Consider the following 57,671-nt stretch of genomic DNA (forward strand, 5'->3'; position numbering starts at 1 on the left):
CCTTGCTAATTACCAGCCACTAGCCTTACTTGCTTGCACTAAAGCCCTTCTTGAACTCTTCGATCGCTGCTTTAAAGTCTGCATCTTCAGGAAGGTTTCCAGTTGTGCGAATGTGATCTAGAAGATCTTTTTTGTTGTGATCTAAGAACGTGAAGAACTCAGACTCAAAACGTTGTACATCTTCAACTGGGATATCATCCATGAAGCCTTTTGTAAGAGCATAGATGATTGCAACTTGCTTCTCAACTGGAAGCGGATTGTGAAGGTCTTGTTTAAGAACTTCAACTGTGCGCTGACCACGGTTAAGTTTCGCTTGAGTTGCTTTATCAAGATCAGATCCAAACTGAGCAAATGCTTCTAGCTCACGGTACGCTGCAAGGTCAAGACGCAATGTACCTGAAACTTTCTTCATCGCTTTAATCTGTGCAGAACCCCCTACACGTGATACCGATAAACCGGCGTTAACGGCAGGACGGATACCTGAGTAGAATAAGTCAGATTGAAGGAAGATTTGTCCGTCTGTGATTGAGATAACGTTTGTTGGGATATAAGCTGATACGTCACCTGCTTGTGTTTCGATGAAAGGCAATGCAGTGATTGAACCGCCGCCTTTAGCATCACTAAGCTTCGCTGCACGCTCAAGTAAACGAGAGTGTAGGTAGAATACATCCCCTGGGAATGCCTCACGACCTGGAGGACGACGTAGTAATAGTGAAAGCTCACGGTAAGCAGAAGCTTGTTTTGAAAGATCATCATAGATCACAAGAACGTGCTTGCCGTTATACATGAATTCTTCACCCATAGATACGCCTGCATATGGTGCTAAGAATAGCATTGGTGCCGGATCAGATGCACTTGCTGATACAACGATTGTGTAATCTAGCGCTCCACGTTGACGAAGTGTTTCAACAACACCTGCAACAGTAGAATCCTTTTGACCGATTGCTACGTAGATACAAATCATATCTTCGTCTTTTTGGTTTAAGATCGTATCGATAGCGATTGCCGTTTTACCTGTTTGACGGTCACCGATGATTAACTCACGTTGACCACGGCCGATTGGAATCATTGTATCGATTGATTTAATACCTGTTTGAAGCGGCTCATGTACAGATTTACGATCCATAACACCTGGTGCCGGACTTTCAATTGGACGAGATTTTGTCGTTGCGATTGGACCAAGACCATCAATTGGTTGTCCTAACGGGTTCACAACGCGACCTAATAATTCTTCTCCAACAGGAACTTCCATAATACGACCAGTACGTTTCACTTCGTCACCTTCACGAATGTCTGTGTATGGTCCTAGAATGATAATCCCGATGTTGTTCTCCTCAAGGTTCTGAGCCATCCCCATTACCCCGTTTGAGAATTCAAGAAGCTCACCAGCCATGACATTCTCAAGGCCATGTGCAAGCGCGATACCATCACCAACACGGATAACCGTACCTACATCTTGAACTTGAACATCAGACTGAAAGCTTTCAATCTGCTGCTTTATAAGAGAGCTAATTTCCTCTGGTTTGATGCTCATATCATTCACCCCTATCTTCTACTAACGTGTACCGGCAATCAGCTGACGCTCTAAGCGGTCTAGCTGTGATTTAACACTGCCGTCATAAATGCGGTCTCCGATACGAATCTTGAGTCCGCCAAGAAGGTCTTTATTCACTACATTGGTTACTAGAAGCTTCGCTTTGTTCACCTTTTTAGCAAAGATCACAGCGATTTGCGCTTGCTCTTCGCTAGTAAGCGGCTTAGCTGAATACACAACAGCCTCAGCCATATCTTGTGCCTCGTAAGACATTTCTTTAAACGAATCAATCATATCCACAAGACTTTCAATACGCTTGTTTTCTACTAATAGAAGCAGTGTATGAAGGCTTGTTTCACTTAGAGAATCTTTGAAGCTGTTTTCAATGAAAGCACGCTTCTTCTCTGCTGTTACTTTCGGGTGCGAAAGAAGCTGTAAAAATTCAGGCGTTGTATTCACAACTTCCTTTACAAGCTCCATCTCCTGCACAACTTGAGATAAAATGCTTTTTTCTTCAGCAAGCTGAAAAAGGGCATATGCATAACGATTGGCTACTGCTTGGTTGCTCATAGCTCCTCGCCTACCTCTTTAAGATACTCTTGTACAAGCTTCTCTTGTTCTGCTTCATTAAGTTCTTTTTCAATCACTTTAGTAGCAATAAGAACAGATAGACCCGCAACTTGCTCACGAAGGGCAGCTACTGCTTGTTCCTTCTCGCGTTGGATCTCAGCTACTGCTGATTCCTTAATACGCTCAGCATCGTCACGTGCTGCTTTTACAATATCTTGACCTTGCTGTTCACTAAGTTTTTTCGCATTTTGAATAATTCCATTAGCTTCAGTCCGCGCACGCTCTAGCTCTGCACGCTGCTCAGCGATAAACGCCTCAGCTTCTTTACGATTTTTCTCTGCAGAATCAATTTGATCATTGATGATCTGCTCACGCTTCTCCATAATCCCCATAAGAGGCTTAAGAGCAAACTTACTTACTAAGAATAAAAGCGTTGAGAATGCGATAAGTTGATAAAGGGCTGAGCCCCAGTTAATGCTATCGAAACCCACGTGGATTCACTCCTTTCTTGGACGTGAAAAATAAGTAACCTAACGTATTTCGGCACCCTTTTATCGGGTGGATAATTCTAATCGGTTAGTCGTACATAAGGAATGGCGCAGGTTCAAACAGAACACTGTCGCCATTTTTATGCACAATGAAAAGACTGTTCGTGCGTATCTTATTATGAGAATAGTAATAAGAAAGAGATAACGATTGCGATAATCGGAACCGCCTCAGCAAGAGGAACACCGATGAACATTAGAGTTTGAAGTGTACCGCGAAGTTCTGGTTGACGAGTTACACCTTCAAGAGTTGCTTTTACGATAATTGCTACTGCGATTGATCCACCAACCGCTGCTAAACCTGCTGCAATTGCAGCGCCTAATAATGACATGATAAATTTCCTCCCTATTGTATACTTAATAGTTTTTATTTAATTGCCTTGTCCAACCTATAAACCTAGCCTGACCAAAGCGTTGTTACTAAGATTAGTGACTTTCTACTTTGTGTGCCATGTAAACCATCGCTAGCATGGCAAAAATGTACGCTTGGATCGCACCGATAAACATACCAAATGCCTGCCATACAATAAGCGGCAAGAATGCTCCAAACATTCCAAGTAAACCTGATGTTCCTAAACCTACAAGTAAAATCATTAAGATTTCCTTTGCATATACGTTACCGAATAGACGCATTCCAAGTGTTAACGTGTTGGCAAATTCCTCAATAATTTTAAATGGAAGTAAAAATGGTACCGGACGAACATAATCTTTCAAATATTCGCCAAACCCGCGGATCTTAATCCCGTAATAGTGAGTCAGTACTACGACTAACACAGCCATTGTTAAGGTTAAGACTGGATCAGATGTTGGTGATTTCCACCAAACCTCGTGCGTGTTCGGGTTATAAAGCTCAAATGGCAACCCTAGCATGTTTGCTACAAACACATAGAATAGCAAGGTGAAGGCGAGTGCAATGAATTGTCCACCGACCTTCCAGTCCATGTTCGCTTTAACGATCCCACGGACGAAATCAATTGCCCACTCTAGGAAGTTCTGCATTCCAGAAGGACGCATGGCGAGACGTCTTGAGCCAATAAAGCAGATCAAGAACACAATCACACACGTCACAGTCGTCATAAGCACTGTGGACATGTTGAAGCTCAGCCCTAGAAACTCTCGTATAGGCGCTTCATGATCCATATTAAATTCACCTCTTTCTCACAAATTGAACTAGCATATCAAGGATAATAATGACATAGATCAGGGCAAGCCCTGCAATGACTGAGATAACATCTAACTTGTCCGGATAGATAAGGGCCAGATACACCGCAGCGATTGTCAGAATAATACGAATTCCGAAGCCAAACCCTGCAAGAATAAATGGAAGAAACGACTGTTTCCTTTTGCGGTCGGCAACCATTCCGACTACTTGAGTCTTGCGGTAGGTTGTCCAAAGATTAAGAAAACTAACGGAGAGGCCTAAAGCTAAGCCAAGGAATTGCGTTTGAAGTGGGGTGATGAGAAATAATACAAGAAACAACACTAGCAAAATACTAGTTGTAATTGTATGTTGTTTCATTTTTCCTTCTAGTGAAGTCATATTACTCATCGTCTCCTAAGAACGGTTCAATCGTCTTCATTACGCCATAAAAACCTACACCCAAACCAATGAGGATAGATACTATGAGGAACACCGGTTTAGCACCAAGTCGATTCCCAAGCCATAACCCGGTAAAAACACCTGCCACCACTCCCCCTACAACATAGGATGAGATGACTGAAACAAGCGCCATCGCGCGCCATGGGTTGCGTTTCCCGTTAGACATGAACACCGCTCCCCTCAAGCTTTTCCAGAGCTTTCGAACCTTTTCACTTTTCGTATGTAAACCTTATCATCATATCCTTTGTAATCGTACAATAGCGAAAACTTTGTGTCAATGTGTTTTCCGACTAAAAAAAAAGAGATTTGTCGATATCTTCCTTTGTTCACACTTCTGTCATATTCCACATTTTTATAGGGTTTTATACATGTTTGTGAGAAATTATTGTCAAGGATTTATGTCATGGGTATATATGGGTTGCGTGCGTTATATTGGAGTTTGTGTAGGAGTGTGTCGAAGGGTGGGTGTGTTAGTGTGGTTTGTCGAATGGAGCATCTAGGCCTCGTTCAGAGCAGACGGCTTAATAAGAGCAGACGGCCGGATTGCGTCTATCCCCCCTCTTATTGCGCTGGTTGCTCTCACAATCGCGTCGCTTCCACTTTCTTATGCCTCAGTCTCAGCCTTAATTGCGCCGATTCGACCTTATTGCGTCACTTTACACATGATATGCGCAGCTCTCAGGCATTATTCTATCTACTTTGACATTAATTGCGCCGGTTCACACGACGCACCACTCCCCTACTCCCAAACCCAACAAAAAAGAGCGCATCCACGCGCTCTTTTGCACTCCCCTACTCGAGTCCTTGACTCCTCGGAGGGAGTTCTTCTCCAATTGTAACCCATGCTTCAATTGTATCTTCCTGTCCGTCGTTCACAGCATAAATCAGCGCTTTATAGACGCCGTCTTCTAAGTCAACATCTGTTAACGTACCTTCTACCATCCCTCGGCCTATATCTTCTTTGCTGTCGAGGAAGGTGACAAATTCAAAGGTGTCTGGATCATATAAAACGATGCCAAACTCTTCCGCTCCACCAGGTAAGTACAATTCATATCGATACGTATCTGCCGTATCACCTTGTCCGAAGTTAAAGGCCATCAGCCTCGGGTAATTCGGCTCCTCAATAAAGAAAACATACGGTACCGTAATCGTCTCGCGTCCGCCTTCAATGAGGATGTCCCCATGATGGATGCCTTCAGCTAAAACAGAAGGCAGCATATCGAGCTGGAGTTTGACCTCGCGCTTCTCACCTGGTTTAAGCGTCGTGGCAAACGGCACATCCCACTGTAGTCCATCCGGCGCTTCAAATGGCGGCGTGATGTGATAAGTCCGCGGCAGATTATCATGATTCTCAATCGTAAAAGTTACTTCCCGCTTCTCACGCGGATCTTCTTTTGTCCATTTCCCAAAGGTGACAGCACCCGGATAGACGAGCGTCTTTAACTCTAATGCATCATCCACCTGCAGTCTGCCTGCCCCTTGTTCATGCGGGAGATACCTCTCCCCTTCTGGTGACGTCAGCTTTTTAGCCGAGTTCATCAATGCTGCTTTAATTTGCTCAGGCGACCAGTCAGGATGCGCCTGCTTCACGAGGGCTGCAGCTCCTGCCACATGCGGGGCTGACATACTTGTTCCGTTTAATGCTAAATACCCTCTTGGAACCGTGCTGTCGATCGAGACACCAGGAGCGACTAGATCCGGCTTCACTTCCCACGTTTGCGTCACCGGTCCCCGTGAGGAAAACGGGGCAATAAAATCTTCTTCTTCCCGGTAAATCGTGCGGATCGTCAGCTCTTTGTGTGCTTCCTCTAGTTTATCGAGCAAATATTCTCCGTCCTCTTTTGTGACACTGACAACAGGCAGCTTCACACCGCCTTCTACAACGCCGACAAATGCCCCCGGCAGATTGTTGTAAATAATCATTGCCTTAGCTCCAGCTTTTTTGGCATTATGAGCCTTTTCAGTAAACGGGATCAAGCCGCGTTTTACCAAAAGAACACTTCCTTCTACCTCAAGCTCATCTAAATCCTCTTCCGTGCCGAGGCCTCCGTCAACAAGCGGAAAATCTCGCTTTAACGCCCACGGCATTGTTCCACCCATCGGAAACAGGGTCAGTTCTGCATCATCACCGAATACAGTGGCGTAAGGTGTTTTTATCGGCGGGGCTGAAGCACCTACGGATATTGCTTTTGTCGAGGTGCCGGGAGAGCCGACCGTCCACATTTTAGGTCCGCTGTTTCCGTTCGAAGTGACAGCAACGACCCCCTCCTCTACTGCTTTATCAAGCGCAACACTTGTCGGCCAGTCGGGTCCATTCACTGTATTTCCAAGTGATAAATTAAGCACGTCTACTCCGTCAGCAACTGCTTTTTCAATTGCTTCAATCACTTGTTCTGTAGTCCCCTGTCCTCCTGGTCCGAGAGCACGATACGCATAAATATCTGCTTCAGGTGCCACTCCTTTTACTTGACCATTGGCCGCAATAATTCCCGCAACATGCGTTCCGTGCAAGGTCGGCACCCCTTGAGTGCTTTGTGTCTCCATCGGATCATGATCATAATCGACGACATCATAGCCGCCTTTATAATTCGCTTGGAGATCAGGATGTCTATAATCAATGCCCGTATCAATCACAGCCACTTTCACACCTTTACCGGTTAAACGCTCCCCGTCACGGCTGAACATTCCTCTGACATGGTCGCCACCGATAAAGGGTACACTGCCGTCGAGGTTTGCTTCATATTGTGCTATTTGATCAACACGTTCTACAGATTGAACATTTTTTAATACATCAAGATCTCCCTTTTCTAGCTCGAGGGAAAATCCATTATATAAACGATTAAACGTTTTTCTCACTTTACTTGAAGGCAGGACAGCCATCACTTCCGCTACTGCATCGTCTACCGTACCTTTTACAGTCACTATAACGACTGTTTTTTCATTCTCTTCAAGATTTCTTTCAGTAATTTGCGGTCGTTCCGGAAACACTGCATTTGTAGCATATGCCGGTGAAACCACTGATAGTAACAGCACACAGCAGCATAGCCAGACTATTTGACGCAAATCAATCTCCTCCCAACTTTTTTGCGTATATGTAGTATGGGTAATTAAGAAGAAATCATGTATGAAGCAGACAAAAAAGACCTAACTACAAGAGTAGTTAGGTCGATTGTACGAGATATTTAATTATTCGGCTGAAAGCGGCTTGAATGGCTCAGGACGCTCTTTTGTTTGTGTAAAATGATAAAGAAGGGCTTGAACGATGCGGGCAGATGCTTCTCCGTCCCCATAAGGGTTCGACGCTTTTGCCATGCGATCATATTCTTCTTTATTTCTAAGCAGTTCATCTGTAAGACGATATACATCATCTTCATCTGTTCCAGCTAACTTCAGTGTACCTGCCTCAATACCTTCAGGACGCTCTGTCGTATCACGCAGGACAAGAACCGGCGTTCCAAGCGACGGCGCTTCTTCCTGCACACCGCCAGAATCCGTTAAAATAATTTCAGCACGATTAGCAAAGTTATGGAAATCAAGCACACCAAGAGGTTCAATCAAGTGAATACGGTCATGATCACCTAAAATATCGCCAGCAATCTCGCGCACGGCTGGATTTAAATGCACAGGATAAACAACATGGGCATCCGGATGCTCATCTGCAATGCGACGGACTGCACGGAAAATATTTCGCATTGGATCGCCTAAATTTTCACGACGATGCGCCGTTAATAAGATTAGACGGCCATCACCAATTTTATCTAATACCTCATGCTGATAGCTGTCATTGACCGTAGTCTTTAGGGCATCGATGGCTGTATTTCCCGTAATAAAGATCGATTCATCTTTCTTATTTTCATCAATCAAATGTTTGTGCGCCTGCTCTGTCGGGGCGAAGTGCAGATCAGTTAATACGCCTGTCAGCATACGGTTCGCTTCTTCCGGAAACGGAGAGTACTTATTGAACGTTCGAAGACCTGCTTCAACATGACCAATAGCTACTTGATTGTAAAAAGCTGCAAGACTTGCTACAAACGTTGTTGTGGTATCACCATGCACAAGCACAATGTCAGGCTCAACTTCTTTAATGACTCCATCTAACCCTTGGAGCGCATTGGTTGTTACATCAGCAAGCGTTTGACGTTCTTTCATAATATTCAAGTCAAAATCCGGCTTCACATCAAATAACTGAAGCACTTGATCAAGCATTTCACGATGCTGGCCTGTTACAGCTACAAACGATTGAATAGTATCTTGATGCTTGTTCAGCTCAAGCACTAAAGGCGACATTTTAATCGCTTCAGGTCTTGTCCCAAACACCGTTAAGACTTTCAACTTTGAACTCATCGGCTTAGCCTCTTTTCTACGTTACTTATTTCATTCTTTACTTATTATCTATTTATTTCGTTCCAAATAAACGGTCACCCGCGTCACCTAAACCAGGGACGATGTAACCTTTTTCGTTTAACTTCTCATCAAGGGCTGCAAGATAAATATCTACATCAGGGTGCTCATCTTTCACCACTTCAACACCTTCTGGGGCAGCAACTAAACACATCAGCTTGATCGTTTTCGCACCGCGCTTTTTAAGGCTGTTGATTGCTTCTACTGCAGAACCGCCTGTCGCAAGCATTGGGTCAATAACGATGAATTCACGCTCGTTTACATCAGTTGGAAGCTTTACGTAGTATTCTACCGGCTTTAATGTTTCAGGATCACGGTATAAGCCGACATGCCCTACTTTTGCAGCTGGAATCATTTGAAGAATTCCATCAACCATTCCAAGACCTGCACGTAAAATAGGCACAAGACCTAACTTTTTCCCTGCGATTGTTTTTGAATTTGCTGGCCCAACCGGCGTTTCAATTTCCACATCTTTTAAAGGTAAGTCACGTGTAATTTCGAATGCCATAAGCGCTGCTACTTCATCTACAAGCTCACGGAATTCCTTCGTTCCTGTATTCTTGTCACGAATATACGTTAATTTGTGTTGAATTAATGGGTGATCAAATACAAACACCTTACTCATCAGCCTCGACTCCTTTTTTATGCGAACTAAAGGGAAATTAGCGCAGCTCCCTTATGTCGATTAATATCCTTTAATAGCTCCTTGAAAATTCTACCCAAAAAGTGAAGCGATCTCAACCCTGTACGATAGATTTCATTGATTTTGTACAATTTGTTTTTTAAAGTTCACTAAAATGTGCTGATATGAGAGGCTTTTATAAAATAAAAGCCCTCCCCGGCCGAGCCGGAAGAGGGTTGATGTTTGTTTATTACATTTTAAGCTCAGGGTACATAGGGAATTTAGCCGTAAGAGCTGCAACACGCTCACGAACTTCGTTAAGCTTGTCTTCGTTCTCGACATTTTTAAGTGTTAGTGCAATCAACGCACCAATTTCATCCATTGCCTCTAAGTCTAAACCGCGTGATGTTACAGCAGCTGTTCCGATACGGATACCGCTTGTTACAAACGGGCTTTCAGGGTCAAATGGAATGGTATTTTTATTCGTTGTAATCCCTACTTCATCTAGTGCTTTTTCTGCGACTTTTCCAGTTAGGTTTAATGAACGCAAGTCAAGAAGCAGCAAGTGATTATCTGTTCCGCCTGAAACAAGGTTCACGCCTTCTGAAACAAGCTTTTCACCTAGACGTTTCGCATTTGCAATAACTGCCTCGCCGTATTGTTTGAAATCTGGAGATAGTGCTTCGCCAAACGCTACTGCTTTTGCAGAAATAACGTGCATAAGCGGTCCGCCTTGAATTCCAGGGAAGATTGATTTATCAATCTTTTTACCGAATTCTTCTTTACAAAGGATCATTCCGCCGCGAGGTCCGCGTAATGTTTTATGTGTTGTTGTTGTTACAAAATGAGCGTGAGGAACTGGGTTTGGATGTAAGCCTGTTGCAACAAGACCTGCAATATGAGCCATATCCACCATTAGATAAGCGCCTACTTCATCAGCGATTTCACGGAATTTCTCAAAATCAAGCTCACGAGGGTATGCACTTGCACCCGCAACGATTAATTTCGGCTTATGTTCTTTAGCTAGTTCACGTACCACATCATAATCAACACGCTGAGTTTCCTCATCAACACCGTACTCAACAAAGTTGTATTGAACACCACTGAAGTTAACAGGGCTTCCGTGCGTTAAGTGACCGCCGTGTGAAAGGTTCATACCAAGAACTGTATCGCCTTGTTCTAAGATTGTGAAGTATACAGCCATGTTCGCTTGTGCACCTGAGTGAGGCTGCACGTTTACATATTCTGCACCAAAGATCTCTTTTGCACGATCTCGCGCGATATCTTCTACAATATCAACATACTCACAACCCCCATAATAGCGGCGGCCTGGGTAGCCTTCTGCATATTTGTTTGTTAGCACTGAACCTTGAGCTTCCATTACAGCTTCACTAACAAAATTCTCAGATGCAATTAATTCAATTTTGTCACGTTGACGACCTAATTCTAACTTAATCGCCTCATATACTTTTTCGTCTTGTTTCTTTAATGTCTCCATCCTTATTCCCCTTTCAGTTCCTACACATTCGGTTTTTAGGTATCAAACATTAGATTCAACTACATTCTAACATAAGAATTAACTAAAATCCGTACTATTTATCAAAAACAGGTCTGATTATTCATGTTCTTCGGTACGCGAATAATTTGCTCGGATTCCTCCGATCAGCTTCGGACGAGTTTTAGCGATTGTTACATGCGCATGACCGATTTCTTTAATTTGACTGCGAATCGGTACAGCTACTTCTTTTAAATGCATGCCAATAAACGTATCACCGATATCAATTCCAGCATCCGCTTTAATCGATTCAACAAGAACAGGATTATCCATTCGTGAAAAAGCATGCGTTGCCATCGCCCCGCCGGCCGCTCGAATCGGAATCGCCGAAACAGCATCATATCCGCGTTCACGTGCCGTTGATCCCTCAATGACTAATGCCCGGTTTAAGTGCTCGCAGCATTGAAAAGCAAGCTTCACTCCAGTCTCATCTTGAAAACGGCTGAGTGCATCATAAATCGCCGCAGCAATGTCCCGTGATCCGTTTGACCCAATATGTTCACCTGCCACTTCACTCGTGCTTGTCCCAATAACAAGAAGATGATCATGAGTAAGAGGCATCATTGCCTGTAAGTCATGTAATACTTGCGTAAGCTGAGCATTTATTTCTTCTTTTACAACCGCCATAACGGGGCCACTCCTTTTATGCTTCGTATTCAGTAATCTTACTTACACGGCGCTCGTGACGTCCACCTTCATACTCTGTTTCAAGCCAGATTTTCGCTATTTCCCGGGCAAGTCCAGCTCCAATAACGCGCTCACCCATTGCTAGGACGTTACTGTTATTATGTTCGCGAGTAGCTTTCGCACTGAATGTATCATGTACAAGGGCGCAGCGGATGCCTTTGACTTTATTAGCAGCAATCGACATACCGATACCTGTCCCACATACTAGAATGCCGCGGTCCACTTCGCCTTTTGCTACCTTCTCAGCAACAGGAATCGCATAATCAGGATAGTCGACAGATGTATCGCATTCGCATCCTACATCCTCAAACTCGATGCCCATTTCTTCCATCTGTTGCTTAATTTCTTCTTTAATATTTACTCCACCGTGATCTGAACCAATTGCTACTTTCATCTGTACAGCCTCCTAAATGGTTTTAAGAAAAGCTCAAGCACCCGCTCTTCTATGAGCAGGCACTGGAGCTTTCCGGTTTCTTCGTTATGACAATCTTATCTTCTAAATTGTAAACCTTTCGATCGTTGCTTTCAATTGGTTTGCGTGAGTTGATAAAATTTGCGCTGTTTTAGACATATCTTGTATCGTTTCAGCCTGTTGCTCTGCCATTGCTGTAACCTCAGTGGACCCAGCTGATGTTTCTTCTGCAATTGCCGCAACCTCTTGTGATTGCTGGGAGGTCTCTTGAATTGATTCCATTTGCTGCTTCGTCATTTTCGAAATATCTGTAATGACCGTTGCTACATCGTGAACGGACCTTTCCATTAAGGCGATCGTTTCGTTCGTTTGACTTCCTCGTTCTGCCTGATGAATCGCAGCATTTACCTGCTCATCAATTTGATAGACAACAGTCTGCACTTCTTCTTGCATTTTATGAATCAAGCTTGAGATCCCCTGAACAGCTTGTGCACTTTGGTCAGCAAGCTTTCTTACTTCATCGGCTACAACCGCAAATCCTCGGCCATGCTCCCCTGCACGCGCCGCTTCAATCGATGCATTGAGGGCAAGCAGATTTGTTTGAGCCGCAATATCACCGACTAGGCTGATAATTTCTCCTACCTCCCTTGCCTGATCTTCAAGGCGACCGACTGCTGCGCGTGATTCTTTATTATCAGTAGCGAGCTGATGAATCCCTTTAACAAGCTCATCAATGGCCGTCCGGCTCTCCGTTAAAGCTTGTACCATTTGCTTAGAGGAAGCCGTTGACTGCACCGCTCTTTCCTCTACATTTACCGCAAGTTTCGTCACTTCTTCCATCGCTTCTGCAGTGTGCTGCACTGCATACGCAGAGCTTTCCGCACCTTGAGCGATTTCATCCATCGTTTTACCGATATCAACTGCTTTTGTCGCCGCAAATTCAGATGAAGCATTCATTTCATTAACGACATCATTTGTTTTATGGAAGTTTTCATCAATGTCTCTTACCATTTGACGCAGACTGTCGAGCATTTCATTGTAAGCGAGTCCTAAGGCACGAAGTTCGTCATCTGATTTTGAAACAGCCACATCGTGCTTGATGTCACCTGCTGCAGCACGTCTTGCGGCCTCTTCTAGCTCATGCAAAGGCTTTGTAATAAGCGGCGCACAAACAAACCCTAACACCCCGCTCCAAAACACACCTTTAATCAGCGTAAAAATTATGACTGATTCCCGGTTTAATCCAAAGTAGCTTTCAAAGAAATCTCCTAAAATAAAAATAAAAATAGCACTGAATCCAAATGTAACAACCGCGAGTCCGCTAATCCCTATAACGAGCTTTTTACGAATGCTCGCCCGATATTTTTTCCGTTCCCCCACCGCAATGCGCCACCTCTCGTGTTAAATCGAACTGCTATAGATCAATGGTTACTTCAATTTTTTCTCTAATTCATCTAAGCACTCTTCAATATCATCGGCTGTTCGCACGTATTCTTCAATCGAACCACCGAATGGATCAGCAATATCGGCTGTAAGAGCATCAACCCCAACATATTCTTTTAAGGTATGTACCTTTTCTCTGTGTTCTGAAAATTGACTGCATACGAGCTGCTTATGACCGGCTGTCATTGTTAAAACGACATCTGCCCACTCAAGTAAGTCATTAGTCACAGGCTGGGATGTGTGATCATGATCAATCCCTTTATCAAGTAAAACTCTACTTGTACCCTCTGAAGCTTTGCTGCCAGGAAAAGCATGGACACCAGCAGATTTCACTTCAACTTTATCTCCCATTCGTTCTCTTAAAAGCGCTTCAGCAAGCGGGCTTCGGCATGTATTTCCTGTGCAGACAAATAAGATATGTTTCACTCCCATAATTCATCCTCCTCTCATGTATTGTCGTGTGGTTTCAGTTTTTATTATTTGTTATTGTCTCTATCTTCTTCCATCTTATCACAGCTTTTTTGAAAACTGTATCACTGTTCATGACGATTGAATGAATCGTTAGACCTAAGCATAAATATACACTCACCTACATCGGAATAATTAATTTAATGCCAAAACCTATTAATATACATCCGCCGATTAATTCACCGTACGAGCCAATATATTGTCCAAACTTCCTCCCCATTAAAAGGCCTGCCCATGAGAGCACCATACTCATTGCACCTATTACAGCCACAGTAAGCAGCGTTTTAGCACCAAGCATCCCGAGTCCGAGTCCCGCTGAGAAGCTGTCTAAGCTGACACTGACCGCAAATAAAAAGAGCCCCCAGCCCATTGGTTTGACAAGTGAATCATCATCCGACTTCAAAGCCGCAATCATCATTTGAATCCCGATAATAAGCAAAAGCGCCCCGCCAATATAGGTCGCGATCATTCCGAAATAATTAGACAACACCTTCCCTGTAACGATGCCCATCAGCGGCATGATGACATGAAACGCCCCAATCGTCACGCCAATTCTAAAAATCTGGCGAAGCCTAAGGCCAAGCATCCCCATTCCAAGCGCAACAGAAAAAGCATCCATCCCAAGCGCCCCCGCCATGATAATTAAAGTAACCACCTCATGCATACACTTCACTCCCCACACATGCTACTAAAATGTATGCAAGTCCAAAGGATAATAGGACAATAGAAAGGCGGAAGGGTTCGGTTAGGTATGAGTCGGGTGGAGCTTTGGCAATAAGAAGCGCTTTTTGCTTCGTTTGGCAAAGTGAAGCCGACGATTACCTGAACCCTGGAGCTAGACAGAGAAAGGCGGAGGCGACTGGTTTGCGTTCGATTTACCATTTAATGTATGCATTTGTTCGAAAAAAATGGGTTTTTGTTCGAATTACTTGATAGTTTATTCGAAATATCTATTAACTTGTTTAAATAATGATTATTTATGTTCATATTACACATGCTGCACTCTCAACAAGTGCTTATCGACACAAAAAATTCATCTTATTTCAAAGCAAAGAGCCTTCATCAGAGAAATCTCTCCTCATAAAGGCTCCATTAAGCTTCATTCCATCCATAATTCATTAAAATCCCATTTAAATCACTCTTCCACCTGCTGCTTTTTCGAGGCGGTTCATGATTGCTGCCCCTACTCCTTCATTTGGGAACGTTTCGGAATAGATGACATCGACGTTTTCCTGGTCAAATTGGCGTAGCGCTTCATACAGTTTTGCGGCAACGGTCGCTAAATCTTCTCGCGCACCGCACGCAATCACTGTGTCAGCCTTGTATTCAGCTGCGCGCTCTTCTGTAGTCAGTACGCCGACTTTCTTCCTTTGTCCACTTGCCTCATCCAACAGCGCCTGGATTCGGGAAGCATCATGAACTAATGTTAAGCTGCCTTTAGGTGCGTAGTGGGTATATTTCATTCCTGGAGAGCGGGGCGCATCTTCTGTATTTTTTAGTGATGGATCCACGGCCACTTCCCCGACAACTTCCTTCAGCTCCTCAATCGTTACGCCGCCGGGACGATAGAGCATCGGCGGGTCCACAGAGCAGTCAAGAACGGTTGATTCAAGTCCTACCCCTGTGCTTCCCCCGTCAACGACACCAGCAATTCTACCTTGTAAGTCATGATACACATGAGCTGCGGTCGTTGGGCTTGGTTTTCCAGAAAGATTCGCACTTGGTGCGGCAACTGGTACATTTGCGGCTTTAATTAATTTTAATGCGAGCGGGTGGCTCGGCATGCGGATTGCTACCGTCTCGAGACCTGCAGTTACATTAGGTGCGATTGGACCTTTCTTTTTATAGATAATGGTCAACGGTCCTGGCCAGAATGCTTCCATAAGTTTTTCAGCAGCAGGCGTAATTTCTGTAACAAGCTCACTCAGCTGGTCCCTGTTTGCAATGTGGACAATCAGTGGATTATCACTTGGCCGCCCTTTTGCTTCAAATATTTTAGCAATCGCTTTCTCATCGAGTGCGTTCGCTCCAAGTCCATACACAGTCTCTGTGGGGAACGCAACAACTTCTCCCTCACTTATCCACATCGCGGCATCGCTTATATATTCACGCTTTTTATCTTCATCATTTATTTTATCCACATTAAATATTTTTGTCTGTTTATAACTCATTGTACACCGCCCCTATCTCTTCTATTTTGCAAGGGTTGTCGTCTATTGTCAAACGAGGTGACAATAATCGACTATATCTCAGCTGCACCAAGGGTTTTCCATCATTTTCAGTTACCCCTTAGCCATGATTCGACAAATGTATTCATACAAATCAAAAAACAAGTTATCCACTGCTGTGGACAACTTGTGTATAAGTGTCTGTTTTTACCCTTTTTCCGCGCAGTTATTCACATGTTAATGCTTACATTTAATCATCCAATTCACATGCCCATACTCTCACCGATTCATCCACCGTCTGTTGATAATGCGTGGATTGTTTCACCGCTTTTGGAATTCGCTCTTTTTTGACCTCTTTAAAATCGAGTTGGTAAAAAAGAGGCGAAGAAGACTTTGCGCACATATAAACGGTTCTAATATCTTGATCTTTAGCATAGGCTAGGGCCACCTGTAAAAACTCCAAGGTGAGAACACCCGTCCAAATCGGTGAATCTAGCACAAGTGAACGCATTAGTGCATTGTGTTCGTACTGTTCAATCCCCACTGCCCCAATAATCTGCTCGTCCTCATTTTCTACAACAAGGAACTGAGCGACAGCATGTTCAATGCCTGCTGAACTTAATCCCGCTCTCGCCACTAATCTTTGGATCGGCAATATATCTTTTGTTGCAGCTCTTCTGACAACGATACTCATTCTATCCACTCCTCCGCCCGAATCAAGCTGCACGATGTTTGAGCTTGTCTCACCCGTGCACCTTCTTACTCGATATCTATGCGGAACGCGAGTAATTATGCCTGTTCCTTGCCAAAAAGACTTTCAACAATGTTTGAGAAGATTTCTACGACAAAGAATGTCACTTCAATTTCTTCCTCTGATTCAACTGCTGCGTTACCCTCAGCAGATGTTTCAACCGCTTCCCCGTTTGCCATATCTAAAAAGCATAATGGCGGGAATAATACGCACCACCAGTTTTCACCCATTCCCTCGCCTAATGTGATCAAAACCGCATCATAGATACCTGCTGGATAAACGAGATTGCCGTATAACTTAGTAGGAAATTGAACTTCATCAAATGCTACAGTGAATTCCTGGTTCATTCCTTGCTTTTCAAGCTCCCTGGCCACAATTGCTTCAATTTCAGGAAGATGATTGCGGATTTCAGTTTTAGCATCCTCAAGATCAATTAATCCCGTCACCCATTCAGTAATTGCTGCATTGACCTCATCTCTAATTTCACGCTTTAAAATCTGATCGCTCACCGCATCACTGTTTGCTAAAATGCGAAGACGGATCGCTTCATCCTGACTGACTGTTTCGTGATGAACAGCTACTGCTGCTGTTTGCTGAGATTCATAGCTTACTAGTAAAACGAATAAAGAGAATAATAGATAAATAATGACCTTATGATTCATATCTTTTGGATTCATTTGATTGCACCGCCCTTTCATCACTCAGTATGATCAGGGCAGTGCATTGTTAAACATGAAAGTGTTCGACAAAATGAGTCTAGTATTTTAGTACATCTTCCCATAGGCAAACACCATGCGGTCTTTCCCGTTTATATCTAATTTCACTTCGGTTTCGGCATTCGGGAACGCAGTCTCAAGCATCAATCGGACCGTCTCGCCTTGTCCTGCACCGACTTCAAAGGCGATGAGCCCTTTTTCTTTCATTACTTTTGGCAGCTCCGTCGTTAAACGGCGATACAGCTCATACCCGTCTTCCCCGCCAAATAAAGCAAGATGAGGCTCGTGTTCACGTACATGAACCGCTAATTCATCGTGCTCACCTAGTGGAATGTACGGTGGATTTGAGACAATGATGTCGAATCTTTTTTCCATTTGGATAGGAGTAGAAAGAAGGTCACTTTCAAAAAAGGACATTTTAGCATCCAACGTTTCGGCATTTAATCTCGCTATTTCTAATGCCTCTTTTGATATATCAACAGCTTCGACCTTCATCTCCGCGCACTCAAGCGCAAGCGTAACGCCGATTGCGCCGCTTCCTGCCCCTACATCGAGTACATCAACAGATGCATCTCCCCACAAGCTTTGTTTCAAATGAAGCACATGCTCGATCAGCTCTTCTGTTTCTGGGCGGGGAATTAACACATCTCCATTTACTTGAAAACGCCTGCCGTAAAATTCTTGATAGCCCATCAAATGCTGGACAGGAACCCCGTTTGAATGAGTGAGAACGTCTTTTTTAAACGCCTCCCACACGCCTGAATCAATCGGATCCTGAAACATCATAAACATCTTTGTCCGGTTGATATTCAGGTGATGCAATAAGAGCCACTCAGCAGCCGTTGCCTCACCGCCTGCCTCTTCTAAAAAAGAAGAAGCCCAACGGAGGGCTTCGTGTATGGTCTTAGGTGTTTGATTACTCTTCAGCATTTTGCATCGCTTCTGCTTGCTCTTCTACAATCAAGGCATCAATGACTTCATCAAGCTTACCTTGCAAGATCTGCTCAAGCTTTTGAATCGTTAAACCGATGCGGTGATCTGTTACACGACTTTGCGGGAAGTTGTACGTACGAATACGCTCAGAACGGTCACCAGTACCAACAGCCAGCTTACGGTTTTGATCGTACTCTGCCTGCACCTCGCGTTGAACTTTATCATAGACACGCGCACGAAGTACCTTCATCGCTTTTTCTTTGTTTTTAATTTGAGATTTTTCATCTTGACATGATACAACCGTACCTGTTGGCAAGTGAGTTAAACGAACGGCTGACATCGTTGTATTTACACTTTGTCCGCCTGGTCCGCTTGACGTAAATGTATCTACACGAATGTCTTTTTCGTGGATTTCTACTTCTACTTCTTCTGCTTCAGGAAGTACGGCAACAGTTGCTGTAGATGTATGGATACGGCCGCCAGACTCTGTTTGAGGAACACGCTGTACGCGGTGCGCTCCGTTTTCATACTTTAATTTAGAATAAGCTCCTGCCCCGTTCACACTGAAAATAATCTCTTTGTATCCACCAAGCTCTGTGGATGTGGCTTCAATCACTTCTGTCTTCCATCCTTGTGCTTCAGCGAATCTTGAATACATTTTATAAAGGTCGCCAGCAAATAACTGCGCCTCATCTCCGCCTGCAGCTCCGCGAATCTCTACGATAACGTTCTTGTCATCGTTAGGATCCTTTGGAAGAAGAAGAATTTTAAGGCGTGCCTCAAGCTCTTCTTGACGAGTTGAAAGCTCATCCATTTCTTCTTTTACCATGGCATACATTTCATCATCCAGCTTATCTTCAAGCATTGCTTTTGCATCTTTATATTGCGATACAACCTCTTTATACTCGCGGTATGCTTGAACTGTTTCTTCGATGTCTGATTGTTCTTTTGAAAACTCACGTAATTTCTTTGAGTCACTAATTATATCCGGGTCACTTAATAATTCATTTAACCGATTGTAACGGTCTTCTACTGATTGTAATCGATCTAACACGGCTTTCACCTCATTAATATTTCCAGTGCATAACATTCTAATTATAGTATATCGATACAAAAGGGTCAATCAACCCTAAAACAGTTTTATGCGAGCATCTTCTGGGAATATTACTAGTATGAGGTGATGACGATGAAATATGTAATTATCGGCGGAGATGCTGCCGGCATGAGTGCAGCAATGCAGATTGTGAGACGTAATAAGGATGCAGACGTTACAACACTCGAGATGGGTGAGTATTATTCCTACGCTCAGTGCGGCCTCCCATATGCCGTGGGGGGTTTAGTGAAAGGGGGACTTGATGATTTAGTGGCTCGTGATGTGGAAACGTTTCGCTCTAAATACGGGATCGACGCACGCGTTAATCATGAGGTAACCCATGTCGATACGGAAAAGAAGCTCGTTTCAGGCAAAGATTTCAGCGTTCCATATGAGAAATTATTAATCGCGACAGGAGCTAGCCCGATCGTTCCTGATTGGGACGGGGCTGACCTAGACGGTATTCATACGGTTAAAACGATTCCAGATACAGAAGCAGTCATAAAAGATATGCATAATGATACACATCATATTGCTGTCATTGGCGGCGGTTATATCGGCCTTGAAATGGCTGAAAACTTTGTTGAGCAAGGAAAGAAAGTAACGATGATTGAGCGCGGACCGCAGCTTGCTAAAATTTTTGATCAAGAGATGGCGAACTTAATCCATGAGGAAGCTGAAAAGCACGGCGTGAAGCTGCTGTTTAATGAGGAAGTGAAAGGATTTAAAGGAGACAGCCGCGTCGAAGAAATTGTAACTGATAAGCAATCGTTCAAGGTAGATATGGTCATTGTAGCAATCGGTGTGAAACCTAACACTCACTTTTTAGAGGACTGCGGCGTGCACTTGCATGCAAATGGCGCGATCCAAGTAAATGGCTATATGGAAACAAATATCCCGGATGTCTATGCCGCTGGCGACTGTGCCACTCAATACCACCGCATTAAAGAGCATGATGACTTTATCCCGCTTGGTACTCACGCAAATAAGCAAGGACGTATTGCCGGTTTGAATATGGCAGGAGCTTCAAGAACATTTAAAGGAATCGTCGGTACATCGATTATGAAATTCTTTTCGCTGACGCTTGGACGGACAGGCCTATCCCTGAGGGAAGCTGAAGAGCTTCGTATCCCAACCGAAATTGTGGATGCAGAGATACCACATCACGCTACATACTACCCCGGCTCAGAAATACTGACCATTCGTTTGATGTACCAGCGTCATACCGAGCAGCTGCTAGGCGCTCAAATTATCGGCAAAGAAGGTGTGGACAAACGGATTGATGTGCTTGCAACTGCCCTTTACCACAAAATGACGATGGAAGACCTCGAAAATCTTGACCTGGCTTATGCCCCTCCTTATAACGGTGTATGGGATCCCGTTCAGCAGGCATCGAGGCGCAGAGGGTAAGAGTCCTGAATAAGGGCTCTCTTTTTTTGCGTTTATCTGTTTAACTTTTCTGAAAATAGTGCCGATATACTATATAATTAGTCCTGTAAAGGTTTACATAAGGGGGGTTTTATTGTGGTTAAATGGGTTAGGGATATGAATATTCGGCAAAAGCTCGTCATCATTACCTTACTGCTGCTCCTAGTTCCAAGCTTAATAATCGGCCTCACTAGCTACTTCACTTCAAAAACCAGCTTAGATGAGGTCGGAGCAACTAAAATTCAAAACAGTGTCTACATGACTGCCGAGCTTATTCGTATGGTGCAAACCGAGGTTGAAAGCGGGGCTCTAACGTTAGAAGAAGCGCAGGATCGAGTAAAGACCGCGATTCTTGGCGAGAGACAAGCTGATGGTACAAGGCCTGTCAATCCGAATATTGACCTTGGCGAGAACGGCTATATTATCGTGTATGACGAAGCCGGAACATTGGTTGCTCACCCTAATATAGAAGGTGAAAATTTATATAATGTTCAGGATGTGGAAGGGCAGTATTTCGCTCAAGAGGCGATAGAAGTCGCTCAAGCCGGCGGAGGCTTTACTCGTTATCAATGGGCAATGCCTAACGACCTTAATACAGTCGCACCGAAAATTATGTACAACCTTTATGACCCGAACTGGGGCTGGGTGATTTCAGGCGGTTCATATATGAGTGACTTTAACGCAGAAGCTAATTCTATTTTACGTAATATTTTAATTGTACTAAGCGTCTCCTTGCTCATTGGAGGACTCATTATCTATCTTTTTTCAAAGCTATTCTCAGAACGGATTATCCGGGTGGATCAGCAGGTGCAGAAGTTAGCAGATGGCCACCTAGAAAGGTATGACCAAGATCAAGGGTATAAAGATGAAATAGGTTCTTTATCTAAAAATGTTCACGTGATGACGAACCGTTTCCGTGAGATGATCAGTCAAATTTCTGATGCTTCTACTCAAGTGGCAGCAACATCTGAACAATTAACAGCCAGCGCCGAAGAGACAAGCCGGGCTTCAGAACAAATTACCGATTCCATTCAGGAGGTAGCTTCTGCAGGAGACGAGCAAGCTGCAGCTGCGAAACAAGCTAGACATTCCACCGCAGCTATTTTAGATAATATGAATCATATCTCGAGCAGTGTACAAGCAGTAAACGAGTCCGCTGCTGTAACGAGGGCAAAGTCAGAATCAGGTGGACAGGTTATTTTGCAGACAATTAATCAAATGAAGGTCATTGATGATAAAACCGATGAGATCCAAGGAGTCGTACACAGGCTCGGAAGCAAATCAAATGAAATTGAGACGATCGTTTCAATGATTACAGCCGTGTCACAACAAACAAATCTGCTTGCTCTAAATGCAGCCATTGAAGCTGCTCGCGCAGGTGAGCACGGCAGGGGGTTTGCTGTTGTGGCTGATGAGGTCCGAAAGCTCGCCGAACAGTCAAGCCAGTCTGCGAGCCAAATTAACCACCTAATATCAGATATCCAAAAAGACATTTCCCAATCGGTCATTTCTATGGAGGCGGGCAAAGCTGCCGTAAAAGATGGGAATGCTCTTGTAGATCAAGCAGGCACAGAGTTTAGCGATATTACCGCATCCATTAATGAGGTAACATCCCAATTTACAGACGTTACAAATGCCATTGAAGACATTAAAACAGCGACCGAAGAAATGGCTCAGGCGATTGAAGCAGCTTCGCATATTGCAGCGAGTTCTTCTGATTACTCACAAAATGTAGCGGCCTCTGCCGAAGAACAAAATGCTACTATGCAAGAGATCAGTGCAGCTTCCAACGTGCTGTCAGATATGGCAGAATCACTACAGGAATCCATTAAACAATTCAGGCTTTAGAGAGAAAAACCGCCCAAAGCGCAAAAGGCCTTGGGCGGTTTCCATTAACTTTCGTTTATATGCACTTGATATCTAGGTACTTCAAGTAAAAACGTACGCTTTAATTTATCAAGCTCTGACTGTTTCTCACTGTCGTTCAATCCTTTAGGTACGTGAACCGTCACCCAGGCATGATGACCAGCGATCATAACAGATCCAGGATTAAACGGTGATTCGTTTGCTACAACACGGCGCATTAATGATTGGTGATCTCCCAAGTCTTCATGATAATTATGAGCGGATCGGTAGCTGCTACCTGTTGTATTTAACTCTCCCATTTGATCAAATGTTTGAGATCTTCGAATCGAACCATAGTTAATCGGACCAGGACCCAAGAGACCGTATGTTACTCGCTCCGCGCTCGGATGCTGATTGTTGCTTTGTGCTTGAACTTCTGGCTCTTCAGGGTTGTTGCACCCTGTTACCAAAAACATTCCGGCCAAAACTCCCGCTAACCATTTTCTCTTCATGATGAGCACCTCCTGCAGCGAATCGCTGCATTTATAGGTTGCCCACATATCTTAAGTTACTCGTTGTTAGATTTGACCATGTTTCACAGCAGGGTCAGGTATGCGTGAAGGCTTATTTGGCACTTCATGACATGTACGGCAGCGAGGCTCGTATGCTTCTGATGCCCCAACTAAGATAATTGGATCGGTGTAGGAAGCAGGATTGCCATCAATTAAACGCTGTGTTCTGCTTGCAGGCGTTCCGCAAACCGGGCAGACCGCTTGAAGCTTAGTAACTTCCTCTGCTAATGCCATCAGCGGCATAATCGGCCCAAACGGCTCTCCTCGAAAATCTTGATCAAGACCTGCGCAAATCACGCGGATACCGCGGTTTGCCAGCTCATCTGCCACTGCCACAATTCCTTCATCAAAAAACTGTACTTCATCTACTGCTACTACCTGTGTCTCCGGCAGTACATGCTCAAGAATATCAACGGACATGCGCACTGGCATCGCACACACCTTTGTTCCATTATGGGAAACCACTTCTTCCTCACTGTAGCGGTTATCAATCGCTGGTTTAAATACTTGTACTTTCAGCTTCCCAAAGCTCACTCTTCTTACCCGGCGAATAAGCTCTTCTGATTTTCCTGAGAACATACTTCCACAGATTACTTCTAAACGGCCTTCATGCCCCGTCACACGCATAGTTTTCCCCCACCTTACAACAAATAATCTTTAACCTGCTTGTCTAAAGATCAATTGATCCCTTGATCATAGCATCTCAATTTATTTAAACATTCATTTTGACATGTAATGGATTTTCAATTTCATTTTTAGATATGCCGATTGAACGGATTGCGCCGGTTCAGACGATAATTGGGTTGGTTGAAGCGCTGTATGCGCCATTTATACTCGCTTTTGCGTTAATTGACCAGCTAATTGCATCACTCTGTGCTGATTGCGCCGGTTCACGCTATTATTGCGTCGCTTCGCAATTGTTATGCGTCTATTCCGCTCATAATTACGCCCATTCAGTCCGCGCAAATCCCGCTTTAGCCGCACCAGGTGCAAAAAAAACAGGCAAGTGCAGTGCGCTTGCCTGTTCGCATATCCAGTTTACTTCATGTTGTATTTCTTCTTGAAACGATCAACACGTCCACCAACATCGTTAAGCTTCTGCTTACCAGTGTAGAATGGGTGCGAATCTGAACTGATCTCAACTTTTAGAAGCGGGTATGTGTTACCATCTTCCCACTCAATTGTTTCAGCAGAACCTTTAGTAGAACCGCTTAGAAACTTAAAACCAGTACTTGTATCCATGAAAACCACTTTTTGATATCCTGGGTGAATACCTTGTTTCATTGATTTCATCTCCTTCCGCCCTGAATCTCTTCGAAACAGAGTTATCTAATCACACATGACGAAATTATATCAAGCCAAGCCTTGTTTTGCAACTGTATTTTCGATGATTTTATACGTTGTTACGCACGATTCTTCATAAAACCGCATCATAGCAGTTTTCTGCATCATCCATTTACATTATTTTCTTCGGCTCGCACCTGACATATCTTTTTCCATTTCACTGAAAAAGTCAGCATTCGTCTTCGTATCTTTCACCCGCTTAATGAATTGATCGACAAAATCATGCGAATCATTCATTGTCTTACGGATCGCCCATAGCTTGTCTAACTGATCTTTTGGCATAAGAAGCTCTTCTTTTCTTGTACCCGAACGGCGGATATCGATTGATGGGAAGATACGGCGCTCAGCCAATTTACGATCAAGATGAAGCTCCATGTTCCCTGTTCCTTTAAACTCTTCATAAATGACATCATCCATGCGCGATCCTGTTTCTACAAGAGCTGTAGCAAGGATGGTTAAGCTTCCGCCTTCTTCAATATTACGCGCAGCACCGAAGAAACGTTTAGGACGATGGAACGCAGCCGGGTCAATACCACCGGATAACGTACGTCCGCTTGGCGGGATGACTAAGTTATAGGCACGTGCAAGACGAGTGATGCTATCCATTAAAATGACAACATCTTTACGATGCTCAACCAAGCGCATCGCGCGCTCAAGCACAAGCTCAGCAACTTTAATATGATTTTCCGGAACCTCATCAAATGTTGAACTGACGACTTCGCCTTTTACCGAACGCTCAATATCGGTTACTTCCTCAGGGCGTTCATCAATTAACAGTACGATCAATTCCACATCAGGGTGGTTCTCAGCAATACTGTTGGCTACTTCTTTCATAAGAGATGTTTTACCAGCTTTAGGAGGTGCAACAATCAATCCACGCTGCCCGAAACCTACAGGAGAAATCATATTAATGATACGAGAAGATACTCGGCCTGGAGCTGTCTCAAGTTCAATTTTTTGTTCAGGGTATAAAGGTGTTAAGGCAGGGAAATGAGGACGTTCCTTCGATGTTTCAGGTGCATCACCGTTTACTGCTTCTACATGCAGAAGTCCGTGGTAACGTTCGTTTTCCTTTGGAGGTCTTACTTTACCGGATACCTTGTCTCCGTTACGCAAGTCGAACCTGCGAATTTGAGAGGCTGAGATATAAATATCTTCAGAACTTGGCATGTAATTAATTGGTCTTAAAAATCCAAAGCCTTCAGATTGAATGATCTCAAGGACACCTTCCATAAACATCAAACCATCTTTTTCAGCTTGGCCTTTTAAAATCGCAAAAATAAGTTCACGTTTAGTAAGTTTACTATAATAAGAGACTTTGTATTGCTTAGCTAACTCATAAAGCTCTTTTAGCTTCATTTTTTCTAAATCTGCAATATTGACACTGCTCATTATTCCACCACACTCTAATCATAATAAAAAGTAAGATCCTTTTTAGTAGGTTGTAGTAGTATAAGTAAAAGATCCGTACTTTTTTTCGAACTAATAAAAATACTTTGTTCTATTACATTAATATAAATTACATCAATATAAATTACATCAATATAAATACTTGTATCATTGTACCCCATTAGATCAAATATATTCAAGGAACATTTTCCTAACAAATAGTCGGTAGGAAGCGTAGAGATAAAGAATGAAAGCTAGACATGCGTCTAGCTTTCGTCACTATGTTTATTTAATAACAAGGCCTGGCTTCTTCTTCATACTGTGTGTCCCATCGACAAAACGGACTGTTCCGGACTTTGCACGCATAACGAGTGATTGTGTTGTTGCACGGCTTCCCTTATAGTAAACGCCTTTTAATAACTCGCCATCAGTTACACCTGTTGCAGCAAAAATACAATCGTCCCCTTTAACGAGGTCATCCATCAAAAGGACTTTGTTAAAGTTTTCAATTCCCATCTTTCTGCAGCGTTCTTCTTCTGCTTCATTTTGCGGGAGAAGGCGGCCTTGCAATTCGCCTCCAAGGCATTTTAAGCCTACTGCAGCAAGAACTCCTTCAGGTGCTCCTCCTGAACCAATCAATAAGTCTACACCTGTATCATCAAAGGCTGTATTAACAGCAGCTGCAACATCACCATCCGGAAGCAGTTTAATACGGGCTCCTGCTTCGCGAATCTCATGAATGATTCTCGCGTGACGTTCACGGTTTAGAATCGTTACAACGAGATCCTCAATATCTTTATTTTTGGCACGAGCAACAGCCTTTAAGTTATCGATAATCGGAGCGTCGATATCAATTTGGCCGACAGATTCCGGTCCGACTGCAATTTTATCCATGTACATATCAGGTGCATGCAGAAGGTTGCCATGATCAGCAACCGCAAGAACAGCTAGTGCGTTCCATTGACCTGAAGCAACGATATTTGTACCTTCAAGCGGATCGACTGCTACATCCACACGCGGGCCATAGCCATTACCAAGCTTCTCCCCGATATAGAGCATAGGAGCCTCATCCATCTCTCCTTCCCCAATGACCACTGTTCCTTTCATTGGGATTGTATCAAATACATCTCGCATTGCTTCTGTTGCTGCACGATCCGCTTCTTCTTTATTGCCAAGACCCATCCAGCGGCCTGAAGCAAGAGCCGCGGCTTCTGTGACGCGGACCAGCTCCATTGATAAACTTCTCTCCATCTCTACCCTCTCCCTTATTGCATCTTCCGTCTAGCTTTTTACTTGATCCATCTCATCTTCTGTTAACTTTTCACGCCATAGCTTTGCTCCTAAGCCGAGCAGCTTTTTCTCGAGGTTTTCATAGCCGCGGTCTACATGTTCAAGACCTGAGAGCTCTGTTACACCTTCAGCTGTGAGGCCTGCTACAACAAGAGCAGCGCCTGCGCGAAGATCACTTGCCCGCACTTTTGCGCCTTGAAGCGGCGTTTTCCCATTAATAATGGCTGAGCGTCCTTCTACTTTTACATTAGCTCCCATTCTTCTTAACTCATCAATATGCTTAAAACGGGCATTATAAATAGTATCAGTTACAATACTTGTTCCGCTTGCTTGAGTTAAAAGAGTGGTGAATGGCTGCTGCAGGTCAGTCGGAAAACCTGGGTAAACAAGCGTTTTTATATCAACGCCTTTTTTCTCCCCTGTGTTATGGATCAAAACTTGATCATCATTCGTTTCAACCGAAACACCCATCTCGCGCAATTTTGCGATAAGAGAATCGACATGATAAGGAATAATGTTGTCAATGATCACCTTTTGTCCGATTGCTGCTGCGAGGATCATATACGTGCCTGCCTCAATTCGATCTGGAATAATCGAATGGCGGCATCCTTTTAGAGAATCGACTCCATCAATACGAATCACATTCGTTCCTGCACCTTTAATTTTAGCGCCCATGCTCGTAAGCAATGTCGCCACATCAATGATTTCAGGCTCTTTGGCAGCATTCTCAATGATCGTCTGTCCTTTTGCCCGTACGGCTGCCAGCATAATATTAATTGTTGCTCCGACACTGACAACATCTAAATATATCCGTGCACCGCGAAGCTCGTCAGCCCTCAGATAAATGGCTCCCTGCTCATTGGTTACACGTGCACCAAGTGCTTCAAACCCTTTAATATGCTGGTCAATCGGACGAGGCCCAAGGTTACATCCTCCAGGCAGGCCGATTACAGCTTTGTTAAATTTACCAAGCATAGCTCCCATTAAATAATAAGAGGCACGCAGCTTCTTCACTTTGCCGTTTGGAAGCGGCATGGCAATCATATTTGACGGATCAATTTTAATCTCTTGGTCCGCAAGCGAAAGCTCCACCTCTCCACCAATTTCACGCAGTAAATCCCCTAAAAGCTGGACATCTGAAATGCCAGGTAAATTATCAATGGTAACCGGCGTATCTGCTAAAATAGCCGCCGGGATTAACGCGACTGCACTGTTTTTTGCACCACTAATCTGTACGGTACCCTCAAGCGGATGACCGCCTTCAATCATAAGTTTTTCCATAACCGCATCCCTTCCAACCATACTCACGATTACTAGATAGACGTATAGTTACGTTTGTATCCATTATACCCAAAGATAGGAAAAAGTAACGAAGTGAGTTGTCACATTTTAACGATTTATACCGTTTGATGTCACGAAAATCAGGCCTGTTGTGAATTAGCGATTATTCCAATCTGCTAAAAACTTTTCAATTCCTTGATCTGTTAACGGATGCTTTGTCAGCTGCTTGATCACATTAAAGGGAATTGTTGCAATATGCGCACCGCGCGCTGCCGCTTCTGTTACATGGACCGGATGGCGTACAGATGCTGCAATAATTTCTGTAGGAATATTATGAACATCAAATATATCAGCAATTTGAGAAATTAAGTTTAATCCGTCGTGTCCGATATCATCAAGTCTTCCAAGGAAAGGAGATACATACGTCGCACCTGCTCTAGCAGCAAGCAATGCTTGAACAGCAGAGAAAACAAGTGTGACATTCGTTTTAATATTAAGCTCAGAGAAAGCATGAACAGCCTTCAGACCTTCTGTTGTCATTGGAACCTTCACTGTAATATTCGGTGCGATAGCAGCAAGTTCCTTCCCTTCTTTAATCATTCCTTCTGCATCTAGTGCAATCACTTCTGCACTTACTGAATCTGATACGATATCAGTAATTTCGCGAAGACGGTCGTGAAAGTCTACTCCTTCTTTAGCAACAAGTGACGGGTTTGTAGTCACACCTGCTAAAATACCAAGCTCTTTTGCTTCACGAATATCATCTATGTTTGCAGTATCAATAAAAAATTTCATGCTCATCACCTCAAGGAAAAAGTATATGCGCTCTATGTAAACGCTATTAGAATTACTTATCTGACTTGTAATCGCTTACTGATTATAGTAAAAAAATATCGAGTGATATATCGAGTAATACAACCGTTATTAGTTTAATAAAAATTTGACAGGTTTTGACGAAATTAGTCTTTAAAATGACGTTAAAAGCAGCTCAAGTGAACTGCTTTTAACGACTGAACCTATTTATTATGCTTTGTTTGAAGAACCAAACTCACGCATTTTGCCTTGAACTGTTTCTTTAATTGCTTCACGAGCTGGTCCTAAGAATTTACGTGGATCGTACTCGTTTGGCTTAGCAGCTAGTGTTTCACGAACCGCTTTAGCAGAAGCAATTTGGCTTTCTGTATTTACATTGATTTTAGCATGTCCAAATTCAATTGCTTTTTGAACATCTTTTGTTGGGATACCTGTTCCGCCGTGAAGTACAAGCGGAATACCAACTAAACCATCGATTTCTTTCATGTGATCGAAACCAAGGTTTGGCTCACCTTTATAAGGGCCGTGTACTGAACCTAGTGCTGGTGCAAAGCAGTCAACACCTGTTGCTTCAACTAGCTCTTTACACTCAGATGGAATCGCATATGCTGCTTCAGCATCATCAACGATTAGGTCATCTTCTTGTCCACCAATGCGGCCAAGCTCAGCTTCAACAGAAACTCCAAGAGCATGTGCAACATCAACTACACGCTTAGTAAGCGCGATGTTTTCTTCTAGTGGATAGTGAGAGCCATCAATCATTACAGATGTGAATCCTGCATGGATCGCCTCAACACATTTTTCAAAGCTTGAACCGTGATCTAAGTGAATCGCTACAGGAACTGTCACATTGTACTCTTCCATAAGTGATTCAACCATTTTCACAACAGTCTTGAAGCCGCCCATGTAACGTGCAGCACCTTCTGATACACCACAGATTACTGGAGAGTTCTCTTCTTGTGCAGCTTGCAGGATCGCTTGAGTGAACTCAAGGTTGTTTAAGTTAAATTGGCCAACAGCGTAGCCTTCCGCCTTTGCTTTATTAAGCATGTCTTTCATTGAAACTAAAGGCATCGTACATCCTCCTTTATGTGTGAGCATTCATAGATATCTGTGTCCGTCTAAGCGAGCATACTACACCATATCCATTATCAAGATTCCCGAATACAACAATTACTATCCAATTGAGCATGCACCCAATCGGGTATGTATATGAGATCTTGTTTTTTCCGCTCGTTTAGTTTGAACGTGTTCATTATAGCATACTCACCAGGAATTACACCCTTTTGCAAAGGAGAATCGACAAGTTTTTATAAGTAAACGCTTCCTTTTATATAGAACTCTTTTATGAGGTAACTAAGTGGTCTTTAATCACTTTTCTCACATCATCAATATCGAATGGTTTGGCAAAATGAGTAATCGCTCCAAGCTGCATCGCTTCATTAATTAAATTCAGCTCACCGTATGCTGTCATCATGATCACTTGTACTTCCTCATGCTTTTCTTTAATACGGCGAAGAATCTCAAGCCCGTCCATGCCAGGGATCTTCATATCAAGCAGCACTAGATCAGGTGACTCTTCTTCTACTACTTTTAGTGCTTGCACCCCATTTGCCGCTTGGTACAATTGGTACCCATCCTTTTGAAGGATCTCACTTAATAACACACGAATGCCATACTGATCATCTACAACTAATACTTTATGCATACCCTGCCTCCTTAATTGTTATGTCCTCACGTCCGGACCGCCACAATAAAAGGACTCATTCTACCCAAAATGAGTCTCTCGTTTCTCTTATCTTACAATAAGTTCGGCTGCCTGTGCCTTAATTCCTGCAAAAGAGCTAACATCTTACAAAATATTATCCGACAAGATCCTCGAACCATGTCGATTTAAGCGTTTTGATTCAAGCTTTTTTTCTCTTTCCTCATTGATTGGGGTACGCTATAATGCACGTAGACTTTAATGAGAAAAAGGAGTAACCAAGATGATCCCTATTTTCACTACTCAATTAATGGGCCGAGTTAAGGCGGTTCGTGAAAAAGAAGAAGAATTTGAAGATGCTGCCCGCCTTTTAGCGCAAGCTTTAGTTGGCGAAGGTACTATATATGTATACGGATGCCGTGAACTTCGCGGTGTTACAGCAGAAGCAGAGTACGGCACAGACCGTGATGAAAGGATTAAGCCGCTTACTCAAGATAACTTAAGCGAGCTTACACCGGCTGACCGCGTTTTACTTTTCGCCCCTTTTACAAATGACGGTGAAGCATGCCGAATGGCGACAAAGCTTCATATCCAGGGCGTTCCATTTGCCTCTGTCTCTAATTTTCATGACGAGCAAGACGCATCTTTCTCTCTAGCTGATCTTCATATTGATTTTGAAAGTGATATCGGCTTAGTCCCTGATGAAGAAGGTAACCGCAGCGGCTACCCTACTTCAATTATCGGACTTTACACGTACTTCTGTATCATGCTTACAGTTAAGGAGATTATGAGCGAGTATTAAAAAGGTTCGTGCCGTTAGTGGTGAGGTGCGAAGGTGCGATTGCGTCAGTTGAGGCGGTTATTGCGTCGGTTCTCGGTTCGATTGCGCCGGTTCGCTCTGGGTATGCGCCGCTTCCCGCTGTTATTGCGCGGGTTGACTATTAATGCATCACTCTGGCTCGTAATTGCGTCAATTCAATTATGAATTGCGTCGCTTCAGCCGATGATTGCGCCGGTTGCACAATGATGCATAACCCAAAAAAGCATAAGAAAAAGGTTTGCCCAATCAGCGGGCAAACCTTTTTTGTATTATTTCTTTAACGATGCACCAATGAAGTCGCGGAATAGCGGCTGTGGGCGTGTTGGGCGAGAGACGAATTCTGGGTGGAACTGTGATGCGATGAAGTACGGGTGATCTTCAAGCTCGACAATCTCCACTAAACGGCCGTCTGGGCTTGTCCCAGAGAACGTGAATCCTGCTTTCTCCATTTGCTCACGGTATTCGTTGTTGAACTCATAACGATGACGGTGACGCTCGTATACGACTTGCTCTCCGTATGCTGCTTGTGCAAGAGATCCATCCACAAGTTTACAAGGGTATAAACCAAGGCGAAGCGTTCCGCCCAGATCTTCTACATCCTTCTGCTCAGGAAGAAGATCGATAATTGGATATGGTGTTGCTGGGTTTAATTCTGCAGAGTTCGCATCTTCAAGTCCTAGAACGTGACGCGCAAATTCAACAGTTGCAAGCTGCATTCCAAGGCAGATACCTAAGAATGGAACATGGTTTTCACGAGCATATTTAATCGCAGAGATTTTCCCTTCAATTCCACGGTCACCAAAGCCACCAGGAACTAAAATTCCATCTGAATCTTTTAATAAGCTCTCCACATTTTCATCCGTTACTTTTTCAGCATCAACCCAGTCAATTTCAAGGTCAGCGTCATACGCATAGCCAGCATGACGAAGTGCTTCTGCTACTGAAAGATATGCATCCGGAAGAGCTACGTATTTACCAACCAGAGCAATTTTCACTTTGCTTGATAAATTTTGTACTTTTTCAACAAGAGATGTCCACTCTGTCATTTCAGCTTGTTTTGTATCAAGTTTCAGGTGATCGCATACAATTTGGTCAAAGTTTTGTGCTTGAAGCTCAAGCGGCACTTGATAAAGAGTTTCGGCATCGCGCGCTTCAATTACAGAATCCTTGTTAATGTCACAGAATAACGCAATTTTTTCTTTCATATCTTGTGGAACTGGCTTTTCTGTACGAACCACGATAACGTTTGGCTGAATACCTAGACTGCGGAGCTCTTTTACACTGTGCTGAGTCGGTTTAGACTTCATTTCTCCCGCTGCAGCAAGATATGGGATTAATGTACAGTGAACATACATTACATTATCCATACCGATGTCGCTTTTAATTTGGCGAATGGCTTCTAGGAAAGGCAAGCTCTCAATATCACCAACTGTTCCGCCGATCTCAGTGATCACGACATCAGCATTTGTTTCGCGTCCTGCACGGAAAACACGTTCTTTAATTTCATTTGTCACATGTGGAATAACTTGAACCGTACCGCCTAGATAATCCCCGCGACGCTCTTTTTTCAGAACAGTAGAGTAGATTTTACCAGTAGTTACGTTGCTGTTTTGGCTTAAATTAATATCAATAAAACGCTCATAGTGACCAAGATCAAGATCTGTTTCAGCGCCATCATCTGTGACGAAAACTTCCCCGTGCTGATAAGGACTCATTGTTCCTGGGTCAACGTTAATGTATGGGTCAAATTTTTGGATCGTCACCTTTAACCCGCGATTTTTTAATAAACGTCCTAATGAAGCGGCCGTAATTCCTTTACCAAGTGATGACACTACGCCACCTGTAACAAAAATATACTTTGTTGCCATGCGATCGACTCCTCTACTTTTCATCAAAATGTATTTTCCCCTAAAAAGGTCAATAAAATAAAAAAAAACAAAAGCGACAGCTCACCCTAAATAGGGGGCGCACTTTTGTTTTGGTTATAAAATATGCATTTGCTTTTAATAAAGCCCAAAAATGATTCTACCTAGTTCAGGGACAGAAGTCAAGCCTCTGTTAAAAAGACTGAAAATGCAATTAACGTTCTTCGTCCTCTTCTACCTCTTCATCATCATCAAAGTCCGTATCGAGATCTTCTTTGTCAGTGAAGTCAGCATCTTCTTCATCGTCATCATCTGCATCTTCTTCATTAGAAATCTCATCTAGCTCGTCCTCTAAGTCTTCAAACTCATCGTCAAAAACTTCCAGGTCATCATCTAAATCCTCATCGTCACTCTTTGCTTTTTTACGAGGATTAACTGGTGAAGTAATCTCTTCTTCTGATTGCTCATGAGGATACCAGCTTTTAAGGCCCCAGTTGTTATCACCAAGCGTTAAAAAGCGGCCATCGATGTTTAAATCCGTATACAAAAATGACATACGCTGATTTACTTCAGCTTTTTTCATTCCCTTAATTTCTGAAATCTCTTTAACTAAATCAATGAAATAATAAGGCTGGCGCTTTTCTTTCATTAAAGCATAAGCGACTTCAACCATTGACAGCTCTTGGATCTCTTCCTTTTCCATCTCGCGTAGGTTCAACGTAAGCACGTCCTTTCAGCATTTCTTGCATCTATTGCTTATTAAATATTGGCATAAAGTTCATACCTTTCATTATAAACACATTTCATATAAATATGCTAGATTGAAGACGAAAAAGTATGAGAGACATTTTAATAGAATGAAAATGAACAAAAAGACAGTCTGCTGACTGCCTTTTGGAGTGATTCGCCTTGTTGACTGAGCGCTTGCTATGAGGGCCGGCGCAAGGGCTGCTTGTTCAATTGCAGCGATTGAGAGTATATATGCGTCAGTGTCCGGCTGATGTGCGCCGAAGGTTTGAGTTATTGCTTCCGTTCAGAGCACAATTGCGCCCAATGAGGTTAATTGCGCCTGTATGTGGCGTAATTGCGTTCCTTCATATGCGGATTGCGTCTGTTCGATGCATAATTGCGCCGGTCAGCGGGTGCAGGGGCTGAACAAGCCCCTTCCGCTTTTCTTTGTGTCTAGCTTCGGCTCCTTGCCCTGCGGGAAAAAACGGTGCATCGATTGAAGTCAAAGAACGACTTCAAATCTCTCCCCCTTATTTTTCCGCATGCCAGAACAGTCGCCTCAGCTTTTCTTCCTACATATTCCTTCTATACTGTCCGCCTACTTGGTAGAGGGCGCCTGTGATTTGGCCTAGGCTGGCTACTTTGACGGTTTCGATTAGTTCTTCGAAGATGTTGCCGCCGGTGATCGCCGTTTCTTGCAGGCGTTTTAGAGCTTCAGGTGCTTTGTCTTGGTGCTTTTCTTGGAAGGCACGCAGGTTTGTGATTTGCTGCTCTTTTTCTTCTTTTGTTGCTCGTGCAAGCTCCATGTTGAACTCTTCTTCTGTGTTCTCGTTTGGATTCATGTACGTGTTTACACCGATAATCGGAAGCTCGCCTGTGTGCTTCTTCATTTCGTAGTGCATTGACTCTTCTTGAATTTTGCTTCGTTGATATTGTGTTTCCATCGCTCCAAGTACGCCGCCGCGATCATTAATACGCTCTAGCTCTTGCAGCACCGCTTCTTCTACTAGGTCTGTTAACTGCTCAATGATATATGAACCTTGTAGTGAGTTCTCATTTTTAGCTAGACCTAGCTCTTTTGTAATAATCATTTGAATCGCCATCGCACGGCGGACTGATTGCTCAGTCGGGGTTGTGATTGCCTCATCAAACGCATTTGTGTGAAGCGAGTTACAGTTATCATAGATCGCCATTAAAGCTTGAAGCGTTGTACGGATATCATTAAAGTCAATTTCTTGTGCGTGAAGTGAGCGTCCTGATGTTTGAACATGATACTTAAGCTTCTGGCTGCGCTCATTTGCTTCGTATTTATTCTTCATGACCGTTGACCAAATACGACGAGCTACTCGGCCGATTACCGTATATTCAGGGTCAAGACCGTTACTGAAGAAGAATGATAGATTTGGTGCAAATTTATTAATGTCCATGCCGCGGCTTAAGTAGTATTCTACATACGTGAACCCGTTTGCCAGCGTAAATGCCAGCTGACTGATTGGGTTTGCACCCGCTTCTGCGATATGGTAGCCAGAGATAGATACAGAATAGTAGTTACGAACTTCGTGATCAATGAAGTACTGCTGGATATCCCCCATCATACGAAGGGCGAATTCCGTTGAGAAGATGCACGTATTTTGACCTTGATCTTCTTTTAAAATATCGGCTTGAACCGTTCCACGAACCGTTTGAAGCGTACGAGCTTTAACCTCTGCATATTCTTCCGCATTAGGTTCACGGCCGTTTTCTTCTTTAAATTTCTCAAGCTGCTGCTCAATCGCTGTATTCATGAACATAGCTAAGATGATCGGTGCCGGTCCATTAATTGTCATCGATACAGATGTAGACGGTGCACATAGATCAAAGCCATCATAAAGCTTTCTCATATCCTCAAGCGTACAAATGCTTACACCGCTCTCCCCGACTTTTCCGTAAATATCAGGGCGGTAATCAGGGTCTTCTCCGTAAAGAGTTACCGAGTCAAAAGCCGTACTTAAACGCTTCGCCTCGTCATCTTTTGATAAGTAGTGGAAGCGGCGGTTTGTACGCTCAGGCGTTCCTTCGCCGGCAAATTGACGCTTAGGATCTTCACCTTTACGTTTGAATGGGAATACTCCTGCCGTATAAGGGAAGGCACCTGGTACGTTCTCTTCCATTGACCAGCGCAGAATTTCGCCCCAGTCTTCAAACTTCGGAAGAGCTACTTTAGGAATTTTCAGACCTGATAAGCTTTCCGTCGTAAGCTCTGTCACGATTTCTTTATCACGGATTTTTGTTACGAATGTGTCTCCGCTGTAAGATTCTTTTAGTGAATCCCAGTTATCAAGAATCGATTTACATGCTGGGTGAAGCTTCTGTTCGTATGCTTCTTTCGTTTTCATTAATTGAGCAAGAACGTCTTCACTAGCCTCACCATGTTTCTCAAGCGCTTCAATTGTTCCAGTCACCTGATAGATTTTGCGGGCAATGTCCACTTGCTCATCAGTCAGCTTTTTATATTGTCTTACGGATAGAACAATATCGCGTAGGTATTGCGTTTGCTCTGGCGGGATGATGACATTTTGCTTGATGACATCTTTACTCGTTTCAATATTTGTTTGGAAGTCTGTACCGCACTTCTCATTTAACGTATCCATTAATGCTTTGAATAACGTGTTTGTGCCAATGTCATTAAACTGACTAGCAATCGTACCGAAAACAGGCATCGCATCAAGTGCCTCTTCAAAGCGAGTACGGCTGCGCTGGTACTGCTTACGTACATGACGAAGAGCATCTTCTGAACCTTTACGGTCAAATTTATTAATCGCAATCACATCAGCAAAGTCAATCATATCAATTTTCTCAAGCTGTGACGGGGCCCCGTACTCACTTGTCATGACATATAAAGATACATCTGATACTTCCGTGATCTCAGCATCCCCTTGCCCGATTCCGCTCGTTTCAACAATAACAAGATCGTAGCCGGCTGCTTTTGCGACATCAATTGCATCACGAATGCTGTCAGAAATCTCTTTTCTAGAGTTACGTGTAGCTAAACTGCGCATAAATACACGTGAATTATGAATTGAGTTCATACGGATACGGTCACCTAAGAGCGCACCGCCTGTTTTTTGTTTCGTTGGGTCAACAGATAGAATCGCTACGGTTTTGTCGGAAAATTCGTTCAAAAAGCGGCGTACAAGTTCATCTGTTAACGAGCTTTTCCCAGCTCCACCTGTTCCTGTGATTCCTAAAACCGGTACGTTGTTTGTCATTTGCTTTAATTGATCAAGCGTTTCCTCAAGCGTTGCTGCCACTTCTTTTTTCGCTTCAGCATGCAATTCAGCATAAGAAATACATCGAGCAACGGCACGTGCGTTTTTCTCTTTTAAAGAAGTTAGCTCCTCTGACACTTGTTCTACTGTAGGGAAGTCACACTCTTTGAGCATTTGATCAATCATTCCTTGAAGGCCATGCTCACGGCCGTCATCTGGTGAGAAAATGCGGGCAATACCGTACTCATGCAGCTCACGGATCTCAGGAGGTGTAATAACCCCGCCGCCGCCTCCGTAAATACGGATATGGCCGGCACCTTTTTCATTTAAAAGATCATAGCAATATTTGAAGAACTCAACATGTCCGCCTTGATAAGACGAAATCGCAATTCCTTGGACATCCTCTTGAATGGCAGCGTTTACAATCTCTTCAACAGAGCGGTTATGCCCAAGATGGATAACCTCAGCTCCGCTTGCCTGTAAAATTCGACGCATAATATTAATTGAAGCATCGTGGCCGTCAAATAAACTTGAAGCCGTTACGAAACGCACATGATTCGTTGGTTTATATGATTGAGTTGTTGACATCAAACTTCCTCCTTTTAATTAGAGACGGTTGTAAGCGGGGAAAGTAATTGCTCACTTTGAAGCTTTGTGTATTCTTCTAAGGTGTAGAGTCTGCGGATGGCCCAGCGTCTGAACGTCCACATATGTCCTTGCACTAAAATATTGTGGCTCATCAGCTTGATCTCTTCTTCACTAAGATCAATACGATATTCAGCCACATAATCACGAATAATGTCTTCAAACATTTTCGTCATTTCTACTTCTTTTTGAAGAACGTACATTAATGCTTCTTTAGGAAGAGATTTTGCCTCTTGATACATGACAAGCACTTCATCTTGCAGGTGATCAATTACACGGAAGTAAGCGGCAATTGCCTTTTTCACACGGTCAATACCGACAGCTTCGGTATCTAGCTGTGAAACAAGCTGATCACGAACTTCTTCATAGATCGCATCACATACAAGGTAGAGGACATCCTCCTTTGAACCAATGTACTCATAAAGCGTTCCAATGCTGAATCCAGATTCTTTAGCAATTTCTCTTGTTGTTGTGCGGTGGAACCCTTTTTCAATGAAGAGGCGTACGGCGCCCTTCACCATCTGCTCGCGGCGTTTTTTTACTAACTGTTGATCTTTTACCATGGATGGCACTGCTTTTTTCTTCAAACTATTCAACCTACTTCCTTTTAATCGTATTTCCGTCTCTAGATGCCAACGTGCCTCACTAGCAGCAAGCCATCATCACTCGCTGCTTATGAGACTCCTTTTTCGTACTTATTAGCATACTAGAAATTGAAGCTACGATCTATCATTTATGTTGATTAGTCTGCTAACAACATTTTAGAAATTACAAGTCGTTGAATTTCATTTGTTCCTTCATAGATCTGTGTAATCTTCGCATCACGCATATAACGCTCTACTGGATAATCTTTTGTATAGCCGTAACCGCCGAATACTTGAACCGCTTCAACCGTTACATCCATTGCTGTATCCCCAGCGAATAATTTAGACATCGCAGATTCCTTGCCGTAGGAAACGCCTTCGCTTTCTCTCCATGCTGCTTGATACGTTAATAGTCGACTAGCCTCAATTTTTGTTGCCATATCAGCGAGCTTGAAGCCGATTCCTTGCTGTGCGCCGATCGGCTTGCCGAATTGCTTACGCTCTTTTGCATAGCCTACTGCAGCATCAAGGGCACCTTGTGCAATTCCTACTGCTTGAGCAGCAATTCCGTTACGGCCGCCATCAAGCGTCATCATCGCTACTTTAAATCCTTCGCCTTCTTTGCCAAGCATATTTTCTTTCGGTACACGGCAGTCTTCAAAAATAATTTCCGTTGTAGGAGATGAGCGGATTCCTAGCTTCTTTTCTTTCTTACCTACAGAGAATCCTGGAGTATCTGCTTCAACGATGAATGCCGTCGTCCCTTTATGACGCGCTTCTGGGTCAGTCACTGCAAATACGATATAAATGTCTGCAATTCCGCCGTTTGTAATGAAGATTTTAGAGCCGTTTATCACATAGTGGTCGCCATCTTGAATAGCTGTTGTTTTCATTCTTGCAGCATCAGATCCTGAACCTGGCTCTGTTAAGCCGTAAGCACCAATTTTTGTTCCTTCTGCCATTGGACGAAGGAATTTTTGCTTTTGCTCTTCTGTACCGAATTTATAAACAGGCCAGCCAGCAAGTGAAGTATGCGCGGATAATGTTACTCCTGTTGAAGCACAGACACGTGATAATTCTTCAACAGCAATACAATAGCTCACATAGTCAGCACCAATTCCGCCGTACTCTTCAGGCCACGGAATCCCCGTTAGTCCAAGCTCAGCCATCTTATCAAAGATTTCACGGTCAAAGCGTTCTTCTTCATCACGCTCTTCTGCTGTCGGTTCTACTTCATTTTTTGCAAAGTCGCGTACCATTTTACGGATCATTTCTTGCTCTTCAGTTAATAGAAAGTTCATGTTTGTTTCTCCCCTTTAATCTGCTAGTAAATGCTTGCCAATGACGATACGTTGAATTTCACTTGTTCCTTCGTAAATCTCACAAATCTTTGCATCACGGAAGTAACGCTCTACTGGGTAATCCTTTGTATATCCATAGCCGCCGTACACTTGAACTGCTTCAATTGACACTTCTACTGCCGTACGTGAAGCAAACAGCTTCGCCATCGAAGCTTCCATGCCGCTCTTTTTACCAAGCTCACGAAGCTTGGCTGCACGGTACACTAATAGTTTTGAGCCCTCTACCTTTGTCGCCATATCAGCTAGCTTAAAGCCGAGTCCTTGCTGATGCCCGATCGGCTTACCGAACTGCTTACGCTCTTTTGCATAACCTACCGCTGCATCAAGCGCTGCTTCAGCAATTCCTAGAGACTGAGCTGCGATACCGATTCGCCCTGCATCAAGGTTAGACATCGCAATCTTAAAGCCCTCCCCTTCTTGGCCCAGAAGGTTTTCTTCCGGTACACGAGCATCTTCAAATGTAAGTTCTGTTGTGTTTGAGCCGTGAAGACCCATTTTCTTTTCCTTTTTTCCAACAGAAAATCCCGGTGTGTCTTTATCTACGATGAATGCAGAGATGCCTTTTGTTCCAAGCTGTGAATCTGTTGATGCGAACACGATATACACATCCGCTTCCCCGCCATTTGTGATGAACACTTTTGAGCCGTTTAAAATGTACTCATTGCCGACTCTTTTCGCTGTCGTTTTCAAACTGCCGGCATCAGATCCTGCACCAGGCTCCGTTAAGCCGAATGCCCCTAAATACTCGCCGCTTGCAAGCTTTGGAACATATTTTTGCTTCTGCTCTTCTGTTCCGAAATAGAGGATCGGATTCGTTCCGACAGAAGTGTGCACCGATAAAATAACCCCGACAGTGGCACTCACTTTAGATAATTCATTGATCGCAATAATATAAGAGGTAAAATCCATACCAGCCCCGCCGTACTCTTCAGGAATCGGGATCCCCATTAAACCAAGCTCGCCCATTTTATTGACGATCTCACGCGGGAAGGTTTCGTTTTCTTCCATTTCTTCTATAAAAGGCGTAATCTGCTCTTGGGCAAAGTCACGCACCATTTTGCGCATCATTTCTTGTTCTTCGGTAAATCGTAAATCCATTTCTGCACCTCCGTAATCTGTTTGTCTTTTTATATAGCGGCTGCTTCGCTTTTGTATGACTTACTCGTAAACGTAAAATCCTCTGCCCGTCTTCTTCCCTAACCAGCCTGCTTTTACATACTTTCTAAGCAGCGGGCATGGGCGGTACTTATCATCGCCGAATCCTTCATGAAGGGTTTCCATAATGTAGAGGCATGTATCAAGTCCGATAAAGTCAGCAAGCGTAAGAGGTCCCATTGGGTGGTTCATACCGAGCTTCATTACTTCATCAACTGCCTCAGGTGTCGCTACCCCTTCATATACCGTATAGATCGCTTCATTGATCATCGGCATCAAAATACGGTTTGAAACGAATCCTGGGAAGTCGTTTACTTCAACAGGTGTTTTCGAAAGAGTACGAGATAGGTCTTCAATTGCTTGATACACCTCATCTGTTGTTGCTAGACCGCGGATGATTTCAACAAGCTTCATTACCGGTACTGGATTCATAAAATGCATGCCGATTACTTTTTCCGGACGATTCGTTGCTGCTGCAATTTCTGTAATCGGAAGTGATGATGTATTCGTTGCAAGAATCGCATGTTCTGGCGCAATCTTATCGAGGTCAGCAAAAAGCTTAGATTTGATCTCCATGTTTTCAATCGCTGCTTCAATCACAAGATCCACATCCTGAGCATTTTGCAAGTCAGTTGAAGGTGTCAAGCGTCCTAAGATCGCATCGCGTTCTCCTTCTTCTAAGCGGCCTTTTTCAACTTGGCGATTTAAATTCTTTTGAATAGTTGCCATCCCGCGCTCAACAAACTCTTGTTTTAAGTCGTGTAAAATGACGTCAATTCCAGCCATTGCATGTACTTGAGCAATTCCTGATCCCATTTGTCCTGCTCCGATTACCATTACTTTTTTCATACTCATTCATTCTCCACTCCTCTATTAAACGTTAAAGTTAGACTGTATTTATTTCACTTCGAATTATTTCACTTCAATTAGAATCGCGTCACCTTGACCGCCGCCGCTGCAAATCGCCGCTACACCAAGGCCTCCGCCGCGACGCTTCAGTTCATGTGCCAGTGTTAAGATAATACGCGCTCCACTTGCTCCGATTGGATGTCCAAGTGCCACTGCCCCGCCGTTTACGTTTACTCTTTCAGGGTCAAGATCTGCAATTTGGTTACTTGCAAGGGCCACTGCGGCAAAGGCCTCGTTAATTTCAAATAAATCTATCTCACTTGCTGATTTACCAGCTTTCTTTAATAGCTCATTAATGACAAGACCTGGTGTTTTCGGGAAATTTTCAGGCTCAATGGCAAGAGCATGATGTGCCACAATAGTTGCAAGCGGCTCAATGCCTTCTGCTTCAGCCTTCGCTTCAGACATAAGAAGCATGGCAGCTGCTCCGTCGTTCACACCTGGTGCATTTCCTGCTGTAATCGTGCCGTCTTTTCCAAATGCAGGCTTAAGCTTAGCCAGCCCTTCAGATGTTGTGCCAGGACGAGGTGCTTCATCTCGCTCAACTATTACAGGCTCGCCTTTACGCTGCGGTACCGGTACAGCCACAATTTCTGTGTCAAATGTTCCTGCTTCGATTGCACTTAGTGCTTTTTCATGACTTCGTGCAGCCCACTCGTCCTGAACCTCGCGTGACAGCGCTAACTCCTGTGCTACACCATTTCCGTATGAGCCCATATGTACGGAACGGAAAGAACAAGTAAGTCCATCAAATACCATCCCGTCAATCATTTCTGCATTACCCATACGTGCACCCCATCTAGCTTTAGGGACATAATATGGAGCATTGCTCATCGACTCCATCCCGCCGGCTAAAATAACTTCCCCGTCACCAGAACGGATAATTTGATCAGCCATTGTTACACTTCGCATGCCTGATGCACATACTTTATTAATCGTTTCCGTTTTAACACTCCACGGAATTTCAGCATAGTTGGATGCTTGACGAGATGGGATTTGACCCTGTCCTGCTTGCAGAACATTTCCTAAAATGACTTCATCAACATTCTCGCCTTTCCACTTAGCACGAGCTAATGTTTCTTTTAAAACAAGTCCTCCTAATTCCGCTGCTTTGAGGCTGCTTAAGGCGCCTCCAAATTTCCCAAAAGGTGTACGAGCTCCACTCACAATTACTGTTTTCATTGGTAATCCCCTTTCAGATCATAGACATTTATTGACCGAACGCTCGCTCGGTAGGAGTTCTGATAAAAAGCGCAACAAGTGATTGCGCTTTCAATTAAAGCTAAAAACATAAGTTGTGACCCGTGGAAACCACGAGTCGACAACTCTCCCAATAATTCACCACTATTACTTCTACTGAACTAACTCAGTTTCCTTCTTAATTAGTGATTTTTCTAAAATTTCTACAATATCTAACGTTTGAACGTCTTCTTCGACTTCTTTCGCCTTTGTTCCATCACTTAGCATCGTTAAGCAGTAAGGACAGCCGCTTCCGATCATCGATGGTTGTACTTCAAGCGCTTGCTCTGTACGAGCGACATTGACACGCTGGCCAGCATCTTCTTCCATCCACATCATACCGCCGCCGGCTCCACAACACATACCATTTTGACGATTACGCTCCATCTCTACAAGCTTCACACCAGGGATCGCTTCAAGGATCTCACGCGGCGGCTCATATACTTCGTTGTAACGGCCAAGGTAACAAGAGTCATGATACACAACCGTTTCATTGACTTCATGTGTTGGCTTAATGCGGCCTTCTTTGATTAAGTCAGCTAGAACTTCTGTATGATGGTAAACTTCCACACCTTCTAAGCCGAAGTCAGGATACTCATTTTTAAATGTGTTATAAGCATGAGGATCGATTGTGACAATCTTTTTCACGTTATGCTTATTAAACAGCTCGATATTAGCTGTTGCCAGCTCTTGGAATAAGAATTCATTTCCTAAACGACGCGGAGTATCTCCTGAGTTCTTTTCTTTGTTACCAATGATTGCAAATGTTACGCCAGCCTCATTCATCACTTTCGCAAATGATTGAGCAATCTTTTGGCTTCGTTTATCATATGAGCCCATTGATCCTGCAAAGAATAGGTATTCGAACTCTTCGCCTTTTTTCTCCATCTCTTTGACTGTCGGCACATGAATATCATCACGGCCATCACGCCAGTTTTCACGCTCTTTACGGCTGATGCCCCAAGGGTTTCCTTGACGCTCGATATTTGTCATCGCACGCTGTGCATCTGCATCCATTTTTCCTTCTGTTAAGACAAGGTAACGTCGCATATCAATGATTTTATCAACATGCTCGTTCATTACCGGACATTGATCTTCACAGTTACGACAAGTCGTACAAGCCCAGATTTCTTCTTCAGTAATAACGTCACCAATCAAGCTGACATCATATCCTGCAGCAGCTTCAGCACCGCCAGCACCTTGCATTGCTAATTGATTTGCTTTTGTATTAGAAAAAGCAAATTCCGGGAGCCACGCCGACTTCGAGGTAACCGCAGCACCTTTTTCCGTTAAGTGATCACGCATTTTAACGATCAAATCCATTGGAGAAAGCATTTTTCCTGTGCCTGTTGCCGGACACATATTCGTACATCGTCCACATTCTACACAGGCATATAAATCAAGCAATTGCTTGTGGTTAAAGTCTTCGATCTTGTTGTTACCAAACTGCTCTTGCGACTCATCTTCAAAATTAATAGAAGAAAGGCGGCCAACTTTATGCGTGCGTCCCATGAATACGTTTGCAGGACCAGCAATAAGGTGAGCGTGTTTTGATTGAGGTACATACACTAAGAATGTTAATAAGAACAATAAGTGCATCCACCAGAAAACAAAGAATAGTCCACCTGCAACGGCTGGCGATAACCAGCTGAATGCACCAGCAATTCCTGAGGCAATCGGTTCAAATCCACTCATTGATTTTTCTAGCCAGATAATCTCCATTCCTTTAGCGATCAGCTTTGAGGTCATCAGTCCACCGATAAAAATAAGGACAAGACCTGATTTCCAGCCACGCTTCAGGCGTACAAGCTTTTCAACATAACGGCGATAGAACGCCCATACAACGGCAATTAAGATCATAACTACGACAATTTCTTGGAAGAAAGTGAAGTAAGGATAAAGCGGCCCAAGCGGCAGATGCGATCCTACAGCAAGCCCTTTCCAAATCAGATCAATCGCTCCTAGCTGTACAAGCAAGAACCCGTAGAAGAACATTAAGTGAATAATTCCGCTCTTCTTATCTTTCATTAACTTCTTTTGTCCGAATACGTTTACCCAAACGGATTCGAGCCTCTCTTTCATCGAGTGATCAAATTCTGCTTTTTTACCAAGCTTGATATACTCGACACGTGTCATAACAAGAGTAGCGAATAAGTAGACTGCATATCCTGTTACGAGTAGAAAGGCGGCAAGATTAACCCATGTTAACGCTTCCATCACAAACGTCCCCCTTTTCGACCTAGCTAGTATGTGAGAGTTCTTCTTAAGCTGCTACGTCAAATTTGAATGTTTTGAAAATAATAAATTATTACGGTCATTATAGCATAAATTTCAATGAATGAGCATTCAGTCGACGAAAAAGATGAAAAATTTTTTTCAATTGATTGGAAACGCTTGTTTTATCTAGGTTTTTGCTCGTATTTGAATACAACACTCTCATCATATTACGCTTAATGAATGGGTATGCTACAAAAGAATGTCACCTGAAGGGAGGTCATCAGATGAACTGGTTATGGATTGCACTGTTAATTTTTATTGTACTCTTTACATGGCTGCGCCTCGATTTTGTAGCGGGACAGAAAAAACAGCGTCGTGAAGCGACTAGGCATGATCAAATCACTCGTCATAGTGATGTAAGCTTTTTAGGCAACGGAGATGAATTTTTTGAAGCTCTTTTTGCCGATCTCAATCAAGCCGAACATCATATCCACCTTTTGTTCTATATCTTTAAAGAAGATCACATCGGACAAAAAGCATTGAAAATTTTAGAGGATAAAGCCAAAGAAGGTGTAACCGTTCGTCTCCTTGTGGATCGTTTCGGGTGTAAGCTCTCACGAAAAACTATAAAACAACTTAAAAAAATTGGTGTTAGATTTGCTTTTTCTCACCCTGTCAGCTTCCCCTTTATTTTCTTTACCTTAAATAGAAGAAACCATCGTAAGCTCGTTATTGTTGATGGACGTGTCGGCTATATTGGCGGTTTTAATGTAGGTGATGAATATTTAGGACGCGACCCTAAGTTTGGTCCCTGGCGTGATTTTCATCTTCGCTTAGTCGGAGACGGCGTACAGGATTTACAAGAGCAGTTTTTAGAGGACTGGCAGACAGCAAAGCAAAAGTTCGTGAAAGAAGAGGAGCTTTATCCATATCTGCGCAAGGGACCGCACCCGCTGAGAATATTACCGACAGACGGAAGTTATTTAGAACAAACGTTTATTTCATTAATTGGCCAGGCAAAAGAATCAATCACGATCGGAACACCATACTATATCCCAGGACAGCCCCTGCAGCAAGCTTTAATAGAAGCGGCTAAAAGAGGTGTGGATGTCCGGTTGATCCTTCCGAAAAAAGGTGACCATCCTTTTGTGAAAGAGGCCGCTTTTCCTTACTTTAAGGATCTGCTCGAAGCTGGTATTCACGTTTATCAATATTACCGAGGCTTCTTTCATGCAAAAGCGATTGTGATTGATACACAAATGGCTGATGTCGGCACAGCGAATTTTGATAAGCGCAGTTTTCATATTAACCATGAAATTAACTGCCTCTTATACGATGAAGACATGGTGCGTGTCGTTTTGGATGAACTTGAACATGATATTTATATTGCGCAAAGAATGACGATAGAGAGCTGGAAATCTCGTCCGCTTATTCAGCGTGGAAAAGAAAAATTTGCAACGCTGATCTCAGGGCTGCTTTGACGAGGTGGATATATAAGACTCAACCTTGAAGCAATTTCAGGGGATGATCTTTTAAAAAGATGGAGAGATATCTCCATACAGTGGTTGCTGCGGGAGACCTACCAGCTACACTGAAAAGTCCTACCTGCCACAGTGGTTGATCTCCGCTGCAGGTACTCGCTATCCGCGGGCGGTCCGGAAGCCTCCTCGTCGCTCGCGCTCCTGCGGGGTCTTCCTGGTCACGCAGATCCCGCTGGAGTCTCGCATACCTTCCGCTCCAATCAACGGTTCGAGAATGGAGTTTAGTCGCTCCATCATTGAAAGTGGCTGTTCTGAAACCTGATCAAATGAGGCGGTGGATAACAGCAATGATATATTGAAATGAAATGAACTGAACTGAACTGAAATGAACTGAACTGAAATGAACAACACCTATCTCATTCCACTAGATACCTCAACTAAGCAATAACCTAGCGGATGAAAAATGCGTTGACTCCTAGAGCAGGACTGAGATCCCAAAGGGCTAAAGCCCGAGGAAGCTCACTAGCCACCGAAAGCGAAGTATATTTTAGGAGCGCCGCAAACACTATGTTCAAATTAATTTCATTCATTTGTAACCTTTTATCTAGCTCTCTTTTAACCTTAGAGTCCCTCATCTTCAAAGCGGTTGATATCTAATTTATGCCCCATGACAACAAGCATATCCCCTTTATGAATTAAATCGTCAGGCATCGGAGAAATATTCATATCCTCTCCCCGTTTCATGGCAAGGATCGTTACCCCGTATTTGGCACGAACGTTTAAGTCTACAAGCGTTTTTTGATCAACCTTCCCTGTCGCTCGAAGTTCGACAATACTGTACTCATCAGATAAATCAATGAAATCAATAACTTTTTCTGACGCTAAATTATGAGCAATCCGGCGGCCCATATCTGACTCTGGATGAACAACAAGGTCGGCACCGATTTTCTCCAATACTTTATGATGATAAACATTTTGTGCCTTTACCCACACGGTAGGGACGTTCATTTCTTTAAGCACTAATGTCGTTAGGATACTTGCTTGAATATTATCTCCAATAGCGACAACAACATTTTCAAAATTTCCGATACCAATTTGCTTCATCGCATTTTCATCAGTCGTATCTACCTGCATTGCATGGGTAGAAAACGCAACATATTCGCTCACCTTGTCCTCATCTTTATCAATGGCAAGTACTTCATGGCCCATTTCGTAAAGCTCCTTACAGACACTCCCGCCAAACCGGCCTAAACCAATTACAGCAAATTGTTTTTTTGATTTTGCCATCTATAACACTCCTTATAAAATAGAAAAAACCATCACTAAGAAATGGCCTGTTTTCTTAGAGTAAATTTACTCCTGTTACATCCCATTGTCAACCACTCTCTTTAGCAGAAAATGTAAATCGCCTCTTATACGTTTTAAGTGTTTTGGAAAACTTTTAGAAGAAGTAAAAGGAGGTAGTACTTGTGGCTGAACACCTAGAAATTATTATCCGAACATTAATCGCATTTACATCCTTATTCCTTGGAGCCAAATTACTCGGAAAGCAGACCATTTCACAAATGACGACCTTTGATTTTATTGCAACTATTACTCTCGGGTCCATTACTGCTAACCTTGCTTTTAATATCAGTATACCGATGCACAGCGTATGGATTTCTTTTGTGATGTTTGTGTTGATTATTTATATTGTAGAGTATACAGCCATGAAGAACCGAAAAGCGCGTAAGTTTTTTGCAGGTGACCCTACTGTGATTATTGAAAATGGGAAGCTGCTTGAGGGGAATATGAGAAAGATGCATTATACATTAGATTATATGAATCCACACCTGCGTGAAATTAATATTTTCGATGTAGGTGAAGTGCTTGTTGCTATGGTCGAGCCAAATGGTACATTAACTGCTCTAAAAAAACAGGAGTTTCGTGAGGTGACAAAAGGAGACTTGAATTTGATTAGTCAGCCTGAAAAGCATATCGTACCAATCGAATTAATGATGGACGGAGTGGTCATTACTCACAATCTCCAAGAAAATAACATTGAAGAACAGTGGCTTATGGACCAGCTAGAGAAACGAGGAGTGTTAAAAAAGGACGTTATGTATGCTGTTTTAGCACCAAATGGAAAGCTCTATATTGATACGTATCATGACTTTATCCCGCAACCGATCGATAAAGAATGAGCGAAGGCATCTTATAAGATCTGCCTCCGCAACATCCACTCTCGTATTGCTTGATTGCATTCATCCTGACGCTTAGTTGGTACTTGGTGAGCAACACCTGTCACATAAACCACTTCCACGTCATGAGCTCTTTTCACAAAATCGTACATATAGTTATGCATGATGAGATCACGGCTTCCATATAGCAAAAGCAGCGGCATCTTTAATTGATTAAGACGTCCAATCGACTGGTATTCATAGCCGAGCCTGTACGTTTCTGATAGAAGATCTGGATTCACTTCCTTAATCACAGTCTGCATTTCTTTGGCATGCTCTTTATTCTTAAAGTGCGCATGCGGCAAAACATAGCTGATCACATTCATCCATTTCTTTTTGGCAGCCCACATCCCAAGCTTAAACTCCTTGTCTAAAAAAAAGCTTGTTACTTCCGGAAATCCTCCAATCAAAGCAACTCCCGCTGTAATGTCTGGATACTTCAAGGCAAACTCTTGAGCAATGGACCCGCCGTTTGAATAACCAATGATAATGGCTTTTTTTGCACGCATTTTTTTCAATACCGCTCTGATGCATTCGGCTGACTCTTCAATTGAAAAAGCTTTAGCAGCTCCTTTTGTGCTATGGCCATTTCCAGGAAGATCGACCACAACGACTTTCCCTACATCAGATAAAGCATATTGATATCGAAAAGTAAGGTGTGACATGGCAGGAGGATGAATAAACACTATAGGAGTGCCGCCTCCACGCACTTCATAAAAGATCTTGATGCCTTGATACGATACGAACGCCATGCCATCCCTACCTCCTACTTCATAATCATCGGCCAAACTGCTTCATATAACTTATACCCCAAATATATACCGACAATCCCCATAATTCCCGGTAATGCTGGCGGTGCTGGAATTGGCAGTTTAACAAGTGCAAAAACGAACCCTACGATAAGTCCTGCTAAAATAGCGAGTAAAATTTCCTGCATGATGTCATCCTTCTTTCTGAGATGTCTCTCTTACTTTGTGTGTTTACGACTAGATTATGCCTTTAAATAAAGACTTCAATAAAAAACCAAATAATTAATACAGCTTGAACGAGTGCTTTGGCTACAGTTCCGCTTAGAAAAGCAAATAAAGAGGCTATTGCCACAAGTACAGCTTGTCTTGCATCCTTTGTTGCGATGAACTCAGCAATGAAGACTAGAGCAAAAGGTACGAGAATAATACCGAATGGCGGCATGATAAAAGAGCCGACAATCACCCCTACAGCAGCCATCCGCTCACTCCATTTTGACCCTCCGTATTTCTTCACAAAAAACTGACTGGCAATTAGGTCAGCAGCAAACAGTAACACAGTCAAAACGCCAGCCCCAATCCAAAACCAAACCGAAAGAGCCGCACCATCGATGAAGAAAATATAAAGGATAAACCCTGCCCATAAGACGAGGACAGAAGGAACGATCGGAAATAATAATCCAACAAAGCTTAAGATAAATAGAGCTACTATCAATATCCATATAACAGCTTCCATGATATTCTCCCTTCTTCGGACATGAAAAGAAGCCTGATTTAAGGCTTCCTGTTCACTTTCTATTCTAAAATTGTGTTAAGCTCCGATAAAATGTGTTGTCGATCTGATTCTTTTTCAATAGCAGCTGCTAGCTTGTGAGCTTGAGCAAGATGTGCTTTTGCATATTCCGTCTCGCCGAGTAACTGATAGGCACGAGCAAGTGCTTCTGCTACCAAGGCTGCATCATAGCCGCTTAGCATATACTTTTCGGCGATACGTTTATTTGCCTCAGCGTGTCTAAGAGCCTCTTCACCCGAGCCAAGGGTAGCGTATACACGTGAGGTCAGCCACTCTCCACGTGACCAATTGATGTAATTTCCTGTAAGCCGCCAGTGGTAACTCGAAGCCTGCGCAGAATGAATCATCTCAAGATCCTCATCTTCTGTACGGTGTTGCTTATTAATGAGCTTCCGCGTTTGGTTCAACAAGTTAACGGCTAGTTCCCTATGCTGTTCTTTTGTAATATTCATACTTATCCCTCCAACCATCTTTTTAGCTTCATTCATGTGTTTGATGTGCTGGATACAAATGCCCCGTATTCATACTTTATTTATTAAAAAGCTCCCTTTCAAGGGAAAAGGGAGCTCTCAGGTATTACATCTTTTCTGGTGCTGACACGCCTACAAGTGATAGAGCGTTTTGAATCGTAATTTGTGTTGCTTTCATTAAAGCAAGACGTGCCTTACTCTTATCTTGATCTTCTGCATCAATTACACGCTCTGCATTGTAGAAGCTGTGAAGTGCAGATGCTAAGTCATGTGCATAATTTGTGATACGGTGCGGCATTTTCTTTTCTGCAGCTTCTGCAACAACTGCCGGGAAATCACCGATTGCTTTTAGAAGATCGTATTCTTTTTCAGTCGATACTGCTGAAAGGTCCGTATTCTCATCATACGCCAGGCCAAGCTCTTCGCCTTGACGAAGCATGCTGCATACACGAGCGTGAGCATATTGCACATAGAATACTGGGTTCTCATTTGATTTAGATACAGCAAGGTCCATATCAAAATCAAGCTGAGAATCTGCACTACGCATTGCAAAGAAGTAACGAACCGCATCAATGCCTACTTCCTCCATTAGATCACGAAGGGTTACAGCCTTACCTGTACGCTTACTCATCTTCACTTTCTCTCCGCCTTGATACAAGCTCACCATTTGAATGATCTGCACTTCAAACTGCTCAGGAGAATATCCAAGCGCTTGGATTGCCGCTCTCATACGAGGGATGTAGCCGTGATGGTCCGCGCCCCAAATGTTAATCAGCTTATCAAAGCCGCGCTGCATTTTATCCTGGTGATACGCAATATCAGGAGTTAAATATGTGTATGTGCCGTCATTTTTGATTAATACACGATCTTTATCATCGCCGTATGTTGTTGTACGGAACCAAGTTGCCCCGTCCTGCTCATAGGTCTCCCCTTTTTCATCAAGCGTTTCAAGTACTTCAATGACTTTATTTGACTCATAAAGACTTGTTTCAGAGAACCAGTGATCAAATTCAACACGGAACTCTCTTAAATCTGATTTGATTTTATCAAGCTCTTTTTGCAAGCCGTATTGACGGAAAAATTCACGACGCTCAGATTCTGAGACGTTTACATATTTGTCGCCATGCTCTTCAGCAAGTGCTTTACCGAACTCGACAATATCTTGCCCGCGGTACCCTTCCTCAGGCATCTCTTTATCTTGACCTAAAGCTTGGAAATAGCGAGCTTCCAGTGACAGCGCAAGGTTATTAATTTGATTTCCAGCATCATTAATATAGTATTCACGCTCTACATCATAGCCAGCTTTGCTTAACACGTTACACAACGCATCACCAACTGCCGCACCGCGCGCATGGCCTAAGTGCAGGCTTCCTGTTGGATTTGCTGAAACGAACTCGACCTGGATCTTCTCACCATTGCCAACATTCGTTTCACCGTATGCTTCTTTTGCAGATAAAACAGCTGGAACAATCTCACGAAGGTAGCTTTTGTTCATGAAAAAGTTAATGAACCCTGGTCCTGCAATATCTATTTTTTCAATTGATGCTTTTTCTTTATCAAGCTGAGACGTGAGCTCTTCTGCAATTTGACGCGGCGCTTTCTTTGCCACACGCGCTAGCTGCATCGCCATATTTGTTGCATAATCTCCGTGCGCTTTATCTTTTGGAGCTTCAAGAACTACTTCAGGAAGCACATCTTCTGTTGCAAGCCCTGCTGAAATCACGGCTGCTTTTATTTCTTCTTTTAACTTTTGCTTCATTTGTTCAACACTGTTCATCTTTTAATGATCCTCCTCTAATGTCAATCGTACTTCATGCTGCCCTGCATCTTGTCCCTGTAATAAAAATCGGTACTTGATGTGGATCTTACCGCGCTGTTTCCGCGTCGGCCATGTCACTAGTACTTTATCTGTCACTGCCTTCGTTTCCCACGACGCATCTGGTGTTACATACCGGCCAAGTGATTCCTCGCCTGATATAAACGCTTGACGCATCAGCACAGTCCCTTGCCTGATCAGCATCAGCTCACGTCCATCCCATTTCATCGTCGTCTGAACAGATTCTGTTTCTGTTAATGCCTCTTCAAAACGCAGATAATCTTGATTCCCTTTATGATACAGCTCACCTCGTGTGGTGAACTCATAGGAATCAGTATGATCATCATGCTGAATTTTATTGTGGAAGATCATCTTTACCGTTCTCTTCGTTGGTTTATTCATTCAGTCGCACACCTTTCTACAAGTGCGGGGTTTAGACAAGTCTAAACAACCATTCTTCTATTGTTCAAGTTTAGCGATTTTAAGGCTTCGTTGCAAGGCTCTGTTCTGTGTCGATTTTTGCTGGCGATTGTATTCGTCTTAATATCATGAAAAACACATATGTAAGAAGTGATCCAAGCACAAACCCCACAAGAACATCAGCAGGATAATGATGACCGACAAAAACACGAGATAGTAGAACAACTCCCCCAAATGCTAATGCAGCATAGCGCCAAGCCTTCACTGTGATAAGCCAAATAGCCGCAACAAAAATCCCTGCAATTAATGCTTGATTGCTAGGAAACGATGGTGATGCGCCTCTTTCAATCAAAAGATGTACATCACTACTTGCTATAAATGGGCGAGGCCGATCAATTATTATCTTAAGCACTCGATTCATTCCTAGACCAGCTAAAACGGCGATCGTAAATAATAAGGCATACCTTCGTGTTTTCTTCTTTAACCAAAACGACAATATAATCCCTATCATTAGATAGATACCATATGATGAGATAAACATCATGACAGCATCTGCTATAGACGACTTTTTCGCCAGCCCATTTACTGCTTCAAACCATACTACATCCATTTTCCCACCTCTATCCTTTGTCATGAACTACCTATGCAAAGAAACGAAAAAGATGAGCGGCCATCTTAGTCGCTCATCTTGATGTGTATTATTAAATACGTAAATCTTGCCAGAACACTCGCTTACGCTTTTCTATCTATCTGCCCAGCCTAGGATGATCTCTCTGATCATTTTGCTTGCTGTGATTTGTGTTTGTTCGGTTGGGTCATACGCCGGAGCTACTTCTACCAGGTCAGCACCGATAATGTTGATGTTTGATTCGGCAATCGCCATAATCGCATCGAGCAGCTCTTTTGATGTGATACCGCCAGCTTCTGCTGTTCCTGTTCCTGGTGCGCATGACGGGTCAAGAACATCGATATCGATCGTTACATATACATTGCGACCGGCAAGGGTTGGGAGAACTTTCTTTATCGGCTCTGCTACTTCGAATTTAGACATATGCATGCCTGATTCTTTCGCAAACTGGAACTCCTCACGCATCCCTGAACGAATTCCAAATGAATAGACGTTCTCTGGGCCAATCAACCCGCATGCTTTACGGATTGGCGTCGAGTGTGAAAGCACCTCGCCTTCATACTCTTCACGCAAGTCAGCATGAGCATCAATATGGATGATCGCCATGTTGTCGTATTTCTTGTTCATTGACTTGAAAATCGGCCAAGATAAAAGATGCTCTCCACCAAGCCCGATTGGAAACTTACCATCAGCTAACAGCTTATCGACATACTCTTCTACCATATCTAGGCTGCGTGCGGCATTACCGAATGGAAGAGGGATGTCTCCCGCATCAAAGTAGTTTACTTCTTCTAAATGCTTGTCCATATACGGGCTGTACTCTTCAAGGCCAAGAGATGCTTCGCGGATACGGTTTGGACCAAAACGAGAACCCGGACGAAATGATACTGTCCAGTCCATCGGCATACCGTAAATTACCGCTTTTGCATCCTCATAGCTCGGGTTGCTCATTATAAATACTTTGCCTGAATAAGCTTCATCAAATCGCATCGAAATTCCTCCTTATTTCACAAGATCGCTAACAAATTTCGGAAGTGCAAAAGAAGCTTTGTGAAGGTCTTTTGTGTAGTACTTTGTTTCGATCTCATGGAAACGCTCGTCCGCTACTTCTAGAGGATCGTGCTTTTTAGAACCGATTGTGAATGTCCAAAGGCCGCTTGGGTATGTTGGAATATTCGCAGTGTATAGACGCGTGATCGGGAAGATCTCACGCACGTCACGCTGCACTTGAGTAATAAGGTCTTTATGGAACCAAGGGTTATCTGTCTGTGCAACGAAAATACCGTCTTCTTTCAGCGCACGAGAAATTCCTTCGTAGAATCCTTTTTCAAATAATTTTACAGCTGGTCCTACAGGCTCTGTTGAGTCAACCATAATGACATCATACTCATTTTCAGCTTTAGCAATATGCATGAAGCCGTCGTCTACTTGAACATCCACGCGTGCATCATCAAGAGCACCTGCAATAGATGGTAAATATTTTTTTGAGTACTCGATTACTTTTCCGTCGATTTCGACAAGTGTCGCACGCTCTACAGATGGGTGCTTTAATACTTCACGGATTACCCCGCCGTCTCCTCCGCCTACAACAAGAACATGCTTAGGATCAGGGTGTGTGAATAATGGCACGTGAGCAACCATTTCGTGGTAAACGAATTCATCTTTCTCTGTTGTCATAACCATGCCGTCAAGAACAAGCATGTTGCCGAACTCTTCTGTTTCAACAACGTCTAATTGTTGAAAATCTGTCTTTTCGCTATGTAGCGTACGTTTAATTTTTGCTGTAATACCAAAACGCTCTGTTTGTTTTTCTGTGAACCATAATTCCATTTCGCTTCACCTCATCTAATATATTTTACATCGTTTATATGACTGACATCTGTATCTATTTCACTCGTACCTTGTTTTAGATACACACAAACATGGAAGGCAGTAAATATCCTTCCACATGTTCCTTATTTTCATCATAACAGATGAAATTATATAGGAAACAATCAAAAAAGCAAGCAAAATTTCCCCCCCTCCTAACGCCTCATGTTTAAAACGATTTAAAAGAGCCGAAGATGGTAAAAAACGCACATTTGCGCGCTATTTTAAATCTGGATTTTAATGAGGTGACCGAGATGGAAGTCATCATGAATAGAAGAAATAAAAGACGAAGAAGCCTGCTGCGTCTCTTTTTCAGACTCTTCCTTTTAGGGCTCGTACTGGCACTTGGCGGAGCAGTGGCGTTAATGTCTTATGCAAAAATGCAAGGGCCGCCTCCGCTAAGTGTAGCTCAAACAACAGAATATCTAGCTGTTGACGACCGTACAATTGGTGAAAGCCACCGAGGACAGAACCGTTACTTTGTTCCGTTTAACGAGATCTCACCGTATGTCGTTGATGCGACATTAGCGATTGAAGACCGGAAGTTTTACGACCACCTTGGATTTGACCCGACAAGAATCGGCGGGGCGATTGTCGCAAATCTTCGTTCAGGCTCGCGCTCACAAGGAGCAAGTACGATTACTCAGCAGTACGCACGTAATTTATATTTATCTCATGATAAAACATGGGTTAGAAAATGGAATGAACTGATTTACTCCCTTCGCCTTGAGATGAACTATGAAAAAGAACAAATTTTAGAAGGCTATCTTAATACGATTTATTACGGACACGGAGCGTACGGGATTGAAGCCGCTTCTCACTATTTTTTTTATAAAGATTCAAAAGATCTTACTTTAGCTGAAGCAAGTATGCTTGCAGGGATTCCAAAAGGACCAAGCTATTATTCGCCAAACTTTGATGAACCCCGCGCTAAGGCAAGGCAGGAACTTATTTTAGATGCGATGGTTGAAGTCGGCAGCGTGAGCCGTGCAGAAGCAGAAGAAGCAAAGGCTGAAGTACTTGATTACAAAAATAAAGAATTGGTAAGCGGGCTGCAGATCGGACCGTACTTCCAGGATATCGTTGAAGCACAGTTAATAGAAGAAGCTGGGATTGAACCTGCTAGAATTGAGGCTGGAGGATTAAAAGTGTATACGACACTTGATGCCGACATGCAGGAAAAAGCGGAGAAATGGGTTGCACGTGAGATGCCGCCCGTTCCTGCCGCTGCCCAAAACAAGGCTCTGACTGATGCTGAGAGGGCAACAATGATCTTGCAAACCTCTCTTGTG

General features: G+C 43.3%; 55 protein-coding genes (1 of these 55 cut by a window edge). 6 read left to right on the forward strand and 49 right to left on the reverse strand.

The genetic code is table 11. The features are described from left to right. Positions 1 to 25: 25 nt before the first annotated feature. The 21 genes from atpA to prfA all read right to left on the reverse strand — a co-directional run bounded on the left by atpA (position 26) and on the right by prfA (position 19,459). Positions 26 to 1,534 (reverse strand): F0F1 ATP synthase subunit alpha, encoded by a 1,509-nt coding sequence (atpA, locus tag PQ478_RS20085; protein ID WP_012960703.1) that lies wholly within the window; start codon positions 1,532 to 1,534, stop codon positions 26 to 28. A gap of 21 nt (positions 1,535 to 1,555) precedes the next feature. Further along, on the reverse strand, positions 1,556 to 2,104 hold the full coding sequence (locus PQ478_RS20090; protein WP_289235370.1) for a F0F1 ATP synthase subunit delta: 549 nt from the start codon (positions 2,102 to 2,104) through the stop codon (positions 1,556 to 1,558). Beyond that, on the reverse strand, positions 2,101 to 2,595 hold the full coding sequence (gene atpF / locus PQ478_RS20095) for a F0F1 ATP synthase subunit B (RefSeq protein ID WP_022629365.1): 495 nt from the start codon (positions 2,593 to 2,595) through the stop codon (positions 2,101 to 2,103). The genes PQ478_RS20090 and atpF overlap by 4 nt, the downstream gene beginning before the upstream one ends. A 173-nt stretch (positions 2,596 to 2,768) precedes the next feature. Beyond that, entirely contained in the window at positions 2,769 to 2,981 is a 213-nt protein-coding gene (atpE, locus tag PQ478_RS20100) for a F0F1 ATP synthase subunit C (RefSeq protein ID WP_022629366.1), read from the reverse strand. Between the two features lie 94 nt (positions 2,982 to 3,075). Then, positions 3,076 to 3,789 (reverse strand): F0F1 ATP synthase subunit A, encoded by a 714-nt coding sequence (atpB, locus tag PQ478_RS20105; protein WP_022629367.1) that lies wholly within the window; start codon positions 3,787 to 3,789, stop codon positions 3,076 to 3,078. A 7-nt stretch (positions 3,790 to 3,796) separates the two neighbouring features. Further along, positions 3,797 to 4,198: an ATP synthase subunit I gene (locus tag PQ478_RS20110; protein WP_289235371.1), complete on the reverse strand. Its 402-nt coding sequence runs from the start codon at positions 4,196 to 4,198 to the stop codon at positions 3,797 to 3,799. Next, positions 4,191 to 4,415 (reverse strand): AtpZ/AtpI family protein, encoded by a 225-nt coding sequence (locus PQ478_RS20115; RefSeq protein ID WP_022629369.1) that lies wholly within the window; start codon positions 4,413 to 4,415, stop codon positions 4,191 to 4,193. Before PQ478_RS20115 ends, PQ478_RS20110 begins: the two co-directional genes overlap by 8 nt. Positions 4,416 to 5,041: 626 nt before the next feature. Further along, positions 5,042 to 7,312 carry a S8 family serine peptidase gene (locus PQ478_RS20120; protein ID WP_289235372.1) on the reverse strand — a complete coding sequence of 757 codons (2,271 nt, stop codon included), beginning with the start codon at positions 7,310 to 7,312 and terminating at the stop codon, positions 5,042 to 5,044. A gap of 123 nt (positions 7,313 to 7,435) precedes the next feature. Further along, entirely contained in the window at positions 7,436 to 8,593 is a 1,158-nt protein-coding gene (gene wecB, locus PQ478_RS20125; protein WP_289235373.1) for a non-hydrolyzing UDP-N-acetylglucosamine 2-epimerase, read from the reverse strand. 52 nt (positions 8,594 to 8,645) lie between these two features. Continuing rightward, the gene (upp, locus tag PQ478_RS20130; protein WP_012960712.1) at positions 8,646 to 9,275 is read right to left on the reverse strand and encodes a uracil phosphoribosyltransferase; all 630 of its coding nucleotides are present in this window, start codon (positions 9,273 to 9,275) and stop codon (positions 8,646 to 8,648) included. 247 nt (positions 9,276 to 9,522) lie between these two features. Then, entirely contained in the window at positions 9,523 to 10,770 is a 1,248-nt protein-coding gene (glyA, locus tag PQ478_RS20135; protein WP_012960713.1) for a serine hydroxymethyltransferase, read from the reverse strand. A 117-nt stretch (positions 10,771 to 10,887) separates the two neighbouring features. Continuing rightward, positions 10,888 to 11,454 carry a TIGR01440 family protein gene (locus PQ478_RS20140; protein ID WP_075681887.1) on the reverse strand — a complete coding sequence of 189 codons (567 nt, stop codon included), beginning with the start codon at positions 11,452 to 11,454 and terminating at the stop codon, positions 10,888 to 10,890. Between the two features lie 16 nt (positions 11,455 to 11,470). Beyond that, positions 11,471 to 11,908 (reverse strand): ribose 5-phosphate isomerase B, encoded by a 438-nt coding sequence (gene rpiB, locus PQ478_RS20145; RefSeq protein WP_012960715.1) that lies wholly within the window; start codon positions 11,906 to 11,908, stop codon positions 11,471 to 11,473. 102 nt (positions 11,909 to 12,010) lie between these two features. Then, positions 12,011 to 13,306, reverse strand: coding sequence for a methyl-accepting chemotaxis protein (locus PQ478_RS20150; protein ID WP_289235374.1), 1,296 nt, complete (start codon positions 13,304 to 13,306; stop codon positions 12,011 to 12,013). A gap of 48 nt (positions 13,307 to 13,354) precedes the next feature. Then, on the reverse strand, positions 13,355 to 13,795 hold the full coding sequence (locus PQ478_RS20155) for a low molecular weight protein arginine phosphatase (RefSeq protein ID WP_289237014.1): 441 nt from the start codon (positions 13,793 to 13,795) through the stop codon (positions 13,355 to 13,357). A 163-nt stretch (positions 13,796 to 13,958) separates the two neighbouring features. After that, complete coding sequence (locus tag PQ478_RS20160; RefSeq protein ID WP_289235375.1) at positions 13,959 to 14,501, reverse strand: manganese efflux pump MntP; 543 nt, start codon at positions 14,499 to 14,501, stop codon at positions 13,959 to 13,961. 466 nt (positions 14,502 to 14,967) lie between these two features. Next, positions 14,968 to 16,008, reverse strand: coding sequence for an L-threonylcarbamoyladenylate synthase (locus PQ478_RS20165; protein WP_289235376.1), 1,041 nt, complete (start codon positions 16,006 to 16,008; stop codon positions 14,968 to 14,970). Between the two features lie 247 nt (positions 16,009 to 16,255). Further along, on the reverse strand, positions 16,256 to 16,699 hold the full coding sequence (locus tag PQ478_RS20170) for a GNAT family N-acetyltransferase (protein ID WP_012960720.1): 444 nt from the start codon (positions 16,697 to 16,699) through the stop codon (positions 16,256 to 16,258). A gap of 95 nt (positions 16,700 to 16,794) precedes the next feature. Beyond that, positions 16,795 to 17,418, reverse strand: coding sequence for a stage II sporulation protein R (gene spoIIR, locus PQ478_RS20175; RefSeq protein WP_435521089.1), 624 nt, complete (start codon positions 17,416 to 17,418; stop codon positions 16,795 to 16,797). Between the two features lie 102 nt (positions 17,419 to 17,520). Continuing rightward, positions 17,521 to 18,402 carry a peptide chain release factor N(5)-glutamine methyltransferase gene (prmC, locus tag PQ478_RS20180; RefSeq protein ID WP_012960722.1) on the reverse strand — a complete coding sequence of 294 codons (882 nt, stop codon included), beginning with the start codon at positions 18,400 to 18,402 and terminating at the stop codon, positions 17,521 to 17,523. After that, the gene (gene prfA / locus PQ478_RS20185; RefSeq protein ID WP_012960723.1) at positions 18,389 to 19,459 is read right to left on the reverse strand and encodes a peptide chain release factor 1; all 1,071 of its coding nucleotides are present in this window, start codon (positions 19,457 to 19,459) and stop codon (positions 18,389 to 18,391) included. The genes prmC and prfA overlap by 14 nt, the downstream gene beginning before the upstream one ends. A 132-nt stretch (positions 19,460 to 19,591) precedes the next feature. Here prfA and PQ478_RS20190 point away from each other — a divergent pair, with 132 nt between their 5' ends. Together PQ478_RS20190 and PQ478_RS20195 are read left to right on the forward strand one after the other, a co-directional pair. Continuing rightward, complete coding sequence (locus tag PQ478_RS20190) at positions 19,592 to 20,908, forward strand: FAD-dependent oxidoreductase (RefSeq protein WP_289235378.1); 1,317 nt, start codon at positions 19,592 to 19,594, stop codon at positions 20,906 to 20,908. A 114-nt stretch (positions 20,909 to 21,022) separates the two neighbouring features. After that, the gene (locus PQ478_RS20195; protein ID WP_289235379.1) at positions 21,023 to 22,774 is read left to right on the forward strand and encodes a methyl-accepting chemotaxis protein; all 1,752 of its coding nucleotides are present in this window, start codon (positions 21,023 to 21,025) and stop codon (positions 22,772 to 22,774) included. 44 nt (positions 22,775 to 22,818) lie between these two features. On the opposite strand, the gene PQ478_RS20200 is transcribed toward PQ478_RS20195, so the two are convergent. The 9 genes from PQ478_RS20200 to PQ478_RS20240 all read right to left on the reverse strand — a co-directional run bounded on the left by PQ478_RS20200 (position 22,819) and on the right by PQ478_RS20240 (position 31,168). Continuing rightward, positions 22,819 to 23,283 (reverse strand): hypothetical protein, encoded by a 465-nt coding sequence (locus PQ478_RS20200; RefSeq protein WP_012960726.1) that lies wholly within the window; start codon positions 23,281 to 23,283, stop codon positions 22,819 to 22,821. Positions 23,284 to 23,349: 66 nt separating this feature from the next. After that, on the reverse strand, positions 23,350 to 23,970 hold the full coding sequence (locus tag PQ478_RS20205; protein WP_012960727.1) for a thymidine kinase: 621 nt from the start codon (positions 23,968 to 23,970) through the stop codon (positions 23,350 to 23,352). 411 nt (positions 23,971 to 24,381) lie between these two features. After that, on the reverse strand, positions 24,382 to 24,627 hold the full coding sequence (locus tag PQ478_RS20210; protein WP_022629385.1) for a type B 50S ribosomal protein L31: 246 nt from the start codon (positions 24,625 to 24,627) through the stop codon (positions 24,382 to 24,384). 177 nt (positions 24,628 to 24,804) lie between these two features. Further along, on the reverse strand, positions 24,805 to 26,079 hold the full coding sequence (gene rho / locus PQ478_RS20215; protein ID WP_012960729.1) for a transcription termination factor Rho: 1,275 nt from the start codon (positions 26,077 to 26,079) through the stop codon (positions 24,805 to 24,807). A 282-nt stretch (positions 26,080 to 26,361) separates the two neighbouring features. Further along, positions 26,362 to 27,327, reverse strand: a complete 966-nt coding sequence (glpX, locus tag PQ478_RS20220) for a class II fructose-bisphosphatase (RefSeq protein ID WP_289235380.1) — start codon at positions 27,325 to 27,327, stop codon at positions 26,362 to 26,364. A 30-nt stretch (positions 27,328 to 27,357) separates the two neighbouring features. Next, the gene (murA, locus tag PQ478_RS20225; protein ID WP_075681872.1) at positions 27,358 to 28,647 is read right to left on the reverse strand and encodes a UDP-N-acetylglucosamine 1-carboxyvinyltransferase; all 1,290 of its coding nucleotides are present in this window, start codon (positions 28,645 to 28,647) and stop codon (positions 27,358 to 27,360) included. 156 nt (positions 28,648 to 28,803) lie between these two features. Further along, positions 28,804 to 29,442, reverse strand: a complete 639-nt coding sequence (gene fsa / locus PQ478_RS20230; RefSeq protein WP_012960732.1) for a fructose-6-phosphate aldolase — start codon at positions 29,440 to 29,442, stop codon at positions 28,804 to 28,806. A 228-nt stretch (positions 29,443 to 29,670) separates the two neighbouring features. Next, positions 29,671 to 30,534, reverse strand: a complete 864-nt coding sequence (locus PQ478_RS20235; protein WP_012960733.1) for a class II fructose-bisphosphate aldolase — start codon at positions 30,532 to 30,534, stop codon at positions 29,671 to 29,673. Between the two features lie 271 nt (positions 30,535 to 30,805). Beyond that, positions 30,806 to 31,168, reverse strand: coding sequence for a response regulator (locus PQ478_RS20240; protein WP_012960734.1), 363 nt, complete (start codon positions 31,166 to 31,168; stop codon positions 30,806 to 30,808). Positions 31,169 to 31,448: 280 nt separating this feature from the next. Between PQ478_RS20240 and PQ478_RS20245 the strand changes: the two genes are divergently transcribed. Then, complete coding sequence (locus PQ478_RS20245) at positions 31,449 to 31,967, forward strand: DUF2529 domain-containing protein (protein WP_012960735.1); 519 nt, start codon at positions 31,449 to 31,451, stop codon at positions 31,965 to 31,967. A gap of 287 nt (positions 31,968 to 32,254) precedes the next feature. On the opposite strand, the gene pyrG is transcribed toward PQ478_RS20245, so the two are convergent. From pyrG to PQ478_RS20290, 9 genes are all read right to left on the reverse strand, one after another. Beyond that, positions 32,255 to 33,853 (reverse strand): CTP synthase, encoded by a 1,599-nt coding sequence (pyrG, locus tag PQ478_RS20250; RefSeq protein ID WP_012960736.1) that lies wholly within the window; start codon positions 33,851 to 33,853, stop codon positions 32,255 to 32,257. A gap of 211 nt (positions 33,854 to 34,064) precedes the next feature. Continuing rightward, complete coding sequence (rpoE, locus tag PQ478_RS20255) at positions 34,065 to 34,568, reverse strand: DNA-directed RNA polymerase subunit delta (protein ID WP_289235381.1); 504 nt, start codon at positions 34,566 to 34,568, stop codon at positions 34,065 to 34,067. 583 nt (positions 34,569 to 35,151) lie between these two features. After that, positions 35,152 to 38,415, reverse strand: coding sequence for a fused isobutyryl-CoA mutase/GTPase IcmF (icmF, locus tag PQ478_RS20260; RefSeq protein WP_289235382.1), 3,264 nt, complete (start codon positions 38,413 to 38,415; stop codon positions 35,152 to 35,154). A gap of 14 nt (positions 38,416 to 38,429) precedes the next feature. After that, positions 38,430 to 39,059 (reverse strand): TetR/AcrR family transcriptional regulator, encoded by a 630-nt coding sequence (locus PQ478_RS20265; RefSeq protein ID WP_012960739.1) that lies wholly within the window; start codon positions 39,057 to 39,059, stop codon positions 38,430 to 38,432. A gap of 155 nt (positions 39,060 to 39,214) precedes the next feature. Further along, the gene (locus PQ478_RS20270) at positions 39,215 to 40,357 is read right to left on the reverse strand and encodes an acyl-CoA dehydrogenase (protein WP_289235383.1); all 1,143 of its coding nucleotides are present in this window, start codon (positions 40,355 to 40,357) and stop codon (positions 39,215 to 39,217) included. 15 nt (positions 40,358 to 40,372) lie between these two features. Then, a complete protein-coding gene (locus PQ478_RS20275; RefSeq protein WP_289235384.1) occupies positions 40,373 to 41,515 on the reverse strand; it encodes an acyl-CoA dehydrogenase in 1,143 nt (380 codons plus the stop codon). A gap of 60 nt (positions 41,516 to 41,575) precedes the next feature. Then, positions 41,576 to 42,427, reverse strand: a complete 852-nt coding sequence (locus tag PQ478_RS20280) for a 3-hydroxybutyryl-CoA dehydrogenase (protein WP_289235385.1) — start codon at positions 42,425 to 42,427, stop codon at positions 41,576 to 41,578. A gap of 57 nt (positions 42,428 to 42,484) precedes the next feature. After that, a complete protein-coding gene (locus PQ478_RS20285) occupies positions 42,485 to 43,663 on the reverse strand; it encodes an acetyl-CoA C-acetyltransferase (RefSeq protein ID WP_289235386.1) in 1,179 nt (392 codons plus the stop codon). 171 nt (positions 43,664 to 43,834) lie between these two features. After that, positions 43,835 to 45,937, reverse strand: a complete 2,103-nt coding sequence (locus PQ478_RS20290) for a (Fe-S)-binding protein (RefSeq protein ID WP_289235387.1) — start codon at positions 45,935 to 45,937, stop codon at positions 43,835 to 43,837. A 284-nt stretch (positions 45,938 to 46,221) separates the two neighbouring features. Between PQ478_RS20290 and cls the strand changes: the two genes are divergently transcribed. Next, complete coding sequence (gene cls / locus PQ478_RS20295) at positions 46,222 to 47,418, forward strand: cardiolipin synthase (protein ID WP_289235388.1); 1,197 nt, start codon at positions 46,222 to 46,224, stop codon at positions 47,416 to 47,418. A gap of 621 nt (positions 47,419 to 48,039) precedes the next feature. Here cls and PQ478_RS20300 read toward each other — a convergent pair. Next, entirely contained in the window at positions 48,040 to 48,705 is a 666-nt protein-coding gene (locus PQ478_RS20300) for a potassium channel family protein (protein ID WP_289235389.1), read from the reverse strand. A gap of 182 nt (positions 48,706 to 48,887) precedes the next feature. Here PQ478_RS20300 and PQ478_RS20305 point away from each other — a divergent pair, with 182 nt between their 5' ends. Next, entirely contained in the window at positions 48,888 to 49,601 is a 714-nt protein-coding gene (locus PQ478_RS20305; RefSeq protein ID WP_289235390.1) for a DUF421 domain-containing protein, read from the forward strand. A gap of 11 nt (positions 49,602 to 49,612) precedes the next feature. Here the strand turns inward: PQ478_RS20305 and PQ478_RS20310 are convergent, their stop codons facing one another. The 9 genes from PQ478_RS20310 to speE form a co-directional block, all read right to left on the reverse strand. After that, complete coding sequence (locus PQ478_RS20310; protein ID WP_289235391.1) at positions 49,613 to 50,389, reverse strand: alpha/beta fold hydrolase; 777 nt, start codon at positions 50,387 to 50,389, stop codon at positions 49,613 to 49,615. 14 nt (positions 50,390 to 50,403) lie between these two features. Beyond that, complete coding sequence (locus PQ478_RS20315) at positions 50,404 to 50,574, reverse strand: XapX domain-containing protein (protein WP_289235392.1); 171 nt, start codon at positions 50,572 to 50,574, stop codon at positions 50,404 to 50,406. A 62-nt stretch (positions 50,575 to 50,636) separates the two neighbouring features. Beyond that, a complete protein-coding gene (locus PQ478_RS20320) occupies positions 50,637 to 51,119 on the reverse strand; it encodes a DUF456 domain-containing protein (RefSeq protein ID WP_289235393.1) in 483 nt (160 codons plus the stop codon). Between the two features lie 59 nt (positions 51,120 to 51,178). After that, positions 51,179 to 51,628 carry a hypothetical protein gene (locus PQ478_RS20325; RefSeq protein WP_289235394.1) on the reverse strand — a complete coding sequence of 150 codons (450 nt, stop codon included), beginning with the start codon at positions 51,626 to 51,628 and terminating at the stop codon, positions 51,179 to 51,181. Between the two features lie 124 nt (positions 51,629 to 51,752). Next, positions 51,753 to 53,423: an arginine--tRNA ligase gene (gene argS / locus PQ478_RS20330; RefSeq protein ID WP_289235395.1), complete on the reverse strand. Its 1,671-nt coding sequence runs from the start codon at positions 53,421 to 53,423 to the stop codon at positions 51,753 to 51,755. A 3-nt stretch (positions 53,424 to 53,426) separates the two neighbouring features. After that, positions 53,427 to 53,864, reverse strand: coding sequence for a YwiB family protein (locus tag PQ478_RS20335; protein WP_289235396.1), 438 nt, complete (start codon positions 53,862 to 53,864; stop codon positions 53,427 to 53,429). A gap of 79 nt (positions 53,865 to 53,943) precedes the next feature. Continuing rightward, positions 53,944 to 54,492, reverse strand: coding sequence for a phosphatase PAP2 family protein (locus PQ478_RS20340; protein ID WP_289235397.1), 549 nt, complete (start codon positions 54,490 to 54,492; stop codon positions 53,944 to 53,946). A 132-nt stretch (positions 54,493 to 54,624) separates the two neighbouring features. Then, a complete protein-coding gene (gene speB / locus PQ478_RS20345; protein ID WP_289235398.1) occupies positions 54,625 to 55,500 on the reverse strand; it encodes an agmatinase in 876 nt (291 codons plus the stop codon). A 12-nt stretch (positions 55,501 to 55,512) separates the two neighbouring features. After that, positions 55,513 to 56,340 (reverse strand): polyamine aminopropyltransferase, encoded by an 828-nt coding sequence (speE, locus tag PQ478_RS20350; RefSeq protein WP_289235399.1) that lies wholly within the window; start codon positions 56,338 to 56,340, stop codon positions 55,513 to 55,515. 293 nt (positions 56,341 to 56,633) lie between these two features. Here speE and PQ478_RS20355 point away from each other — a divergent pair, with 293 nt between their 5' ends. After that, positions 56,634 to 57,671, forward strand: the start of a protein-coding gene (locus PQ478_RS20355; RefSeq protein ID WP_289235400.1) for a transglycosylase domain-containing protein. It continues 1,080 nt past the right edge of the window; 1,038 of the gene's 2,118 nt are visible here — the first part of the coding sequence; its start codon is at positions 56,634 to 56,636; its stop codon lies off the right edge, out of view.

Source organism: Alkalihalophilus pseudofirmus, from assembly GCF_029094545.1.
GTDB lineage: Bacteria > Bacillota > Bacilli > Bacillales > Bacillaceae_D > Alkalihalophilus > Alkalihalophilus pseudofirmus.

Bases quoted from the DNA above. Each gene is read 5' to 3' on its own strand.
- murA (WP_075681872.1), bottom strand. From the start codon at position 28,647: ATGGAAAAACTTATGATTGAAGGCGGTCATCCGCTTGAGGGTACCGTA.
- prmC (WP_012960722.1), bottom strand. From the start codon at position 18,402: ATGCTGAAGAGTAATCAAACACCTAAGACCATACACGAAGCCCTCCGT.
- PQ478_RS20290 (WP_289235387.1), bottom strand. From the start codon at position 45,937: ATGGAAGCGTTAACATGGGTTAATCTTGCCGCCTTTCTACTCGTAACA.
- PQ478_RS20170 (WP_012960720.1), bottom strand. From the start codon at position 16,699: ATGAGTATCGTTGTCAGAAGAGCTGCAACAAAAGATATATTGCCGATC.
- atpB (WP_022629367.1), bottom strand. From the start codon at position 3,789: ATGGATCATGAAGCGCCTATACGAGAGTTTCTAGGGCTGAGCTTCAAC.
- PQ478_RS20140 (WP_075681887.1), bottom strand. From the start codon at position 11,454: ATGGCGGTTGTAAAAGAAGAAATAAATGCTCAGCTTACGCAAGTATTA.
- PQ478_RS20210 (WP_022629385.1), bottom strand. From the start codon at position 24,627: ATGAAACAAGGTATTCACCCAGGATATCAAAAAGTGGTTTTCATGGAT.
- fsa (WP_012960732.1), bottom strand. From the start codon at position 29,442: ATGAAATTTTTTATTGATACTGCAAACATAGATGATATTCGTGAAGCA.
- PQ478_RS20320 (WP_289235393.1), bottom strand. From the start codon at position 51,119: ATGGAAGCTGTTATATGGATATTGATAGTAGCTCTATTTATCTTAAGC.
- PQ478_RS20160 (WP_289235375.1), bottom strand. From the start codon at position 14,501: ATGCATGAGGTGGTTACTTTAATTATCATGGCGGGGGCGCTTGGGATG.
- upp (WP_012960712.1), bottom strand. From the start codon at position 9,275: ATGAGTAAGGTGTTTGTATTTGATCACCCATTAATTCAACACAAATTA.
- PQ478_RS20285 (WP_289235386.1), bottom strand. From the start codon at position 43,663: ATGAAAACAGTAATTGTGAGTGGAGCTCGTACACCTTTTGGGAAATTT.
- atpE (WP_022629366.1), bottom strand. From the start codon at position 2,981: ATGTCATTATTAGGCGCTGCAATTGCAGCAGGTTTAGCAGCGGTTGGT.
- PQ478_RS20325 (WP_289235394.1), bottom strand. From the start codon at position 51,628: ATGAATATTACAAAAGAACAGCATAGGGAACTAGCCGTTAACTTGTTG.
- argS (WP_289235395.1), bottom strand. From the start codon at position 53,423: ATGAACAGTGTTGAACAAATGAAGCAAAAGTTAAAAGAAGAAATAAAA.
- PQ478_RS20245 (WP_012960735.1), top strand. From the start codon at position 31,449: ATGATCCCTATTTTCACTACTCAATTAATGGGCCGAGTTAAGGCGGTT.
- PQ478_RS20165 (WP_289235376.1), bottom strand. From the start codon at position 16,008: ATGAGTTATAAACAGACAAAAATATTTAATGTGGATAAAATAAATGAT.
- PQ478_RS20200 (WP_012960726.1), bottom strand. From the start codon at position 23,283: ATGAAGAGAAAATGGTTAGCGGGAGTTTTGGCCGGAATGTTTTTGGTA.
- spoIIR (WP_435521089.1), bottom strand. From the start codon at position 17,418: ATGAATCATAAGGTCATTATTTATCTATTATTCTCTTTATTCGTTTTA.
- PQ478_RS20240 (WP_012960734.1), bottom strand. From the start codon at position 31,168: ATGCATAAAGTATTAGTTGTAGATGATCAGTATGGCATTCGTGTGTTA.
- PQ478_RS20310 (WP_289235391.1), bottom strand. From the start codon at position 50,389: ATGGCGTTCGTATCGTATCAAGGCATCAAGATCTTTTATGAAGTGCGT.
- glpX (WP_289235380.1), bottom strand. From the start codon at position 27,327: ATGGAGAGAAGTTTATCAATGGAGCTGGTCCGCGTCACAGAAGCCGCG.
- PQ478_RS20270 (WP_289235383.1), bottom strand. From the start codon at position 40,357: ATGAACTTTCTATTAACTGAAGAGCAAGAAATGATCCGTAAAATGGTA.
- PQ478_RS20090 (WP_289235370.1), bottom strand. From the start codon at position 2,104: ATGAGCAACCAAGCAGTAGCCAATCGTTATGCATATGCCCTTTTTCAG.
- PQ478_RS20115 (WP_022629369.1), bottom strand. From the start codon at position 4,415: ATGTCTAACGGGAAACGCAACCCATGGCGCGCGATGGCGCTTGTTTCA.
- PQ478_RS20205 (WP_012960727.1), bottom strand. From the start codon at position 23,970: ATGCGTGTGACGGGGCATGAAGGCCGTTTAGAAGTAATCTGTGGAAGT.
- PQ478_RS20315 (WP_289235392.1), bottom strand. From the start codon at position 50,574: ATGCAGGAAATTTTACTCGCTATTTTAGCAGGACTTATCGTAGGGTTC.
- speE (WP_289235399.1), bottom strand. From the start codon at position 56,340: ATGGAATTATGGTTCACAGAAAAACAAACAGAGCGTTTTGGTATTACA.
- glyA (WP_012960713.1), bottom strand. From the start codon at position 10,770: ATGGAGACATTAAAGAAACAAGACGAAAAAGTATATGAGGCGATTAAG.
- wecB (WP_289235373.1), bottom strand. From the start codon at position 8,593: ATGAGTTCAAAGTTGAAAGTCTTAACGGTGTTTGGGACAAGACCTGAA.
- speB (WP_289235398.1), bottom strand. From the start codon at position 55,500: ATGCGATTTGATGAAGCTTATTCAGGCAAAGTATTTATAATGAGCAAC.
- PQ478_RS20190 (WP_289235378.1), top strand. From the start codon at position 19,592: ATGAAATATGTAATTATCGGCGGAGATGCTGCCGGCATGAGTGCAGCA.
- atpA (WP_012960703.1), bottom strand. From the start codon at position 1,534: ATGAGCATCAAACCAGAGGAAATTAGCTCTCTTATAAAGCAGCAGATT.
- pyrG (WP_012960736.1), bottom strand. From the start codon at position 33,853: ATGGCAACAAAGTATATTTTTGTTACAGGTGGCGTAGTGTCATCACTT.
- cls (WP_289235388.1), top strand. From the start codon at position 46,222: ATGAACTGGTTATGGATTGCACTGTTAATTTTTATTGTACTCTTTACA.
- PQ478_RS20300 (WP_289235389.1), bottom strand. From the start codon at position 48,705: ATGGCAAAATCAAAAAAACAATTTGCTGTAATTGGTTTAGGCCGGTTT.
- PQ478_RS20280 (WP_289235385.1), bottom strand. From the start codon at position 42,427: ATGAGTATGAAAAAAGTAATGGTAATCGGAGCAGGACAAATGGGATCA.
- PQ478_RS20340 (WP_289235397.1), bottom strand. From the start codon at position 54,492: ATGGATGTAGTATGGTTTGAAGCAGTAAATGGGCTGGCGAAAAAGTCG.
- PQ478_RS20235 (WP_012960733.1), bottom strand. From the start codon at position 30,534: ATGCCTTTAGTTTCAATGAAAGACATGCTTAATAAAGCAAAGGCGGAA.
- rho (WP_012960729.1), bottom strand. From the start codon at position 26,079: ATGAGCAGTGTCAATATTGCAGATTTAGAAAAAATGAAGCTAAAAGAG.
- PQ478_RS20275 (WP_289235384.1), bottom strand. From the start codon at position 41,515: ATGGATTTACGATTTACCGAAGAACAAGAAATGATGCGCAAAATGGTG.
- PQ478_RS20335 (WP_289235396.1), bottom strand. From the start codon at position 53,864: ATGAATAAACCAACGAAGAGAACGGTAAAGATGATCTTCCACAATAAA.
- PQ478_RS20110 (WP_289235371.1), bottom strand. From the start codon at position 4,198: ATGAGTAATATGACTTCACTAGAAGGAAAAATGAAACAACATACAATT.
- icmF (WP_289235382.1), bottom strand. From the start codon at position 38,415: ATGTCAACAACTCAATCATATAAACCAACGAATCATGTGCGTTTCGTA.
- rpiB (WP_012960715.1), bottom strand. From the start codon at position 11,908: ATGAAAGTAGCAATTGGTTCAGATCACGGTGGAGTAAATATTAAAGAA.